48 protein-coding genes and 1 tRNA gene (1 of these 49 running past the window's edge) are annotated in these 56871 nt (G+C 64.8%); 27 read left to right on the top strand and 22 right to left on the bottom strand.

All coding sequences use genetic code 11. The annotated features are described in order from the left end of the window. The first annotated feature begins 44 nt into the window (after nucleotides 1–44). Nucleotides 45–1517, top strand: coding sequence for a cryptochrome/photolyase family protein (locus tag ACSQ27_RS15970; RefSeq protein WP_436156482.1), 1473 nt, complete (start codon nucleotides 45–47; stop codon nucleotides 1515–1517). An 86-nt stretch (nucleotides 1518–1603) separates the two neighbouring features. Here ACSQ27_RS15970 and ACSQ27_RS15965 read toward each other — a convergent pair whose 3' ends face one another. The 6 genes from ACSQ27_RS15965 to ACSQ27_RS15940 all read right to left on the bottom strand — a co-directional run bounded on the left by ACSQ27_RS15965 (nucleotide 1604) and on the right by ACSQ27_RS15940 (nucleotide 11726). Next, nucleotides 1604–7768 carry an Hpt domain-containing protein gene (locus ACSQ27_RS15965; protein ID WP_436156481.1) on the bottom strand — a complete coding sequence of 2055 codons (6165 nt, stop codon included), beginning with the start codon at nucleotides 7766–7768 and terminating at the stop codon, nucleotides 1604–1606. Between the two features lie 72 nt (nucleotides 7769–7840). Then, complete coding sequence (locus ACSQ27_RS15960) at nucleotides 7841–10132, bottom strand: methyl-accepting chemotaxis protein (RefSeq protein WP_436156480.1); 2292 nt, start codon at nucleotides 10130–10132, stop codon at nucleotides 7841–7843. 30 nt (nucleotides 10133–10162) lie between these two features. Continuing rightward, entirely contained in the window at nucleotides 10163–10693 is a 531-nt protein-coding gene (locus ACSQ27_RS15955; protein ID WP_436156479.1) for a chemotaxis protein CheW, read from the bottom strand. Between the two features lie 21 nt (nucleotides 10694–10714). Beyond that, nucleotides 10715–11080, bottom strand: a complete 366-nt coding sequence (locus ACSQ27_RS15950; RefSeq protein ID WP_007864987.1) for a response regulator transcription factor — start codon at nucleotides 11078–11080, stop codon at nucleotides 10715–10717. After that, nucleotides 11080–11478, bottom strand: coding sequence for a response regulator (locus ACSQ27_RS15945; protein WP_007864980.1), 399 nt, complete (start codon nucleotides 11476–11478; stop codon nucleotides 11080–11082). The genes ACSQ27_RS15950 and ACSQ27_RS15945 overlap by 1 nt, the downstream gene beginning before the upstream one ends. Nucleotides 11479–11552: 74 nt before the next feature. After that, nucleotides 11553–11726 (bottom strand): rubredoxin, encoded by a 174-nt coding sequence (locus ACSQ27_RS15940; RefSeq protein ID WP_074576308.1) that lies wholly within the window; start codon nucleotides 11724–11726, stop codon nucleotides 11553–11555. An 82-nt stretch (nucleotides 11727–11808) separates the two neighbouring features. Here ACSQ27_RS15940 and thiD point away from each other — a divergent pair, with 82 nt between their 5' ends. Together thiD and hemL are read left to right on the top strand one after the other, a co-directional pair. After that, the gene (gene thiD / locus ACSQ27_RS15935; RefSeq protein WP_436156478.1) at nucleotides 11809–12777 is read left to right on the top strand and encodes a bifunctional hydroxymethylpyrimidine kinase/phosphomethylpyrimidine kinase; all 969 of its coding nucleotides are present in this window, start codon (nucleotides 11809–11811) and stop codon (nucleotides 12775–12777) included. Then, entirely contained in the window at nucleotides 12758–14092 is a 1335-nt protein-coding gene (gene hemL / locus ACSQ27_RS15930) for a glutamate-1-semialdehyde 2,1-aminomutase (protein WP_436156477.1), read from the top strand. Before thiD ends, hemL begins: the two co-directional genes overlap by 20 nt. A gap of 650 nt (nucleotides 14093–14742) precedes the next feature. On the opposite strand, the gene purH is transcribed toward hemL, so the two are convergent. The 3 genes from purH to dusB all read right to left on the bottom strand — a co-directional run bounded on the left by purH (nucleotide 14743) and on the right by dusB (nucleotide 17714). Next, complete coding sequence (gene purH / locus ACSQ27_RS15925) at nucleotides 14743–16326, bottom strand: bifunctional phosphoribosylaminoimidazolecarboxamide formyltransferase/IMP cyclohydrolase (RefSeq protein ID WP_436156476.1); 1584 nt, start codon at nucleotides 16324–16326, stop codon at nucleotides 14743–14745. A gap of 75 nt (nucleotides 16327–16401) precedes the next feature. Further along, on the bottom strand, nucleotides 16402–16638 hold the full coding sequence (locus ACSQ27_RS15920; protein WP_007864972.1) for a Fis family transcriptional regulator: 237 nt from the start codon (nucleotides 16636–16638) through the stop codon (nucleotides 16402–16404). Beyond that, nucleotides 16635–17714 (bottom strand): tRNA dihydrouridine synthase DusB, encoded by a 1080-nt coding sequence (gene dusB / locus ACSQ27_RS15915; protein ID WP_436156475.1) that lies wholly within the window; start codon nucleotides 17712–17714, stop codon nucleotides 16635–16637. Before dusB ends, ACSQ27_RS15920 begins: the two co-directional genes overlap by 4 nt. 141 nt (nucleotides 17715–17855) lie before the next feature. On the opposite strand from dusB, the gene ACSQ27_RS15910 reads away from it, so the two are divergent. Beyond that, the gene (locus ACSQ27_RS15910) at nucleotides 17856–18338 is read left to right on the top strand and encodes a YqaA family protein (RefSeq protein WP_436156474.1); all 483 of its coding nucleotides are present in this window, start codon (nucleotides 17856–17858) and stop codon (nucleotides 18336–18338) included. A gap of 1 nt (nucleotide 18339) precedes the next feature. On the opposite strand, the gene ACSQ27_RS15905 is transcribed toward ACSQ27_RS15910, so the two are convergent. From ACSQ27_RS15905 to ychF, 3 genes are all read right to left on the bottom strand, one after another. Beyond that, a complete protein-coding gene (locus ACSQ27_RS15905) occupies nucleotides 18340–19077 on the bottom strand; it encodes an rRNA pseudouridine synthase (protein ID WP_436156473.1) in 738 nt (245 codons plus the stop codon). Nucleotides 19078–19103: 26 nt separating this feature from the next. Beyond that, the gene (locus ACSQ27_RS15900; RefSeq protein WP_436156472.1) at nucleotides 19104–19460 is read right to left on the bottom strand and encodes a RidA family protein; all 357 of its coding nucleotides are present in this window, start codon (nucleotides 19458–19460) and stop codon (nucleotides 19104–19106) included. 104 nt (nucleotides 19461–19564) lie between these two features. Further along, entirely contained in the window at nucleotides 19565–20656 is a 1092-nt protein-coding gene (gene ychF / locus ACSQ27_RS15895; protein WP_436156471.1) for a redox-regulated ATPase YchF, read from the bottom strand. 64 nt (nucleotides 20657–20720) lie between these two features. On the opposite strand from ychF, the gene ACSQ27_RS15890 reads away from it, so the two are divergent. Then, nucleotides 20721–22571: a sensor domain-containing diguanylate cyclase gene (locus ACSQ27_RS15890; RefSeq protein ID WP_436156470.1), complete on the top strand. Its 1851-nt coding sequence runs from the start codon at nucleotides 20721–20723 to the stop codon at nucleotides 22569–22571. On the opposite strand, the gene ACSQ27_RS15885 is transcribed toward ACSQ27_RS15890, so the two are convergent. Next, nucleotides 22556–23479 (bottom strand): MOSC domain-containing protein, encoded by a 924-nt coding sequence (locus tag ACSQ27_RS15885; RefSeq protein ID WP_436156469.1) that lies wholly within the window; start codon nucleotides 23477–23479, stop codon nucleotides 22556–22558. The two genes, ACSQ27_RS15890 and ACSQ27_RS15885, sit on opposite strands and share 16 nt — an antisense overlap. Nucleotides 23480–23564: 85 nt before the next feature. Between ACSQ27_RS15885 and ACSQ27_RS15880 the strand changes: the two genes are divergently transcribed. Genes ACSQ27_RS15880 through ACSQ27_RS15870 form a run of 3 tightly spaced genes read left to right on the top strand, consistent with a single transcriptional unit; the run spans nucleotide 23565 to nucleotide 27308 of the window. Continuing rightward, nucleotides 23565–24683 carry an FAD-dependent monooxygenase gene (locus tag ACSQ27_RS15880; RefSeq protein ID WP_436156468.1) on the top strand — a complete coding sequence of 373 codons (1119 nt, stop codon included), beginning with the start codon at nucleotides 23565–23567 and terminating at the stop codon, nucleotides 24681–24683. A gap of 55 nt (nucleotides 24684–24738) precedes the next feature. Next, nucleotides 24739–25455, top strand: a complete 717-nt coding sequence (locus tag ACSQ27_RS15875) for a DsbC family protein (protein WP_436156467.1) — start codon at nucleotides 24739–24741, stop codon at nucleotides 25453–25455. A gap of 38 nt (nucleotides 25456–25493) precedes the next feature. Further along, on the top strand, nucleotides 25494–27308 hold the full coding sequence (locus tag ACSQ27_RS15870; RefSeq protein ID WP_436156758.1) for a M61 family metallopeptidase: 1815 nt from the start codon (nucleotides 25494–25496) through the stop codon (nucleotides 27306–27308). 4 nt (nucleotides 27309–27312) lie between these two features. Here ACSQ27_RS15870 and ACSQ27_RS15865 read toward each other — a convergent pair whose 3' ends face one another. After that, nucleotides 27313–28125, bottom strand: coding sequence for an enoyl-CoA hydratase-related protein (locus tag ACSQ27_RS15865; RefSeq protein ID WP_436156466.1), 813 nt, complete (start codon nucleotides 28123–28125; stop codon nucleotides 27313–27315). 114 nt (nucleotides 28126–28239) lie between these two features. Between ACSQ27_RS15865 and ACSQ27_RS15860 the strand changes: the two genes are divergently transcribed. The 9 genes from ACSQ27_RS15860 to mdoH all read left to right on the top strand — a co-directional run bounded on the left by ACSQ27_RS15860 (nucleotide 28240) and on the right by mdoH (nucleotide 38666). After that, entirely contained in the window at nucleotides 28240–29028 is a 789-nt protein-coding gene (locus ACSQ27_RS15860; protein WP_436156465.1) for an enoyl-CoA hydratase, read from the top strand. A gap of 155 nt (nucleotides 29029–29183) precedes the next feature. Then, a tRNA-Met gene (locus tag ACSQ27_RS15855) sits at nucleotides 29184–29260 on the top strand. 141 nt (nucleotides 29261–29401) lie between these two features. Then, nucleotides 29402–29899: a hypothetical protein gene (locus ACSQ27_RS15850; RefSeq protein WP_436156464.1), complete on the top strand. Its 498-nt coding sequence runs from the start codon at nucleotides 29402–29404 to the stop codon at nucleotides 29897–29899. A 123-nt stretch (nucleotides 29900–30022) separates the two neighbouring features. Further along, on the top strand, nucleotides 30023–31366 hold the full coding sequence (gene miaB / locus ACSQ27_RS15845) for a tRNA (N6-isopentenyl adenosine(37)-C2)-methylthiotransferase MiaB (RefSeq protein WP_436156463.1): 1344 nt from the start codon (nucleotides 30023–30025) through the stop codon (nucleotides 31364–31366). A gap of 32 nt (nucleotides 31367–31398) precedes the next feature. Then, nucleotides 31399–32820 carry a sensor histidine kinase gene (locus ACSQ27_RS15840; RefSeq protein WP_436156462.1) on the top strand — a complete coding sequence of 474 codons (1422 nt, stop codon included), beginning with the start codon at nucleotides 31399–31401 and terminating at the stop codon, nucleotides 32818–32820. Continuing rightward, complete coding sequence (locus ACSQ27_RS15835) at nucleotides 32804–33487, top strand: hypothetical protein (protein WP_436156461.1); 684 nt, start codon at nucleotides 32804–32806, stop codon at nucleotides 33485–33487. Before ACSQ27_RS15840 ends, ACSQ27_RS15835 begins: the two co-directional genes overlap by 17 nt. Then, a complete protein-coding gene (locus tag ACSQ27_RS15830) occupies nucleotides 33487–34851 on the top strand; it encodes a sigma 54-interacting transcriptional regulator (RefSeq protein WP_436156757.1) in 1365 nt (454 codons plus the stop codon). Before ACSQ27_RS15835 ends, ACSQ27_RS15830 begins: the two co-directional genes overlap by 1 nt. A 237-nt stretch (nucleotides 34852–35088) precedes the next feature. Then, entirely contained in the window at nucleotides 35089–36690 is a 1602-nt protein-coding gene (locus ACSQ27_RS15825; protein ID WP_436156460.1) for a glucan biosynthesis protein G, read from the top strand. Continuing rightward, complete coding sequence (mdoH, locus tag ACSQ27_RS15820) at nucleotides 36666–38666, top strand: glucans biosynthesis glucosyltransferase MdoH (RefSeq protein WP_436156459.1); 2001 nt, start codon at nucleotides 36666–36668, stop codon at nucleotides 38664–38666. Before ACSQ27_RS15825 ends, mdoH begins: the two co-directional genes overlap by 25 nt. A 60-nt stretch (nucleotides 38667–38726) precedes the next feature. Here mdoH and ffh read toward each other — a convergent pair whose 3' ends face one another. Then, nucleotides 38727–40085, bottom strand: coding sequence for a signal recognition particle protein (gene ffh, locus ACSQ27_RS15815; RefSeq protein WP_436156458.1), 1359 nt, complete (start codon nucleotides 40083–40085; stop codon nucleotides 38727–38729). A 103-nt stretch (nucleotides 40086–40188) separates the two neighbouring features. Between ffh and ACSQ27_RS15810 the strand changes: the two genes are divergently transcribed. The 10 genes from ACSQ27_RS15810 to ACSQ27_RS15765 all read left to right on the top strand — a co-directional run bounded on the left by ACSQ27_RS15810 (nucleotide 40189) and on the right by ACSQ27_RS15765 (nucleotide 50819). Further along, the gene (locus ACSQ27_RS15810; RefSeq protein WP_436156457.1) at nucleotides 40189–40989 is read left to right on the top strand and encodes a cytochrome C assembly family protein; all 801 of its coding nucleotides are present in this window, start codon (nucleotides 40189–40191) and stop codon (nucleotides 40987–40989) included. Further along, entirely contained in the window at nucleotides 40986–41228 is a 243-nt protein-coding gene (locus tag ACSQ27_RS15805; protein ID WP_436156456.1) for a PP0621 family protein, read from the top strand. Before ACSQ27_RS15810 ends, ACSQ27_RS15805 begins: the two co-directional genes overlap by 4 nt. Further along, nucleotides 41228–42946, top strand: a complete 1719-nt coding sequence (locus ACSQ27_RS15800) for a sensor histidine kinase (RefSeq protein WP_436156455.1) — start codon at nucleotides 41228–41230, stop codon at nucleotides 42944–42946. The genes ACSQ27_RS15805 and ACSQ27_RS15800 overlap by 1 nt, the downstream gene beginning before the upstream one ends. A gap of 4 nt (nucleotides 42947–42950) precedes the next feature. Then, complete coding sequence (locus tag ACSQ27_RS15795; protein ID WP_436156454.1) at nucleotides 42951–44408, top strand: sigma-54-dependent transcriptional regulator; 1458 nt, start codon at nucleotides 42951–42953, stop codon at nucleotides 44406–44408. Beyond that, nucleotides 44395–44997: a 1,6-anhydro-N-acetylmuramyl-L-alanine amidase AmpD gene (gene ampD, locus ACSQ27_RS15790; RefSeq protein WP_436156453.1), complete on the top strand. Its 603-nt coding sequence runs from the start codon at nucleotides 44395–44397 to the stop codon at nucleotides 44995–44997. Before ACSQ27_RS15795 ends, ampD begins: the two co-directional genes overlap by 14 nt. A gap of 443 nt (nucleotides 44998–45440) precedes the next feature. Beyond that, complete coding sequence (locus ACSQ27_RS15785; RefSeq protein ID WP_436156452.1) at nucleotides 45441–48350, top strand: ribonucleoside-diphosphate reductase subunit alpha; 2910 nt, start codon at nucleotides 45441–45443, stop codon at nucleotides 48348–48350. A 130-nt stretch (nucleotides 48351–48480) separates the two neighbouring features. Further along, nucleotides 48481–49707, top strand: a complete 1227-nt coding sequence (locus tag ACSQ27_RS15780; RefSeq protein ID WP_436156451.1) for a ribonucleotide-diphosphate reductase subunit beta — start codon at nucleotides 48481–48483, stop codon at nucleotides 49705–49707. Nucleotides 49708–49743: 36 nt separating this feature from the next. After that, nucleotides 49744–49878, top strand: coding sequence for a hypothetical protein (locus tag ACSQ27_RS15775; protein ID WP_436156450.1), 135 nt, complete (start codon nucleotides 49744–49746; stop codon nucleotides 49876–49878). A gap of 14 nt (nucleotides 49879–49892) precedes the next feature. After that, nucleotides 49893–50357, top strand: a complete 465-nt coding sequence (locus ACSQ27_RS15770) for a histone H1-like DNA-binding protein (protein WP_436156449.1) — start codon at nucleotides 49893–49895, stop codon at nucleotides 50355–50357. A 102-nt stretch (nucleotides 50358–50459) separates the two neighbouring features. Then, nucleotides 50460–50819 carry a DUF167 domain-containing protein gene (locus ACSQ27_RS15765; protein ID WP_436156448.1) on the top strand — a complete coding sequence of 120 codons (360 nt, stop codon included), beginning with the start codon at nucleotides 50460–50462 and terminating at the stop codon, nucleotides 50817–50819. A 9-nt stretch (nucleotides 50820–50828) separates the two neighbouring features. Here the strand turns inward: ACSQ27_RS15765 and ACSQ27_RS15760 are convergent, their stop codons facing one another. The 7 genes from ACSQ27_RS15760 to ACSQ27_RS15730 all read right to left on the bottom strand — a co-directional run. Continuing rightward, the gene (locus tag ACSQ27_RS15760) at nucleotides 50829–51731 is read right to left on the bottom strand and encodes a carbohydrate kinase family protein (protein WP_436156447.1); all 903 of its coding nucleotides are present in this window, start codon (nucleotides 51729–51731) and stop codon (nucleotides 50829–50831) included. 17 nt (nucleotides 51732–51748) lie between these two features. After that, on the bottom strand, nucleotides 51749–52870 hold the full coding sequence (locus ACSQ27_RS15755; protein ID WP_436156446.1) for a DUF3426 domain-containing protein: 1122 nt from the start codon (nucleotides 52868–52870) through the stop codon (nucleotides 51749–51751). A 74-nt stretch (nucleotides 52871–52944) separates the two neighbouring features. Then, the gene (prmA, locus tag ACSQ27_RS15750) at nucleotides 52945–53829 is read right to left on the bottom strand and encodes a 50S ribosomal protein L11 methyltransferase (RefSeq protein WP_436156445.1); all 885 of its coding nucleotides are present in this window, start codon (nucleotides 53827–53829) and stop codon (nucleotides 52945–52947) included. A 131-nt stretch (nucleotides 53830–53960) separates the two neighbouring features. Further along, the gene (gene accC / locus ACSQ27_RS15745) at nucleotides 53961–55310 is read right to left on the bottom strand and encodes an acetyl-CoA carboxylase biotin carboxylase subunit (RefSeq protein WP_411877990.1); all 1350 of its coding nucleotides are present in this window, start codon (nucleotides 55308–55310) and stop codon (nucleotides 53961–53963) included. Nucleotides 55311–55352: 42 nt separating this feature from the next. Next, nucleotides 55353–55808: an acetyl-CoA carboxylase biotin carboxyl carrier protein gene (gene accB / locus ACSQ27_RS15740; protein ID WP_436156444.1), complete on the bottom strand. Its 456-nt coding sequence runs from the start codon at nucleotides 55806–55808 to the stop codon at nucleotides 55353–55355. 334 nt (nucleotides 55809–56142) lie between these two features. Then, entirely contained in the window at nucleotides 56143–56700 is a 558-nt protein-coding gene (locus ACSQ27_RS15735; RefSeq protein ID WP_436156443.1) for a TlpA disulfide reductase family protein, read from the bottom strand. Continuing rightward, nucleotides 56697–56871: the 3' end of a hypothetical protein gene (locus ACSQ27_RS15730; RefSeq protein ID WP_436156442.1), read on the bottom strand. It continues 437 nt past the right edge of the window; only the last 175 of its 612 coding nucleotides appear in the window; its start codon lies off the right edge, out of view — the gene reads right to left on this strand; it ends in the stop codon at nucleotides 56697–56699. Before ACSQ27_RS15730 ends, ACSQ27_RS15735 begins: the two co-directional genes overlap by 4 nt.

The raw sequence follows: 56871 nt of genomic DNA, 5'->3' as shown, positions 1-56871 counted from the left end.
CGGCCGGGACCAAGGCATGCCGTCGCTTTCGCTACCATCCCACCATGCAAAAGAAATACCGGGCCGGCCTGATGTGGTTCAGGCGCGACCTGCGAGTTCAGGACAACGCCGCGCTGTACCACGCGCTAAAAGCTTGTAAGCAGGTGTTTTGTGTCTTCGTGTTCGACAGTGACATCCTGGACACCCTGCCCCGGGCCGACCGCCGTGTGGAATTCATACACAAATCCGTGCTGAGCCTGGACGGCCAGCTGCAACGGCTGGGCGCCGCGAACGGCAATCCGCATTCGGGCCTCATCATGGTGCATGGCCGCGCCGGCGACACCGTGCCGCGGCTGGCTGCGGAACTGCCGGTTGACGCAGTGTTCGCCAACCATGACGACGAACCCCAATCCCTCGCGCGCGACGCCGCCGTGCAGGCCGCGCTGGAAGACCGGGATGTGGCCTTCCACAGCTTCAAGGACCACGTAATTTTTGAGCGCCAGGAGGTGCTGACGCAGGCGGGCAAGCCTTACACGGTGTTCACGCCCTACAGGAACGCCTGGCTCAAAAAGGTGGACGATTTTTACCTCAAGCCTTACCCGGTAGAGCGTTACGCGGCAGCGCTGGCGGCCGTGCCCGATGAAAAGCGTGCCGTTCCCTCGCTGGCCGGGCTCGGCTTTGAAAAGACCAATCTGGCGGCGCTCAAGATACCCACAGGCAGCGAAGGCGCAGACCGGCTTTTTGAGGAATTCAAAAGCCGCATGGCCAACTACAAGTCGGCGCGCGACTTTCCCGCCGTCAAGGGGCCCAGCTACCTGGGCGTGCACCTGCGCTTCGGCACGGTGTCGATCCGGCGCCTGGCCGCAGCAGCCCTGAGCCCGGAACACCGGGACAGCGAAGGCGCCGCGACCTGGCTCAGTGAACTGGTCTGGCGGGATTTTTATGCGCAGATCCTGGGCAACTTCCCGCATGCCGTGCACAGCGCGTTCAAGCCTGAATACGATGCGATTCAATGGGAAAGCGGCGGCAAGGCCGACAGGCTGTTCCAGGCCTGGTGCGAGGGCCGCACCGGCTACCCGCTGGTCGACGCCGCCATGGCGCAGATCAACCAGACCGGCTATATGCACAACCGCCTGCGCATGGTGACGGCGAGCTTCCTGGTGAAAGACCTGGGCATCGACTGGCGCCGGGGCGAGCGCTACTTCGCCGAGAAACTCAATGATTTCGACCTGTCGGCCAACAACGGCGGCTGGCAATGGGCGGCAAGCACGGGCTGCGATGCGCAGCCGTATTTCCGCATCTTCAACCCGGTGGGCCAGAGCGAAAAGTTCGACGCGGACGGCAGCTTCATCCGCCGGTATGTGCCGGCGCTGGCAAAGTTGCCCGCCCCTGCCATCCACAGCCCCTGGCTGGCCGGGCCGCTGGAACTGGCCGCCGCAGGCGTGGTGCTGGGCCGGGACTACCCGCTGCCCATCGTGCGGCACGACGAAGCCCGGGCGCTGACGCTGCAGCGCTATGCGGTCGTGAAAAAGGCCTGAGAGAAGCTCTCAAGCCTTTTTATTTTTCAGGAGCCACTTACCAGCGTCCCGCCTGGGCTGCAGCCTGATTTTGCTGCTTTTTTGCCTCAGGCGGAAGCGACGGTCTCGGCAGCACAGTAGTGCCGCACCAGGCTCATCAGTTCTTCTTCGGAGAAAGGTTTGCCCAGGTAGTGGTCAACGCCGAGTTCCTTGGCATGCTCACGATGCTTTTCAGCGATGCGCGAGGTGATCATGATGATGGGCAGGTTGTTCAGGCGCACGTCGCCGCGGATGTTGCGTGCCAGGTCGAAGCCGTCCATGCGCGGCATCTCGATGTCCGACAGCACCACCGCCGGCCGCTCTTCCTGCAGGCGTTCAAGCGCCTGCAGGCCGTCGGCCGCCATGGAGACACGGTAGCCTTCACGTTGCAGCAGGCGCTGCGTGACGCGGCGCACCGTGATGGAATCATCGACCACCAGAATCAGCGGAATCTGCGGAGCGGAAGGCAAGGCCGGCGCTTTCGCGACGCTGCCCGCCGCCGTGGCGCCAGCGCCTTCGAGCACGTGCGGCTCGGCGCGGTCGGTACTCCAGGCGCGGGCCTGCTGGCCGTACACGGAAGCCAGCGCCACCGGGTTGTAGATCAGCACGACCGCGCCGGATGCCAGCACGGACATGCCTGCCAGGCCCGGCAGGCGCGACAGCTGCGGCCCGAGATTCTTCACCACAACTTCCTGGTTGCCCAGAACTTCATCGACGTGCAGGGCGATGCGCTGCGCGGCGCTTCGGAAAATCACGACGGGCGTGGTCTTGCCCTGGACTTCGCCGCTGTGGTGCGAAGCCTGCAGCAGGGCGCCCGACCAGAAGAAAGGCATGGACTCACCGGCGATCTCCATCGTGCCGGTGTTGTAGGCCTGCTGCAGTTCCTTGGCGGACGCGCGGCGCACGGTTTCCACCACGTTGGCGGGCACGCCCACCGAGAGGTTGCCGGCGCGGATCATCACCACCTGCGTCACGGCCGTGGTCAGCGGCAGCACCAGCTTGAAGTGGGTGCCTTTGCCTGTCACGGTGGAAGTTTCAATCCGGCCGCCCAGCGAGTTGACCTCGGAGCGGACCACGTCCATGCCGATGCCGCGGCCGGCCAGTTCGGTCACCTGGGCGGCGGTGGAGAAACCGGGCATGAAGATCAGGTTGGCGGCGTCGCTGTCTTCCAGGGCCTGGTCCGGCGCGATCATGCCGAGGCTGACGGCTTTTTCGCGAATGCGGCGCAGGTCCAGGCCGGCGCCGTCATCGCTGAAGTCGACCGAAACGTCGTTGCCTTCCTGGCGCAGGTGGACGGTGATCAGGCCGACCGGGTCCTTGCCCGCGTTGGTGCGGGTCTCGGTGCTTTCAATGCCGTGGGCCACGCAATTGCGCAGCAGGTGTTCGAAGGCGGGGGTCATGCGGTCCAGCATGCCGCGGTCCATCTCGATGGTGCCGCCCAGCAGGTCCAGCTTCACCTGTTTGCCGGTTTCCTTGGAAGCCTGGCGCACCACGCGGTACAGGCGCTCGGAAATACCTTCAAACTCCACCATGCGCGTGCGCAGCAGGTCGCGCTGCAGTTCGCGGGTCTGGCGGGCCTGGGCGATCAAGTCGTCTTCCGTGGCTTCCACCGTGCGCTGCAAGGTGCGCTGCACGGTCGCCACGTCGTTCACGGACTCGGCCATCATGCGCGTCAGTTCCTGCACGCGGGTGAAACGGTCGAACTCGAGCGGGTCAAACCCGGCCTGGGCCTCTTTGGCCTGTGCCAGGCGCGATTGCATCTGGGTTTCGGCCTGGAGTTCGATGTCCCGCAACTGCTGGCGCAAGCGGTTCAAGTTACCGCTCATGTCGTTCAGCGAGCCGCGCAGCTGGCTGAGTTCGGCTTCCAGGCGCGAGCGCGTGATCATGACCTCACCGGCCTGGTTGACCATGCGGTCCAGCAGCTGGGAACGCACGCGTATCGAGGCATTGGCGGCCTGCCGCAGGGGCTGCATGGCCATGGCCTGCGGTGCCGGCACGGAGAGTTTGCGCGAGCCGCCAGCCGCGGCAGCGACCGGCGCGGCGCTTTCCGCCGCCGTTTCAGGGGTGCCGGGGGCAGCCGCTTCCACAGCCGGGGAGACCGGTTCGGGCTCGGCAGCAGCGAGGGGCGCCAGCACCACGGGTGCGGCGGCAGCCGCCGCATCGGCGTTGCGCAGCGCTTCAAACGCCGCTTCCATCGCGTCAAAACGGTTGATCAGAGGTTCGAACTCGGCCGAGGCCGCGGCGTCGGAGCCGAGGAACTCAATTTCGGATTCGATCCGGTGCGCCATTTCGCCGAGGCGCAGGGCGCCGGCGAGCCGGGCGCTGCCCTTGAGCGTATGCAGTGCACGCAGCACCTCCATGCGCGCGCCCTGGTTGTCGGGGCGTGCGGACCACTGCCGGAGCGCGCCGCCCAGCTGGGGCATCAGTTCGGCGCCTTCTTCTTCAAAAATCGGGAACAGGTCGGGGTCGATCGCGTCGACCGCATCGATTTCCTCGTCCTCTTCGTCGCCGAAATTCTGTGCGGGCGCAGCCGGCGTGACCAGCCGCACCGGCGGGGCGACAGCCACCGGCGGCGCGACAAACGCGGCAGGCGGTGGCACGGGCGCGGCCTGCACGGGTGCAGGTGCAGGTGCGGGGACTTCGATGACGGGGACTTCCTCGACGGCCTCCATCACCACCGGCTCCGGTTCGGGCTCAGGCAATGGAGCGGACTCCAGGGCCGGCTCTTCGGGCGCGAAATCGTAGTCGGAGAACTCGGTGCCGGGAGGCAGGACCGAATCGGAGAAATCGAGTTGCCGCAAGCGCTCAAGCACGCCGGCGTCCGGCTCCTTGAGGAAGCCCGCGGCGAACTGGTGCAGCAGGCGGCGTATGTCTTCCGCGGCATCCACAAAGATCTGGCCGTACTTGGCAGCGCCGTTGCGGTGATGCGCGCGGGATTGCTGCAGGGCCTGCTCCAGCGCGCGGGCCATTTCGGACAGGGCGGCGAAACCGACCGTGGCGGAGCTGCCGGCCAGGGAATGCGCCAGGGCCACGGTGGAGTCGCTGACCGGCTGGTTGCGCTCCAGCGACCACTCGCTCACTTCCGTCACCAGCCTGCGCGACCATTCGTCGGCTTCGTTCAGGTAGACGTTGTAGAGCGGGATGCCTATGCGCAAAGTGCCTATGACCTTGACCTGCTCATCGCCACTGCCCTCTGCGGACATGGCACTGTCGGTGGCTTCCACGCGGTCCAGCGCATCGAGTTCCTGGACAGGAGCGGCTTCGCCAAAGGCGGCTTGAGGCGCCGCCGCAAGCGGCTGCGCAGGCGACGAAAAGTCGAAATTCAGGTCGGTGTCGGCGGCCGGGCCGGCCGTCGCGGGCTCTGCCGCTTCGGCATGGAAATGCTTGTCGAAGTCCGCGTCGGACAGCTCGATGGCTTCGGCAGTGTCCAGTTCCAGCGCCGGGCCGGCATCGGCAGGAACACCAGCGTCGGCGGAAATTGCCGACAGGCTGTCGAAATCGATGCCGGCGATCTCGCCTGCGGGCACACCCACCGGCTCAGCGGGTTTGGCGGGCGCGGCAGCGTCCAGGTCGTCAAACACCAGGTCAAAGTCCAGATCGGTCGCGGGTGCCTGCGCTTCGGCAGGTGCCGCGCTCACGGCCGCGGGCGTACCGGCGTCCAGATCAAAGTCAGGCAGGGAGAAAGCCTCGGCGGCAGCCGGCTCCGCAGCGGGCGCAACTTCAGCAACGGCTGCGGCGGCAGGAAGGTCCGCAGCGGCCAGCACCAGCGGGCTGTAGCGGCCTTCGGTGCGCATCGCATCGGCGCTGTTGCGGAAGGCGGATGCCGCCCAGGCGCCGTCCTTGTTCGCGGCGATGTCCGCGATCCAGTCCGCGAAACCACTCATGGCTTCGGAGGACAAGGCCCTGAATTCGTCGGTGGTGGGCTTCTGGTCGGCCAGCCAGGTGTTGAGCATCTGCTCCAGCGACCAGGCGGCTTCACCGAACTCGTTGAGCCCGACCATGCGCGAGCTGCCCTTGAGGGTGTGGAAAGCACGCCGCAGGACGGTGAGCTGCGAAATGTCGCCCGGATCGGAGGCCAGCGCGGCCAGGGCTTCCTGGCCGTTGCCGATCACCTCGCGCGCTTCCTCCAGGAAGATGTCGCGCAGATCGTCTTCTTCGAAGTCGTCGGACGCGGCCGGGCTTGCAGGCGCGGCCGGTGCCGGCGCCACGGTGAAGGCCAGCGTCGTCAGCGCGGTGGCGGCGGCGTCGGCATCGCTTGCGGACACGGCAACGGCGGCGTCACGCGCGGTCTGGGCCAAAGCCGGCTGTTCGGCCAGCGCCGCATGGGTCGCCAGGGCATCGAGCTTGACGGTGAGGTTGGCGTCGGTTTCGCCCTGGCCGGCATCCTGCACCACGGAAATGACTTCCTGAGACAGCATGTCGCTGTTGACGGTAACGGCCGAAGCGGCGCTCGCCGCATTCTGCGCGCGCCCCATCAGCGGCCGGAGTTCGCCTTTTTCATCGTCGTAGACAAACAGCTTCTTCGCCAGCGCGGGCTGGTAGTTCAGCATGTCGATCAGGAAGCTCAGGGCGCCCAGGTTGTTGCCCAGATGTTCGAACGTGCCCGCGGCGCGCGCCTGCTGCTCGTCGACTTCGGTGACCAGCATCTGCTCGACGCTGTCGCGCATGCGCAGCACCGCGTGGGAAGCCTGGTCCAGCCCCAGCACCGACAGCACGCCGCGCATCTGCGACAGCTGGCCGGGAACGGCTTGCAGCGTCACCTTGTCCTGCGGATTGCGGAAGAAAACATCCAGGGATTTTTCAAGTTCGCCCAGCGAAATGCGCAACTCGCCCACCACGCTGCCCATGGTCTGCTTGTCGCTGACGCGGCGGTACAGCTCTTCCATCCAGCCTTCCAGCGGCTGGGGTTGGCCGCCGGCCCTGACGCCTTCCAGGCGCTCGGCGAGGTTGGCTGTGCGCACCGCCAGTTGCGGGTCGTTGGGGTCCAGGTCGTCGAACGCGGCTTCCAGGTACAGCACCGAAGTGGCCACTTCCATCGCCAGTTCGATGCCGGGGGCATGGCCCGAGCGCACCGTGGTTTCCACGGCACGGCTCAGGGCCTGCGCCAGCGGCTCGCTCGGCGGATGGAGCTTGAGCAGGGAGTCGGTCACCAGGCTGAACTGGTCGCTGACCGTCTTGAATTTGTTGGCGTCCCCGGCGGACAGCGACGACCAGGTTTCCTTGGCCGAGGTGATGCGCTTGCGGGCCTGGGCCAGCAGGGCCGGGTCAAAACGCCCGAATTGGACGAGTTCGTAATCGACGGGCTTGAAGCGGTTCAGGCCATAGGCCGAGCGCACGGCCGACAGCACCGGCGTGTCGCTGGCACGCGCGGAAACCGCCTGTGAGCAGAAAAACAGCAGGTCCTGCGCCAGGCGGTCCGAAACGGAGGTGTCGCCTTTGGCCAGCGAGGCGTACTGCATCAGGATGCGGGAAGCGGCGCGCTTGACATACAGGTCGGAGCCCAGCAGGTCGTTGGCGACCGCTTCAAAGTAGGCTGCGGCTATTTTCCAGAAAATACGAGGCTGGCGGTCGGCCTGCCGGGCGGCAAACCCAAGGCTGAGTTCCCTGAGGTTTTTGCCGGCCTGCGGGGCCTTGCCCTTCATGATCTGCAGAACCGACTGGTCCAGGACGGCGCGCGCGCCGTCGTCATAGTTGCGCGGTTCGGCCGTGGCCGGGAGTTCGGGCTCCAGCCAGCGCCATTCGAAAGGCCACAGGTCGGCGGGATGGATGCGGTCGGCGCGCACCAGTTCCTGCACGTCGCGGTATTGGGGGAACAGGGACACGGCCGAAACGCGTTTGTCGGCCAGCACGCCCTCAAGGTATTCCGTCAGGGCAAAGCTGGCCCGTTCGATCTTGCCGGCGGCATCCTGGTTGCATTGCTCGGGCTGCTGCACAAACTTTTGCACCGCGGCTTCCATCGCGCGCAGCACCAGCGCGGGGCCGGCCAGGCCGACCATCTCCAGCGCGCCCACGGCCTGGTGCAGCTGCTGGCGGGCAATCCGCAGCTGGCTGGCGTCCACGGCCGCGAGGTCGGAGCCGCGGGCGGCTTCCGCGTCCCGCACGAAACGCTTGAGCGCCTTGGCAGCGCCGTCCAGCGACTTGCGAAGCTCGTCAAGCACCCATGCGAGGGGGCCTAGATCGTTGACCGCAAGATCGAGCTCGGCAGCGGTTGAGTTCGGGACGTTGGATTGCATAAATGGCGGGCCGGTTCAGGAATCGGTGTCAGAGGCTAAGGCGGCGATCAGCGCACGACGGGCAAACTGGCATCAGGCGATCTTGAATCGGGACACCGACTGGCGCAGCTCTTCAGCCATGCGGGAAAGATCGCGCACCTGCTGCGCCGTGGAACGGGTACCTTCTCCGGTTTGCTCCGTCACCGCGAAAATGTGCTGGATGTTGCCGGCCACCACGTTGGCCGAAGCGGCTTCGCGGGAGGCGGAGTTGGAAATCTGCTCAATCAGGTCGGCGAGGCGGCGTGACACCTGGTCAATCTCGGTCAGCGCGGTACCCGCGTTGTCGGACAGTTTGGCCCCTTCCACCACACCCTGCGTGGAGCGTTCCATAGCGGCCACGGCATCCTGCGTGTCGGTCTGAATGGCTTTCACCAGGGCCGAAATCTGACGCGTCGCATCGGCGGAACGTTCAGCCAGTCGCTGCACCTCTTCCGCAACCACCGAGAAGCCTCGTCCGGCTTCACCGGCTGACGCCGCCTGGATGGCCGCGTTCAGCGCCAGCACGTTGGTCTGTTCGGTAATGTCCGAGATCAGCTCGGTAATTTCACCAATCTCCTGGGACGATTCGCCCAGCCGCTTGATCCGCTTGGAGGTTTCCTGGATCTGGTCGCGGATGGAGTTCATACCGCCGATGGCGTTCTGCACGGCCTGCAGGCCGGATTCGGCGGCGGTCAGCGATTGGCGCGCCACCTGGGAAGATTCCTGCGCCTGTGTGGACACTTCATTGATTCGGGACGCCATGTCGAGCACCGACTGGCCGGTTTCACGAATCTCGCGCAGCTGTTCGGTGGACGCCGCCAGCAGCTCGGTGGAGGTACTTTCCACCTGGGCCGTCGTCTGCGCAACCCGGGTAGCCGTGTTCTGCACGTTACCCACCAGCTGCCGCAACTCTTCCACCGTGTAGTTCACCGAGTCGGCGATAGCGCCGGTAATGTCCTCGGTCACGGTCGCTTCCTGCGTCAAATCGCCTTCAGCCACTGTCTGCAACTCATTCATCAAACGCAAAATGGCGGCCTGGTTGGCGTCGTTGACGCGCTTGGCGTCCTGTTCCTGGCCCTTGGCTTCCTGGCGCTGCGTTTCCGCAACCGATTGGCGCTGCTGGCTGTCCAGCACCTGCAGACGGGCCAAGCCCGCCGCGCAAAGCAGCGCAAAAGCAGCGGCACCGGCCAGAATACCCAGCGAAACCACGCTCAGGCCGGTTTGCGAGGACAGCTTGCCCTGCAGGTCTTCCAGGCCGCGGCGAAGCGGTTCGCTGTCGGCAATGATGGAGGACTGCGCTTCACGGGCGGACACCAGGCCCTGCAAGTTGCCCAGAATGGCGCCGGCCTGAACACGCGTCTGCTCATAGAGCGCCATCAGCGCCTCGAGGCGTTCACGGGTTTGCGGGTCCTTGGAGCCGGCCAGGCGCAGCTCGGGGCTGCCTTCCTGCAGGCCCTGGGCGATTTCCTTGAACGAGTTCAAGTCCTTGCCCAGCAGGAACACGGCTTCGGGGCTCACGCCTTCCATGGTCAGGAATTCGTTGGCGGATTTACCGATACGCTGGGTCAACATCACCAGCTGGCCGGAGGCGGAGATTTCCGCCGGTGCCGCATTCTGCTGGAGCTTGAGCGAGGACACGGTTTCTGCGATTTCCAGCAAGTCGGAAGACTGGCGGTTGATGGTGCGCAGCGCGTTACCCACCTGGGTCAGGATGTTCTGCTGGCCCATCACGGTTTTGGCGTTCTTTTCGGCGCGTTCCATGAAGGGGGTGACTTTTTCCACGTCGGCCTGCAGGTCCTCGCTGACCGGGGCCAGGCGCAGGCTGTCTTCACCGGACTTCAGGCCGCGCACGGTTTTGGACAGGACTTCGGAGCTTTCGCGCACGTCAGGGAAAGCCTGGGCACTGCCCACCAGTGCCTGCGACACGGATTTCGCCAGACGCTGCGACTGCATCAGCGACTGGCCGGTAGCCGCCACCTGTTGGGCCACTTTGTCCGCCTGGCTCAGTGCCAGGAAGGTCACCGTACCGAGCGCCGCGACGGCCAATGCCAGCAGAAACACCAGAATCCGCTGATGTTGGCCGATAGTCCTGCGGCCCAGCACGGGCAGGCTCAGGAGCTCGACGTTGGCGGCGGATGCCGATTCTTCAGCCGTCGCAATGCGGCTGGACCCAAAGGCATCGTCATTGCCGTCCGGCTGCCGCACCGCGGCGGTCTGCAGGGAGGCTTCATCCATGGCGCCGGTTGCCAGTGGATCTGGCGTGCCGACGGAAGCCATGTCCATGCTGTCCTCGGGCTGGACGGACTTGGTTTTAAACAGCTTCTGGATATTTTCAATAACAGACATGGTGAGCCTTCCGGGGAGAAACAGTGTGCGCTATGCGCCTATCGTCAAAAAATGCGCTTGCTGGGCAAGCAACTGAAGGTTGATTTCCTGCCAGGTTGCACCGTTGAGGTCCACATACTGGTTGCCAAAGAAATCCGGCGCGTCGGGCGCTTTTTCGGAGAAATCGCTGAACGCGTCCTGGTTGCGCAGCCCGGAGAGCTTGTCGATCAGCAGCGCGCAATTGACTTCCAGGGCGCTGTTGAGCGCCACGAGGCGGGAGTCGGTCCGCGCGAGTTCATTTTTGGGAGGCGGCGCCTGGCCGCTCACGTAGCTGGCGAGGTCCACCACGCCAAACAGGCCGCCCCGCAGATTGGCAACCCCGGCGAACCAGTTTTGCGTGTACGGAACCGGCTGCGTGCTGACCCAGGGGAAGATTTCACCGGACTGGCTCAGCGGAAACAGGTACTTTTTCCCGCCCGCTTCCACGGCCAGCCAGGACGCGGCAACGCCTTGCGTACGCGCAATCTGCAACCTGTCGGCCAGCCGGGTTTGTAGTTCTCTAAGGGCTTGTCTGTTCGCCATGCTTTGGTTTTACGCCGTAAATCAGCCGAGGGCCTTGATCTTGGCCATCAGCTCATCCGCATCCACCGGTTTGGTGATGTAGTCGCGGGCGCCCTGGCGCATGCCCCAGACCCGGTCAGTTTCCTGGTTCTTGCTGGTGCACATCATGATGGGGATATCGGAATACAGCGGATCGCGCGTGATGGCACGCGTGAGCTGGAAACCGTTCTGGCCCGGCATCACCACGTCCATGAGGATCAGCTCGGGTTTGTCTTCTGCGAGGCGCCGGAACGCGTCTTCCGCATTTTCAGCAGTTTTGACCGTGAAACCATTTTTGACCAGCAGATCGGTCAGAAACATCAATTCGGTTTTGGAGTCGTCAACTACCAGTATTTTCTTGATTGCCATCACACTACTCCTTGTTTGGCGCTGCCCAGTTCCTGAACGGTCTGCAGCAGCTGATCTTTGGTAAAAGGCTTGGTCAGGTAGTCTTGCGACCCCACCATACGACCGCGCGCCTTGTCGAAAACGCCGTCCTTGGAGGACAGCATCACAATGGGAACGTTAGAGAACTTCACATTGCGCTTGATAATCGCACAGGTTTGGTAGCCGTCGAGGCGCGGCATCAAGATGTCGCAAAAAATCAGATGGGGTTCGTAGTCGTTGACCTTGGAAAGGGCGTCGAACCCATCCTCGGCCAGCAACACTTCATGCCCTCCCTGTTTCAGGAATATCTCGGCGCTACGCCGGATGGTATTGCTGTCATCGATGACCAAAACCTTCAGTCCGGAACTGGGAATGCTCACTGCCTATGCTCCTCATGTTGCAGGCGCCGGCGGTTGGCGCCGGTCTGCGATTGTCCAGGCTGGTAGCCGGGCACTTAGATCTGAACCATTTCAAAGTCTTCCTTGCGCGCCCCGCATTCGGGGCAGGTCCAGTTCATGGGCACTTGGGCCCATGGCGTCCCGGGTGCAATACCATGTTCGGGCGCGCCGGCAGCTTCGTCATAAATCCAGCCACAAATTAAACACATCCACGTCGTTGATTGAGTCACAGCTTAAGTTGCCTTCGAATAGAATGCAACAATTGTATCGAGGCGGCGTTGCTTATTCGCGTACAAGGCAAAATCGCAGCCTATGGCAAACCCCAAAATCCCTCAACTGGACAGCCGACAGCTCCAAATCGAGGACACCGACGCATCACCGGCCTGCGTCATGACATTCAATGCCAACGATCCCAGCGGAGCCGGCGGGTTGACAGCGGATATCGCCTCCATCACCTCGGCCGGCGCCCATGCGCTGGCGGTTGTAACAGGCGCCTATGTGCGCGACACAGCCGAGATCTTCGACCACTTCGCCTTCGACGAGGAAGCTGTAACAGACCAGGCCCGCTCGGCGCTCGAAGACATGCCGGTCTCGGCCATCAAGGTCGGTTTCGTCGGCAGCCCCGAAAACATTTCCACCATCGCCGAAATCGCCTCGGATTATGCCGATGTGCCGCTGATCGCCTACATGCCCAACCTTTCCTGGTGGGAAGAAAGCGAAATCGACAGCTACCTGGACGCCTTTCGTGAGCTGATGCTGCCGCAAACCACGGTGTTGGTCGGCAACCACAGCAGCCTGTGGCGCTGGCTGCTTCCCGACTGGCCCGGCGAGCGCAACCCCACCGCCCGCGACATCGCCAAAGCCGCCGCCGACCTGGGCGTGCCCTACACGCTGGTCACCGGCATCCCCATGCCCGAGCAGTTCATCGACAACGTGCTGGCCACACCGCAGGCGGTGCTTTACAGCGAGCGCTTCGAGCGCTTCGAGGCGATCTTTGCCGGCGCCGGTGACACCCTGTCCGCCGCCCTCTGCGCCCTGCTTGCCAACGGCCACGACCTGCAGGCAGCCACCGCCGAGGCCCTGACCTTCCTGGACCACAGCCTGGACGCCGGTTTTCACCCCGGCATGGGCAACATCGTGCCGGACCGCCTGTTCTGGGCGCAGGCCGATGTCGACCCCGAGGACGAATCCGGGGAAGAAGCGGGCGATACCAACGACGACGTCGAACTGACGTCCAAACCCTCTCTTGACCTGCCCCCCAATGGAACAACCAAACACTAAGCAGCCCGCCGTTTCCCCGACAGCCTCCCGCAACGACGCCCTCTTTGAACGCGCCAAAAAACTGATTCCGGGCGGGGTCAATTCCCCGGTCCGGGCCTTCAAGGCCGTGGGCGGCACGCCGCGCTTCGTGCAGCGCGCGCAAGGCGCCTATTTCTGGGATGCCGACGGCAAGCGCTACATCGACTACATCGGCTCCTGGGGGCCCATGATCCTGGGCCACGGGCATCCGGCGGTGCTTGAGGCCGTGCAAAAGGCCGCACTGGAAGGCTTTTCCTACGGCGCGCCCACCGAACGCGAGGTCGAGCTGGCCGAGGAAATCGTGCGGCTGGTGCCCTCGCTCGAAATGGTGCGGCTGGTGAGTTCGGGCACGGAAGCGGCCATGAGCGCCATCCGCCTGGCGCGCGGTGCCACCGGGCGCAGCAAGATCATCAAGTTCGAGGGCTGCTACCACGGCCATGCCGATGCCCTGCTGGTCAAGGCCGGCTCCGGCCTGGCCACCTTCGGCAACCCGACCAGCGCCGGCGTGCCGCCCGAAGTGGTGCAGCACACCCTGGTGCTCGAATACAACCACATCGCCCAGCTCGAAGAAGCTTTTGCCCTGCACGGCAAGGACATCGCCTGCCTGATGATCGAGCCCATCGCCGGCAACATGAATTTCGTGCGCGCCAGCCTGCCCTTCATGAAACGCTGCCGCGAACTGTGCACGCAGCACGGCGCGCTGCTGGTGTTCGACGAGGTGATGACCGGTTTTCGCGTGGCCCTGGGCGGCGCGCAAAGCGTTTATGCCCGCGGCATTCCCGGCTTCAAGCCCGACATGACGGTCATGGGCAAGGTCATCGGCGGCGGCATGCCGCTGGCGGCCTTCGGCGGCACCCGCGCCGTGATGGAGCAACTCGCGCCCCTGGGCCCGGTCTACCAGGCCGGCACGCTCTCCGGCAACCCGGTCGCCACCGCCTGCGGCCTGGCAACCTTGCGCGAGATATCCAAACCGGGTTTTTACGAAGCCTTGGGCGAGCGCACGCGCAGCCTGGTCACCGGCCTCACGCAGGCGGCCGCCAAGGCCGGCGTGCCGTTTTGCGGCGACAGCGAAGGCGGCATGTTCGGCTTTTTCCTGCTGGGGCAATTGCCGCAGAACTACGCCACGGTGATGACCACCGACGGGCCGTCGTTCAATCGCTTCTTCCATGCGATGCTCGACAGCGGGGTTTATTACGCACCTGCGTTGTACGAGGCTGGGTTTGTCAGCTCGGCCCATAGCGCTGCGGATATTGAGGCTACTGTGGATGCGGCGGCTCGGTTCTTTGCTGCTTCCTAGGTTGTTCTGACGGCAGGGGTTTCTTCTCAGTCCTGCTGGCCGGGGGTTGCCCGGCGGCAACTCACTTTCTTTTGCTTCGCCAAAAGAAAGTAAGCAAAGAAAAGGCGACCCTGGTTGCTGCGTCCCTCCGCTTCGCTACGGGCAACCTGCGGTGCTCGGTCCAGCCGGGGTCTCGCTAAACTCGCTTCGCTCAGACAACGCGATCCCTGATCCGTCTGGCCCTGCGCTCCTCGGCGCATCCACAAGGGGTGGGAGCGGGGAGAAGAAATTCAAATACTGAATACCTGAAGAAACAAGGACTCGCCACGGCGAGTCCTTGTTTGTCTTGGTTTGTTCTTTGTGTTTGTATTTCTATCTTCTGTTCCCGCTTCCGCTCCCGTTCCCGCTTGCCCCGTCCTGGCTGGGCCGAGGAGCGCAGACGTAGGCGGATCAGGGATCGCGCTTGTTTGAGCCGAAGGCGAGTTTGCGCGAGACCCCGCCGTAGTCGAGCACCGCAGGTTGCCCGAAGCGAAGCGTAGGGACCCAGACTGCGGGTCGCCTTTTCTTTGGTGACTTTCTTTTGGCGAAGCAAAAGAAAGTTACTTGCTGCCGGGCAACCACCGGCCAGCAACCCTCAGCAGAGGAGCGCGCCCGCCGGAGCAAGTCCCGCCTTAGTGCCTGAAGTGCCGAACTCCAGTCAACACCATCACCACTTCCCGCTCATCAGCAGCAGCAATCACCTCATCATCCCGCATACTCCCGCCGGGTTGAATGACGCAGGTCGCGCCGGCATCCACCACCACGTCGAGGCCGTCGCGGAAGGGGAAGAAGGCATCGCTCGCGACTGCAGAGCCCTGCAGGGTCAGGCCGCCGTTGGCGGCCTTGATGGAGGCGATGCGGGCGGAGTCGATGCGGCTCATCTGGCCGGCGCCCACGCCCAGCGTCATGCCGTCGGCGCAGAACACGATGGCGTTGGATTTGACGTATTTCGCGACCTTCCAGGCAAACAGCATGTCGTGCAGCTGCTCCTGCGTGGGCTGCAGCTTGCTGACGACCTTGAGGTCGCCGATGGCCAGCTCGTGGTTGTCGGCGGTCTGCATCAGCAGGCCCGAACCCACGCGCTTGACGTCCATCAGGTTGCGGCCCTGCTTCCAGGCGGTGTCGCCGCCGGGCGGCAGGTCGATCTGCAGGATGCGCACATTGACCTTGCTCTTGAAGACTTCCAGCGCCTCGGGCGTGAAGGCCGGCGCCATCAGCACCTCGACGAACTGTTTTGAAATCTGCTGCGCGGCACGTTCATCGAGCGGGCAGTTCAGGGCGATGATGCCGCCGAAAGCCGAGGTCGGGTCGGTCTTGAAGGCCTTGCTGTAAGCCTCCAGGCCGTCCTTGCCGACGGCCACGCCGCAGGGGTTGGCATGCTTGACGATCACGCAGGCGGCGCCGTCCTTGATCAGGTCGAAGCTCTTGACGCATTCCCAGGCGGCGTCGGCGTCGGCAATGTTGTTGTACGAGAGTTCCTTGCCCTGCAGCTGCTTGGCCGTCACCAGCGAGCCGGGCGCGGGGTACAGGTCGCGGTACAGCGCGGCCTGCTGGTGCGAGTTTTCGCCGTAGCGCAGGTCCTGCACCTTGATGAAGCGGCCGTTGGCCTGGCCGGGGAACATGCCGTGGCTGCCGTCGGCCTGGATGCCGGAGAGGTAGTCGCTGATGGCACCGTCGTACTGGCTGATGCGGTTGAACGCGGCCACCGACAGGGCGAACTTGGTCTTGTCGCTGAGCTTGCCGCCGGTCTTCAGTTCATCGAGCACGCCCGCGTACTGCGAGGCGTCGGTCAGCACGCCGACGTCCTTCCAGTTCTTGGCGGCGGAGCGCACCATGGCCGGGCCGCCGATGTCGATGTTCTCGATCGCGTCTTCCAGCGTGCAGCCGGGCTTGGCGACGGTGGATTCAAACGGGTAGAGATTGACCACCAGCAGGTCTATGGTGTCTATGCCGTGGGTTTTGAGCGCCGCCATGTGTTCGGGCACATCGCGCCGGGCCAGCAGGCCGCCGTGGATCTTGGGGTGCAGGGTCTTGACGCGGCCGTCCAGCATTTCGGGAAAACCGGTGTGGTCGGCGACTTCGGTCACCGGCAAGCCGGCGTCGGCCAGCAGCTTGGCCGTGCCGCCGGTGGACAGCAGCTTGATGCCCAGGGCATGCAGCGCCTGCGCGAATTCGAGGATGCCGGTTTTGTCGGAAACGGAAATCAGTGCGTTCATGGTGGTGTTCTCAAAAGCCCACAAGGGAGCCGGTTCAAAAGTCCGATGGATGCCGAAAGGCCGGACGGGGAATTGTTATTTGATGAGCTTGTGCTCGACCAGCTTCTTGCGCAGCGTGTTGCGGTTCAGGCCCAGCCATTCGGCGGCGCGGGACTGGTTCTGCTCTGCATGTTGCATGACCACCTCCAGCAGCGGCTTTTCGACCACCTTGACCATCATGTCATACATGCCGTCGGGCTCGGTGCCGCGCAGGTCCTTGAAATAGCCTTCCAGGCTGGTGCGTACGCACTCTTCGATGTGTTTTTTGCTCATGCAGCAGCTTCTTCCTGATTTTTGTCTTTGTTCGCCCGTGCCTGCCCCGGCACGCCCTCTTCGTCCTCTTCGCCGGCGCCGGCCGGAATCCGGTCCATCTGCGCGCCCAGCCCCTCAAAAAAAACACTGACTGCACGCAGCTGCGCCTCGCAGTCTTCCAGCAGATTCATGCGCGCGCGAAAGGCCTCGCCGCCGGGCAAGGTCTTCACATACCAGCCGATGTGCTTGCGTGCCGTGCGCACGCCGGTGAATTCACCGTACAGATCGTAATGGTCGCGCAAATGGTCGACCAGCAGGCGCTCGACCTCCGCCACCAGCGGAGGCGCAAGATGCGTGCCGGTGGCCAGGAAATGCGCCACCTCGCGGAAAATCCAGGGACGGCCCTGGGCCGCGCGGCCAATCATCACGGCGTCGGCGCCGGTGCAGGCCAGCACGTCGCGGGCTTTTTCAGGGCTGCCGATGTCGCCGTTGGCCACCACCGGGATGCGCAGGGCGGCCTTGACGGCGGCGATGGTGTCGTATTCGGCCGCGCCCTTGTAGCCCTGTTCGCGCGTGCGGCCGTGCACGGTGACCATCTGCACGCCGGCGCTTTCGGCGGCGCGGGCGATCGCCAGCGCGTTCTTTTCGGCCTGGCACCAGCCGGTGCGCATCTTGAGTGTGACGGGGACATTGCGCGGCGCGCACGCGGCGACCACGGCCTCCACGATCTGCAGCGCCAGGGCCTCGTCCTGCATCAGCGCCGAGCCGGCCCATTTGTTGCAGACCTTCTTGGCCGGGCAGCCCATGTTGATGTCGATGATCTGCGCGCCGCGGTCGATGTTGTAGGCGGCGGCTTCGGCCATCATCTGTGCGTCGGTGCCGGCGATCTGCACGGCGATGGGTTCGGCCTCGCCCTCATGGTTGGCGCGGCGCGAGGTCTTCAGGCTGTCCCACAGGTCCTTGCGCGAGGTCACCATCTCGCTGACGGCGTAACCCGCGCCCAGCTTTTTGCTGAGCTGGCGGAACGGCCGGTCCGTCACGCCGGCCATGGGCGCGACAAACAGGTTGTTTGCCAAAGCGTAGGGGCCGATGTTCATGGGAAGGGTGACTGGGGCTTGCTGAAAAAGGAGGCACGATTGTACCTGCCCAAAATTTCAGCAATTGAAATCTGAACACGGACTTGTAAGCATCTTGCTGACAAGGCCGGCGGCCCGTCCTGCCTATACTCGAATGCATATATGGAAGCCTGGATTCACCGCCTGATAGAACTTTTGGCCTTGCCCGAATACGGCCTGAGCACGGTGTTCGTGGTGTCGTTCATTTCAGCCACCTTGCTGCCGCTGGGATCTGAGCCCGTGGTCTTCGGCCTGGTCAAACTCAACCCGGCGATGTTCTGGCCGGCCGTGCTGGTCGCCACCGCGGGCAACACGCTGGGCGGCGCGCTCGACTGGTGGATAGGCTACGGCGCCCACAAGGTGGTGGACAAGTACCAGCATTCCTCACACCACGGCCGCGCTGTGCGCTGGCTGGAAAAGCTGGGACCGAAAGCCTGCCTGCTGGCCTGGCTGCCGGTGGTGGGCGACCCGCTGTGCGCGGTGGCGGGCTGGCTCAAGTTCCCGTTCTGGCCTTGCCTGGCCTACATGGCGGTCGGCAAGTTCGCGCGCTATTTTTTGATGACGGGCAGCCTGATCTGGGCATTTCCCGGCATCGTGACCGGATAAATTAAAAACGTTCGTGCGGTAGCAAATAGCGCCACTGCCCCGGCTGCAGCTGGCTCATCGCGACTCGGCCTATGCGCAGCCGCTTCATGCCTTCGACCTTCAGGCCCACGCTCTCGCACATGTAGGCGATCTGCCCCGGCACCTCGCCCTTGAGGGCAAACCGCAAGCGGGTTTCGCTTTGCCAGCTGACCTTGGCCGGCGGCAGCAACACGCCCTTGAAGGTGAAGCCGTGGTCCACGCGGTTGAGCCGATCCAGGCCGCCGGGCTTGATCTCGCCGCTGACGTCGACGACCACTTCATGCTCCATCACGCGGGCGTCTTCGCGCAGCTTGCGCGTCACGCGCCAGTCCTGGGTCAGCACCACCAGCCCGCTGGCCGGTGTGGCCAGCGGCGTCACCAGTTCCACGGACGAGAAGTGTTTTTTGAGCGGGCGTATGCCGGAACTGTCGCCGGGTGAGCGCGTGGCCGCCGACAGCAAGGGGGCCAAAGAGGCCGCCCCGCCGTCCGGCCCTGCCTCATAACCCGCGGGCTTGTGCAGCAGCAAGGTCACCGGCGTCAGCGCCAGCAGGCTGGCGTCCTTGTCGACGGTGATGGCCTGGTCGAGCACGCGGAACTGCGGCTCTTCAATCACCACGCCGTCGACGCTGACCCAGCCGCCTTCGATGTACTGCTCGGCTTCGCGGCGCGAGCAGGACAGCATTTCGGCCAGGCGCTTGGCGAGGCGAACGGGTTCTGTCATCGCGGCGGGCCGGCGTTAAGGAACGATCAGCCTTGCGCCGCCACCACGCCGATTTCCACGTGGTACTTGGCAGCCGCCAGGCGCGGGCTCATGACCGTGGCGCGCGCCGGCGTGGCGCCGGGGACCACCCAGGCTTCCCAGGCACGGTTCATGTCGGCGAAGCTGTCCATGTCGGTCAGCCAGATGGTGGCGCTCAGCAGGCGCGACTTGTCGCTGCCGGCGGCGGCCAGCAGGCGGTCGATATTGGCCAGGATGCTGCGGGTCTCTTCGTACACGCCGGCGCCGGCGTCATCGCCGGCCACCTGGCCTGCCAGGTAAACGGTTTTGTTGTGGATGACGGCCTGGGACATGCGTGGGCCGGTTTCAATGCGCTGGATGGACATGGTGTTCTCTTTCAAAACGAGTGTGTTAACGGGGACAAGACTTCAAACAACCGCAAGCCATGACGTGCGGGGCCGGCCCCGGCACGAGCCGGGTGCGCCGCTGATCAGCTGCTGAACAGGAAATTCATCACGTCGCCATCCTTGACGACGTATTCCTTGCCTTCGCTGCGCATCTTGCCGGCATCCTTGGCGCCCTGCTCGCCCTTGTAGCTGATGTAGTCGGCGAAGGCGATGGTCTGGGCGCGGATGTAGCCTTTTTCGAAATCGGTGTGGATCACGCCGGCCGCCTGCGGGCCGGTATCGCCCACATGGATGGTCCAGGCGCGCACTTCCTTGACGCCCGCGGTGAAATAGGTCTGCAGGCCCAGCAGCTTGTAGGCCGCCAGGATCAGGCGGTTCAGGCCCGGCTCGTCCTGGCCGATCTCGGCGAGGAACATCTTCTTGTCTTCCTCGTCCATGTCGGCCATCTCGGCCTCCATCTTGGCGCAGATAGCGACCACCGGCGCCTTCTGGGCGTCGGCGTAGGCCTTCAGCCGGTCCAGCAGCGGGTTGTTGTCGAAGCCGTCTTCGGCCACGTTGGCCACGAACATGGCGGGCTTGGCGGTGATCAGGAAAAACTGCGTGAGCAGCGGCAGCTCTTCCTTGCTGAATTCCAGGGTGCGCACCGGTTTGCCCTCGTTGAGGGCGGCCTGGCATTTCTCGAGGATGACCACCAGCTTGGCGGACTCCTTGTCGCCGGAGCGCGCCGTCTTGGTCACGCGGTGCAGGGCTTTTTCGACGGCGGCCAGGTCGGCCAGGCAGAGTTCGGTCTGGATCACCTCGATGTCGGAGATCGGGTCCACCTTGCCGGCCACGTGAATCACGTTGTCGTCTTCAAAGCAGCGCACCACATTGATCGTGGCGTCGGTTTCCCGGATATGCGCCAGGAATTTGTTGCCCAGGCCTTCGCCCGTGCTGGCGCCCGCCACCAGGCCGGCGATGTCCACAAACTCGACGATGGCCGGAACAATGCGTTCGGGCTTGACGATCTCCGCCAATTGGGCCAACCTCGGATCGGGCACTTCCACGATGCCGACATTCGGCTCTATCGTGCAAAAGGGGTAGTTCTCGGCCGCGATCCCCGCCTTGGTCAAGGCATTAAAAAGGGTGGATTTTCCGACGTTAGGCAAGCCTACAATGCCGCACTTCAAACTCATGAGAAACCTTCAAAAACAGGCTGAGAAGTGTATTCGATGCGCGCCCGGCCAGGGTTGGAGTGCTTTGCGGCAGGTATTCGCCACCCTTTTGCTGGGTGGGTCTTTGCTGCTGCAGGCCGGGGCGGTGCAGGCCCAGCCGGTGCTGGCCCTGAACGACGACAAACCGGTCATGGACGCGCGCGCCGACGCCCATACCTGGATAGATGCCGAAGGCCAGGCCGGCATTGAACAGGTGGCGGCCGGCAAGGGCGGCCCCGCCTTCGCGCCCGCCGCGGACGACACCATTTATTCATTGGGCCCGCGCGCGGCGCTGTGGCTGCACTACCGCATCGCCAGATCACCGGGTTCGCACCAGGACTGGCTGCTGGCATTTCCCCTGCCCCTGCTGGACCTGGCGACCGTGTACCAGCGCACGGCGGCAGGCACCTGGATCTCGCAAACCGCCGGGGATACCGTGGCGGTTTCCAGTTGGCCCGAGCCCGGCCGCTACGGGCAGTTCGAACTCAAGCTGCCGGATAGCGGCCTGCACGACGTCTACGTGCGCATCCAGCACCAGACGGAAGTCAGCATTCCGGTGCGGATCAGCACCCGCAGCTACCAGGCGCAGCGCCTTCAACTGGAATACCTGGCCATCGGCGTGGTGTTCGGCGCACTGGTGCTGCTGATCATTGCCTGCGCCGTGCAGAGCTGGGTCTACCGCGACCGGGCCTACGGTTGGTATTCCGTGTATGCGGTCATCATGGCCCTTGTCGTGGCGGCATGGACGGGTGTCGCGGGCCATTTTCTCTGGGGCAGCTTCAGCACCTGGAACAACATGGCCCAGGGCTTCCTGGCCATCCTGGGCGGCGGCTCGGCCCTGCTGGTTGTGCATCACCTGTGCGGCACCGGTTCACGCTACAAGTGGTTTGAGCGGCTCGCCTTGCAGACCGGCATGGCCGGGGTACCGCTGGCGCTGGTTTATCTTTTTGTGGAGCGTGGCCTGGGCGTGGCCATTCTGGGTGCTTACCTGGTTGTCGTTGTGGCACTGGGAACAAGCCGGGCCTACATGACGTGGCGACGCCAGGACGTCGTGGGTTTCTGGGTACTGGCGGCGTTCTCTCCGCTGGGGCTGGTGACGCTCCTCACCGTCACCAGCATCCTCGGCCTGTTTTCCTTGCCGTGGCTGTATCACTACGGCCTGATGGCGGCGCTGGCCATGGAGGTACCCCTGCTGCTGGTCGCGCTGAACACGCGTTCACACGAGCGCCACGCGGTGGAAGCGCGCGAGCAGGCCATGTCAAGCCAGGACGCCCTCACCGGCCTTCTCGCCGCGCACCTTTTTCACGACCGCTTCAAGCAGGTGGTGGGCCGGGCGCAGCGCCACCAGGAACCCGCTGCCGTGGTGTACATCGAACTTGTCAACTACCGCTACATCAAAAAAACCTGGGGCACGGCAGTGGCAGAGCAAAGCCTGCTGCGCAGCGTCATCAAGCTGCGCCGGCTGCTGCGGGATGTGAATACCGTGGGGCGCATCGACGAAGCGCGCTTTGGCCTGATTCTTGAAGGTGTTTCATCGCGCGCGCCCGTCACAGACCTGTCGGCACGCCTGATCGCTGCCGGACTCATGCCGCTCAAGGGCCTCAAGCCGGAAGTCGTTTTGCAGTTCCATGTCGCAGGCGTGGTGCTGAGCGAGCGCCTTGGCAGCCACGAAGAAATTTCCACGGCCCTGGCCGACCTGCTGCACAGCATGGCAGCGCGCACCCGCAGGCCCATACGCTTTCTCGAGCCGGAGTCGACACACCCCATGCCCCTGGACACCGAATCAACGCTCGACACCATCTCCAGCGGCCCGCAGCCGCCACAGGCACTCCATGGGCCCTCGAAGGCCCACGCGCCACCTCCGCTGCGGGCGGTCAAAAGTCATTCAAACCGGTAGCTGGCACCCACGGCCTGGCCCACCTTGAGCTGGTGGTCTATGCCGGCCAGCACGATGGCGTTCATGCCGAAGGTCAGCGCGCCGTTGACGCGCGGATCCTGCCGGTAGGTCTGCAGCATGTCGTTCACCTCGGGACTGCTGATGGCGGTGGCCGGGTCGATGTTGGGGATCGGGCAGCGCGGGCAGGGCTTCACCGGCTTGAGCTGCGCGGAGCCCTGTTCCGTCGCGATCTGCAGCAGGTCGACGCGGTCCTCGTCGTGCGGCGCCAGGCCTTCGGCTCCCGGTGCGTCGCCCAGCACGAGGTTGGGGCGAAAGCGCTCCATGCCCACGGGCGCCACACCCGCGGCCGCCAGTTTTTCATTGAATTGCGCCAGCGAGGCCTCGCTGAGCACCAGCAGCGAATAGCCGTCGCTGAACTGGTTGAGCGCCTCCAGGCCGCCGGTCCACTCGGTGTTGCAGACCCGCTTGTGCTCGGGGTCGAAGCGCACCAGGCGCGCCGTCCGGCCCAGGAAATCGCTGAACCACTGGGCGGCGATGGGGCCCATGTCGTAGGCCTGGACTTCATCCTTCCAGACCTGCACGCGTACCGGCTCCTCCACCTGGTCCAGCGCGATGTGCAGGGCCAGCATGCCGGGGGCGCGCAGGATCATGTCGTGGTGCCTGAGCTGCGGCTTGATCAGCGCCATGCGCGGCAATTCGCGCTGCGTGAGGAAACAGCCCTTGTCATCCACCACCATCCAGGCGCGGTCGAACTCCAGCCCGGTCTCGGTCAGCAGGACATCCTGCACCTGCACGCCGGCGCAGGATTTGACCGGATACACATACAGGCGCGAGATCACCGCGTTGAGGTCGAAAGAGGTGCTGTCGGCTGCGGCGGCGGCAGGGATGTCGTTCAATGCGTGGCTCACGTCGTCAAATCCTTGTGAATGCGGGAAAGCATGGAAAAAGGGCCGGCCCGAAACACCGATTTTGCACTGCCTTCTAGAATGAGGCATGTCCAAGACTTTTGATGTCTGTATTCGCGGCGACGGCGTGGTCGGCCGCACGCTGGCCCTGCTGCTGGCGCGCGAGCGTCTGCGCGTGGCGCTGGTCACCCGCCCCGAAAAAGCCGCCGGTGCGCAAGCCGCCGATGTGCGCGCCTACGCGCTGAACAGCGCCTCGCGCGGCGTGCTCGAAGCCCTGCGCGCCTGGCCCGAAGCCGCCTTTGCCACGCCGGTGCTGGAAATGCAGGTCTGGGGCGACGACGGCGGCAAGCTCGATTTCACCGCCCACAGCGTGGGCCAGGAGGCGCTGGCCTGGATCGTCGACGTCCCCGCGCTGGAGCAGCAACTGATCCAGGCGGTGCGCTACCAGCCCCAGATCGAAACCGTGACCGAGCCGGCCAAGGCTGCGCTCCAGGTGATCTGCGAAGGCCGGGCAAGCGCCAGCCGCGACGAGTTAGGGCAGCAGCGCCCGGTTAATTGGACGGTCAAACCCTATCCGCAAAAAGCCATTGCGGCCCGCCTCGAACTGGAAAACCCCCATGGTGGCGTGGCGCGCCAGTGGTTTGCGGGTGGCGATATTCTGGCGCTCCTGCCTTTATCCGGCGCCCAGGGGAACTTGGCGGCGCTGGTGTGGTCAGTCTCTGTGGAACGCGCCGGCGCGCTGGAGAAACTGCCGCCTGAAGAATTCTGCAAGGCCCTGCAAGCCGTGTGCGGCCCCGAAACCGGCGGCCTGCGGCTGACCAGCGAGCGGGCCAGCTGGCCGCTGGCCTTGTCCAGCGCCGGCCACTGGGTGGGCCCGGGCTGGGCCCTGGCGGGCGATGCGGCGCACACGGTGCACCCGCTGGCCGGCCAGGGGCTGAACCTGGGGCTGGCCGATGCGGCCTGCCTGGCCGGTGTGCTGGCGCAGCGCGAATACTGGCGAGGGCTGGGCGACGAAAAACTGCTGCGCCGCTACGAAAGGGCCCGCAAGGCCGACGTGGCGGCCATGGGCGCGGTGACCGACGGTTTGCACGGGTTGTTCGCGCAGACCGACGGACGCTGGCAGGCTTTGCGCAATTGGGGTATGAAGGGCTTTGAACGCAGCGGTTTCCTGAAAAACTGGCTGACGCGGCAAGCCGCGGGTTTGTGACTGATTGAATATGTGAAATGGGCCGGCCGAAACATGCCGAACACCGGGAATAACCATGAGATTTCTGAAAGCTGCCACCGTCCTGGGCCTGCTGGCCTGCAGCCTGGGTTCCGCGTTCGCGCAGGAAGCCGCGATTCGCAAAAACCTGGCCGAAAGAATGCCCGCTTTCGCCAAGATCGACGAGGTCAGCAAGACGCCCATCAACGGCCTCTATGAAATCCGGGTCAATGAGAGCGATATTTTTTACACCGACGCCGAAGGCAACTTCCTGATCCAGGGCAACCTGATCGACGTGCGGGCCAAACGCAACCTGACCGAAGAGCGCGTGGAAAAACTCAGCGCCATCGACTTTGCCGCCCTGCCCGTCAAGGATGCCTTCACCATCGTGCGCGGCAACGGCAAGCGCAAGCTGGCGGTGTTTGAGGACCCCAATTGCGGTTATTGCAAACGCTTCGAGCGCGACCTGCAAAAAGTCAACGACGTCACGGTGTACATGTTTCTCTTCCCCATCCTGAGCGCGGACTCCACCGACAAGGCCAAAAACGTCTGGTGCGCCAAGGACCAAGGCAAAGCCTGGCTTGACATGATGGTGCGCGACCAGGCGGTCGCCAAGGGCAGCTGCGACACCTCCGTGCTGGAGCGCAACCTGGCCCTGGGCAGGAAGCACAAGATCACCGGAACGCCCACCCTGTTTTTTGAAGACGGCACACGCATTCCCGGCGCCATCAACGCGCAGCAGGTCGAGCAGCAGTTGGCCGCCGCCAAGCGCTAAAACGGCGGGGCCCGGACCTGGGGTATTCTGTGCACAAGATGCCAGGCCCCACACGAAACACCCGTCCCCCCGTCCACTACCGCGTCGAAATCGGCGATCTCCACGCCCATCTCTTTCGCGTCACCCTCACCGTCGCCCAGCCCGACGCGCTGCAGCGGGTTTCCTTGCCTGTCTGGATTCCCGGCAGCTACCTGGTGCGGGAATTCTCCAAAAACCTGCAGAAGCTCGAGGCCCGGCAGGCCGTGGGAATGCCGCTGCCCGTGGAGCAGCTCGACAAATGCACCTGGCAGGTTCAATGCTCGCCGGCCAGGCCCCTGGTACTGCGCTACGAGGTGTATGCCAACGACAACTCGGTGCGCACCGCCTGGCTGGACGCGCACCGGGGTTTCTTCAACGGCACCAGCCTGTGCCTGAAGGTGCAGGGCCGTGAAAAGTCCGAGCATGTGCTCGAGGTCCCGGCGCCCAAATCCCTCAAGGGCTGGTCGCTGGCCACCGGCCTTGCCGCGCGCGAAACCAGCAAGCACGGCTTCGGCAGCTACGTAGCGGCAGACTACGACGAGCTGGTCGATTGCCCCGTGGAAATGGGCGCCTTCTGGAGCGGCAGCTTCACGGCGCGCGGCGTGCCGCACCGCGTGGTGGTGGCGGGCGCCACGGCCAGCTTCGACGGCGACAGGCTGCTGGCCGATACCCACAAAATTTGCGAGGCCGAAATCCGCTTCTGGCACGGTGCCAGAAAACCGCCCTTCCAGAATTACCTGTTCATGCTCAATGCCGTCGACGACGGCTACGGCGGGCTGGAGCACCGCAACTCCACCGCGCTGATCTGCAAGCGCCAGGACCTGCCGCGCGTCGGCGAGTCGCGCACCAGCGAGGGCTACACCACGCTGCGCGGTCTGATCAGCCACGAATATTTCCACACCTGGAACGTCAAGCGCCTGCGACCCGCGGAATTGGAAAGTTACGACTACACCAGCGAGAACTACACGCGCTTGCTGTGGTTTTTCGAGGGTTTCACCAGCTACTACGACGACCTCCTGCTGCGCCGCGCCGGGCTGCTGGACAACGCCGGCTACCTCAAGCTGCTCAACAAGACCATCAACCAGGTCATGCAAACCCCGGGGCGCCTGGTCCAGTCGGTGGCCGAAGCCAGCTTCGACGCCTGGGTGAAGTATTACCGCCAGGATGAAAACACGCCCAACGCCACCGTGAGCTACTACACCAAGGGTTCACTGGTGGCGCTGTGCTTTGACCTCACGCTGCGCGGCGAGGCCAGGGAACATCGCCGCGCCAAAGCCGGCACGCTGGACGACGTGATGCGCGCCCTCTGGCTGCGCTGCAAGGCCGGCCCCATGCGCGAGGCCGACTTCGCGGAAGAACTCGCGGCGGCCGGGCACAGGCCGTACGCGGCGGAACTCGCCCGCTGGGTGCATGGCCGGGACGAACTGCCGCTCAAGGCGCTGCTGCAGCACCACGGTGTGGCGGTGCTGGAAGAGCCCGCGCAACTGGCCCAGCGCCTGGGCCTGCGCGTGGGCGAAAGCCAGGGCATGGTGCAGGTCAAAACCGTCTTGCGCGGCGGTGCCGCCGAGCGCGCCGGCTTCGCGGCCGGCGATGAATGGCTGGGGCTGGAACCCGCCACGAAAGCCGCGGCACGGGGCATGAATGGCGGCTGGCGCATGAGCCGGCTCGACGACCTCACGCACTACGCCGGCGACGCCAAAAAAGTCATCGCCCTGGTGTCGCGCGACAAGCGCCTGATGCGGCTGGAGCTCGCCATGCCGCCCGCGCTGACCACCTGGCGTCTGGCGGTGCAGGATGCCACGCTGATGGACCACTGGTTGGGCCCCAAGGCCTGACGGCTCATTCCCCCTTGAAAGCCGCCGGCCGCTTCTCCAGGAAGGCGGCCACACCCTCAAAGTAGTCATGCGTGCGGCCCAGGGCCGATTGCATGTCGCGCTCGGCATCGAGCTGCTGGTGCAGCGTGCGGGTCACGCCCTCGCGCATCAGCTGCCGTGTCGCCACCAGGGCCCGCGTCGGCAGCGCTGCCAGCCGTTGAGCCAGGGCCATGCCAGCGGCCACGGGCTCGTCCGCCACGTCCCAGATCAGGCCCCATTCCCTGGCCTGCGCCGCGGGTAATTTGTCGCCCGTGAGCGCCAGGCCCATGGCGCGGGCCAGCCCCAGCTTTTGCACCAGCAGCCAGCTGCTGCCCGCATCGGGCACCAGGCCTATCTTGCTGAAGGCCTGGATAAAACTGGCGCCGGGCGCGGCCACCGCCATGTCGCAGCTCATGGCCAACGAGGCGCCTGCCCCCGCGGCCACGCCATTGACGGCAGCCACCGTCGGCATGCGCAGCTGCAGCAAGCGGCGCGCCGTGGGGTTGAAGGCCTGGTCGATCAGCGGGCCCGGGTCGGCGCGTTCGACCAGGCCGGGGCCGGGTGAAAAATCAAACTCCGACAGGTCGGCGCCGGCGCAAAAGCCGCGGCCCGCGCCGGTGACCACCAGGGCGCGAACCTGCGCGTCGGCCTCGGCCCGGTCCAGCGCGGCCCACAGCTCGCGGTGCATCTGCCGGGTGAAACTGTTGAGCGCCTGCGGCCGGTTCAGCGTGATGAGGGCCACGGCGCCTTCCGTGGCGTATAAAACAGCAGGGTCGGCGAGGGAAGCGGGATCGGTCATGACGGGGGTCTCCTGCCTCGAATCTAGCATCTGCGGCGCCGTCGGTCGCGGCCCGGCTCATGGCATCATTGCCACAGGCATTCCCCTCGTATTTCCCGCCAAAGGACTTCTTTCATGAGCTACGAAACCATTGAAACCCGCACCGAGGGCCCGGACGGCCGCAAGGTGGGCATCGTCACGCTGAACCGCCCCAAGCAGCTCAACGCCCTGAACGACCAGCTGATGGACGAACTGGGCCTGGCGCTGAAGGGCTTCGACGCCGATGACGGCATAGGCTGCATGATCCTGACCGGCAGCGAAAAGGCCTTCGCGGCCGGCGCCGACATAGGTGCCATGGCAGGCTACACCTTTGCCGACGTCTACAACAAGGACTACATCAGTCGCAACTGGGAGCAGATCCGCAGCGTGCGCAAACCGGTGATTGCGGCCGTCAGCGGCTTCGCCCTGGGCGGCGGCTGCGAACTGGCCATGATGTGCGATTTCATCATCGCCGCCGACAACGCGCGTTTCGGCCAGCCCGAAATCAAGCTGGGCATCATCCCCGGCGCCGGCGGCACGCAGCGCCTGCCGCGCGCGGTGGGCAAGTCCAAGGCCATGGACATGGCCCTGACCGGCCGCATGATGGATGCCCAGGAGGCCGAGCGTTCGGGCCTGGTCAGCCGCGTGGTGCCGCTGGACAAGCTGATGGACGAAGCCCTGGGCGCCGCGCTGCTGATCTGCGGTTTCGGCCAGCCCAGCGTCATGGCCGCCAAGGAGGCCGTCAACCGGGCGTTTGAAAGCGGCCTCAGCGATGGCGTGATGTTCGAGCGGCGCCTGTTCCATTCACTGTTTTCCACCGAAGACCAGAAAGAAGGCATGGATGCCTTCGTGAACAAACGAAAGCCAGTGTTCAAGAACCGGTGAGCCCCCACGCTTGTCACTTCGTGTACTGCGCTGCCCCCCCCAAGGGGGCGCTGCGCCTGCGGTCCGGCAAAGCCGGTCCCGCGGCCCCTGCTGGATTTTGGTGATCCCCTCATGTTGCGGTGCGCCCTCAGTTTTGGCTATAATATTAGGCTGTCGGTCGTATAGCTCAGTTGGTTAGAGCGCAGCATTCATAATGCTGATGTCGGTGGTTCAAGTCCACCTACGACCACCAAGAATGCTTTCAAAGCCCCAGAGGGTCCCCTCCCCTGGGGCTTTGTTCTTTGTGTTCTGGGCCTTTGCGGGTTCTTTTGATGGCGCATTTTGGCCATTCTTTGCTATCCTTTTGATATTCAACAGCCTCTGGACACATACCATGAACCGCTGCAACTTCCGTCCGACTCCCTTCCTCGTGGCACTGGCCGCCTCCGCCGGTTTGCTGGGCCTGCCCGCCCTGGCCCAGACGGACCAGAGCACCCAGACCGTCCAGGCCACTTCGTCCACCGAAGCGGCCAAGCCCAACGTCCGGCAGTTCCCGGCCAAGGCCGTCCGCGGCGAAATGGTGGTGCTGGCGCCGCCGGTGATTTCCATGGACGGCAAGCGGGAACGGCTCTCGGTGGGCGCTCGCATACGCGACGCCAACAACCAGTTCACGCTGTCCGCGCCTCTGCTGAACAAGCCCGTGCTGGTGAACTACGTGCGCGACAACACCGGCCTGGTGCATGAAGTCTGGATCCTCAACGCGGAAGAGGCCAAGGAAAAGCGGCCCGGCGGCACCGCCACGCTGTTCAACTTCACCACCGACAGCGCCTCCAAGGCGCCCGTGGACAACGGCAAGACGCCGTACCACCAGTTGCCCGCCTACCAGCGCTGATTCGCGCCGCGCCGGGCATTCCCGGCGCGCATCCGCATTTCGCCCTCCCGGCAGAGCTCCGGCAAGCATCCCTTCAATAGCGAATCCAGCGGGCAATCACCCATCGCTAATCGCCAACAGATCATGAGTAAAAAAGTCTTTATCAAAACCTTTGGTTGCCAGATGAACGAGTACGACTCGGACAAGATGTCCGACGTGCTCCACGCGGCCGAGGGCTACGAACCCACGCAGGACATCGAACAGGCCGACCTGATCCTGTTCAACACCTGCTCCGTGCGCGAAAAAGCCCAGGAAAAAGTCTTCAGCGACCTGGGCCGCGTCAAGCACCTCAAGGAAAAAGGCGTGCTGATCGGCGTGGGCGGCTGCGTGGCCAGCCAGGAAGGCGCGGCCATCATCCAGCGCGCGCCTTACGTGGACGTGGTGTTCGGCCCGCAAACCCTGCACCGCCTGCCGCAGATGCTGGCCAGCCGGGCACGCCTGGGCAAGCCGCAGGTCGACATCAGCTTCCCGGAGATCGAAAAATTCGACCACCTGCCGCCGGCGCGCGTCGAAGGCGCCAGCGCCTTCGTGAGCATCATGGAGGGCTGCTCCAAGTACTGCAGCTACTGCGTGGTGCCCTACACCCGCGGCGAGGAGGTCTCGCGCCCCTTTGAGGATGTGCTGGTCGAGGTTGCCGGCCTGGCCGACCAGGGTGTCAAGGAAGTCACCCTGCTCGGGCAGAACGTCAACGCCTACCGCGGCCCCATGGGCGGCACGGCCGAAATCGCCGATTTCGCGACGCTGCTCGAATACGTGTCCGACATCCCGGGCATCGAGCGCATCCGCTACATCACCAGCCACCCCAACGAGTTCACGCAGAGCCTGATCGACGCCTACGCCAAGCTGCCCAAGCTGGTGAACCACCTTCACCTGCCGGTGCAGCACGGCTCCGACCGCATCCTGATGGCGATGAAGCGCGGCTACACCGCCATGGAATACAAGAGCACCGTGCGCAAGCTGCGCGCCATCCGCCCCGACCTGGCCATGAGCAGCGATTTCATCGTCGGTTTCCCCGGTGAAACCGAGGACGACTTCAACAAGCTGATGAAGCTGATCGACGAAATCGGCTACGACACCTCCTTCAGCTTCATCTACAGCCCGCGCCCCGGCACGCCGGCCGCTGCGCTGCACGACGACACGCCGCACGAGGTCAAGCTGCGGCGGCTGCAGCACCTGCAGGCCACCCTCGACGACAGCGTGCGCGCCATCAGCGCCAGCCGCCAGGGCACGGTGCAGCGCATCCTGGTCGAAGGCGCCTCGCGCAAAGACCCGACCGAACTCATGGGCCGCACGGAATGCAACCGCGTGGTCAACTTCAAGGGCCAGCCCCGGCTGATCGGCCAGATGCTGGACATCACCATCACCCAGGCCACGCAGCGCTCGCTGCGCGGCGAAGTCCTGACGCGGGACGTCGCCGTCGCGGCCTGAGGCCGCCGCCCTTGCTCAGGTACTCCACACGCATGCTGCAACGATTTTCGTTCCGGCAACTGCTGGTGATCGCTTTCCTGCTGATCGCCGCCCTGCTGGGCGCCGCCTCGCTGCGCGCGCTGTTCACTCTGGAAGACCTGTCGCTGCAAAGCCGCGACAACGCCGCCCGGGCGCTGGAACTCAGCGGCGCGGCGCAGTCGCTCAGCGAGCGCAGCGTCTCCATGGAGCGCACCTCGCGGCAGTCGGTGGTGCTCGACGACCGGGTGCTCAGGGATCGCTTTGGCGAAGAACTGCGCGAAGCCGGCGACATCCTGGCGACCCTGGCCCGCGAGGACATTCCCGTCGTCAGGGCCCGCCAGTGGCGCGCCCACCTGCAAACCATCGCCGGCCTGCTGACCGGCCCGCCCGACACCGCGCTGGACCGCGAGCGCCAGCTGGCGCAGGAGTTCCGTGAGCTGGAAAGCATCAACGCCGCCATCGCGGTGCAGGTGCAGCAGGCCATCCAGCAGCGCAACAAGTCGCTCGAAGGCAAGCTGGAGGCCAGCCGCCAGCGCCTGGCGCAACAGGTGACCTGGGCCATCGTGCTGGCCGTCGTCATGGCGCTGGCCTTCGGCGTGTGGTTCACCCTGCCGCTGCGGCGCCTGGAAAACGCCATCGTGGGCCTGGGCGAAAACCGGCTCGACCAGGTCATCGCCATCCAGGGGCCGGCCGACCTGGCGCTGGTCGGGCAGCGGCTGAACTGGCTGCGGCTGCGCCTGGTCGAACTGGACGCCGACAAATCGCGTTTTCTGCGCCACATCTCGCACGAGCTCAAGACGCCGCTGGCCTCGCTGCGCGAGGGCGTGTCGCTGCTGGAAGACGGCGTGGCCGGTGAGCTGAGCAACGACCAGCGCGAGATCGCACAAATCCTGAAGCACAACACCGGCGTTCTGCAAAGCCAGATCGAGGACCTGCTGCGTTTCAACACCGCGGCCTTCGAGGCGCGCCAGCTGCACCGGCAAAGCGTGGACCTGCTGCAGCTCATGGAAGAGCAGGTCTACGCGCAGCGCCTGCAGTGGCGCGCGCGCGAACTGGCGGTCACCGTCGTGGGCGAATCGCTGGTGATGGAGATAGACGCCGAGAAAATCGGCACCGCGATCGCCAACCTGCTGTCCAACGCCATCCGCTATTCACCGCCCAAAGGCCAGATCCGGCTCGAGCTCAGCCCGCTGAGGGGATTTGTGCGCATCGACATCCACGACCAGGGTGTGGGCGTGGCGCAGGCCGACCGGGAGCGGATTTTCGAGCCCTTTTACCGCGGCGAGCGCCAGCCGGCCGACGTGGTTCGCGGCAGCGGCATCGGCCTTTCCATCGTTCACGAATACATTGCCGCACACGGCGGAAGCATCACCCTGATGCCCGACCAACCTGGTGCACACTTCAGAATAGAGCTTCCCCATGCTTCCAAGTATTGATTTCCTTCCCCCACGGCCTGCGGCCCGCGTCCCCGGCCGCGGCCTGCTGTCGGCCCTGCTGGCGTCGGCCCTGCTGGCTGCCTGCAGCAGCGGCGGCCCAGCCCCTGAGCGCGGCGCCGACATCGCGGCCGCCCAGGCGGCCCGGGCCGCGGTCTCCGCAGCCCAGGCTGCGCGGCCCAGCGCCAGCCAACCCGCCGCGCCGCTCCCCGAGGCGGTGGTGTTCGCCAGCGGCATGACGCTGCGCATGCTGGCCTACGCCGAGCGCGTGCGCGTCATGCCGCCGGCCGAACTCACACAAGAAGCCGCGCGGCTGGGCGACGCCGCCAGTCCAGAGGCCCAGATCCAGCTGTCGCTGGTGCTGAGCCAGCTGCGCCAGTTGCCCGATCTGATACGCGCCCAGGAGTTGCTGGCCCGCGTGCTGGGCAACGCCGACGCCCAGCCATTGCACCCGCTGGCCCGCTTGCTGGCGTCGCGCTATGCCGAGCAGCGCCGCCTTGAAGAGCAACTCGACAAGCAGAACCAGCAGCTGCGCGACGTGCAGCGCCGGCTGGACCAGACCAACGAGCGGCTGGAAGCGCTCAAGGCGATTGAACGCAGCCTGACGAGCCGCCCGCCCGCGGCACCCGCCTCGGCCCCCGCCGCCAGCCGGCCGCGCGCCGCCCCATGATGAGCGACGCCGCCAGCGCCATTTCACCCCACCTGCTCGTCGTGGACGACGATGCGGACATGCTGCGCCTGCTCACCATGCGGCTCACCGCGGCGGGCTACCGCGTCACGGCCGTGGCCTCGGCCGAAGCGGCGCTGACCCAGCTTCACATCGAGCGGCCACAGCTGGTGCTCAGCGACGTGCGCCTGCCCGGCCGGGACGGCCTGGCGCTGTTCGACGACATCAGGAAGCAACATCCTTCCCTGCCGGTGATCCTGCTGACCGCCCACGGCACCATTCCCGACGCCGTGGAAGCCACGGAGCGCGGCGTGTTCACCTACCTCACCAAGCCCTTTGACGGCAAGGGCCTGCTCGACAAGATCGCCCAGGCCCTGGCCTTGAGCTCGCCCGCCACCCCGGCCAGGCGCGGCGGCCCCGAAGCCTGGCAAAGCCAGATCATCAGCCGCTCCAGCCGCATGGCCGAAGCGCTGGCCGAGGCGCGCATGGTGGCGCAATCCGACGCCAGCGTGCTGCTGCGCGGTGAAAGCGGCACCGGCAAGGAACTGCTGGCCCAGGCCATCCACCAGGCCAGCCCGCGCGCCGGCAAGCCCTTCGTCGCGGTGAACTGCGGCGCCATCCCCGAGGCCTTGCTCGAGTCCGAACTGTTCGGCCACGTCAAGGGCGCCTTCACCGACGCGGTGGCCAACCACAAGGGGCTGTTCCAGGCGGCCGACGGCGGCACGCTGTTGCTCGACGAAATCGGTGACATGCCGCCTGCCCTGCAGATCAAGCTGCTGCGCGTGCTGCAGGAGCGCGTGGTGCGGCCGCTGGGCTCCAGCCAGTCGAATCCCGTGGATGTCCGCATCATTTCGGCCACCCACCGCGACCTGGACGCCGCCATGGCCGAGGGCCAGTTCCGCGCCGACCTTTATTACCGGCTCAACGTCGTCACACTGACCCTGCCGCCGCTGTCGGAGCGCCGCGAGGACATTCCCCTGCTGGCCAACCACTTCCTGCTGAAGCTGGCTGCCAAGTACGACAAGCGCCTGAGCGGCTTCGCGCCCGAGGCCCTCAAGGCCCTGAGCACGGCCGCCTGGCCCGGCAACGTGCGGCAGCTCTACAACGTGGTGGAGCAGGTCTGCGCACTGTCGACCACGCCGCTGGTACCGCTGGCCCTGGTGCAAAGGGCGCTGCGTTCACCGAGCGTGCAAGTGCTGACGTTTGCCGAAGCCAAACAGCATTTCGAGCGCGACTACCTGGTGGGCCTGCTCAAGTTGACGGATGGCAACGTGGCCGACGCGGCGCGGTTGGCAGACCGCAACCGCACCGAGTTTTACCGCCTGATGCAAAAACACGGCCTCACGCCAGGCCACTTCAAGGCTTGAGCCCGAGAATCTGTCGCTCTGCCGCTGCGCGCCGTCGCCGGCCAGCGACAGGCATAAGGCCTTGATTTCAAACGATTTAATGAAGCATCCGCAGATGCTTGTCGCTGATCGGCGACAAAAACAGCGATTTCTGGCGCTTCTGGGCTGCCTTACATTTTGTTAAGTCAAGTATCACGTCCAAGTTATTGATTTAAAACAGTTTTTTGAAGCTGGCACAGGGTTTGCCCTAGTCATGGCATGCCAGCCTTTTTCCTGCCTTTTTTTGACGCCTCTGTGGGCCTCAAGCGCAGCGCCAACTTTTTGGTGCGGGCTCGAATTGCGGCCTGCGCAAGCCTGGCAGTCCTGACGCTTGCAGCGGGCCAGGCGCAGGCCTTCGGCCTCGACGATGTAGCCGCCAAGGCGCGCCAGCGCTCGGAAGCGCCGTGGCGCGAGGCCTCCCACGCCGTGCCCGCCGAACTCGCCAAGATGTCTTACGACGACTACCGCGACATCCGTTTCAACGCCGCCAGCACGCTTTGGCGTGTCGACAAGCTGCCTTACGAGGCGAACTTTTTCCACGTCGGCCGGCACGGTGATTCGGTGCGCATTCACGAAATCACGACAGATGGCATAAAGCACCTGCCCTACGACCCGGCGACCTTTAATTTCGGAAAAAACAAGTTGTCACCCCAGACCTGGGGTGACCTGGGCCACGGCGGCGTGCGTTTTTTCAGCCACCTCAATTCGCCCAGCTACAAGGACGAGCTGGTGGTGTTCACCGGCGCCACGTATTTCCGGGCCTTGGGCGCGGGCCAGCGTTACGGCCTGTCGGCGCGCGGCCTGGCCGTGGACACGGTGGGCGGCGGCAAGGAAGAATTTCCGCGTTTCACCGATTTCTGGCTTGAAAAACCCGCCGCCGACGCGAAACAGCTGACGGTCTACGCGCTGATGGATTCAGAGCGCATGACGGGCGCCTATCGCTTCGACATCACGCCCGGCGAACAGACCACCACCCAGGTCCAGGCGCGCATTTTCATGCGCCCGGCCGCCACCAGCGGCAACAGCGCACCCGTCGCCACCCTGGGCATCGCACCGCTGACCAGCATGTTTTTCTCCGGTGAGAACCAGCCCCGGCCCGGCGACTTCCGCCCCGAGGTGCACGACTCCGACGGTTTGATGATGGCCACCGGCGACGGCGAATGGCTGTGGCGGCCGCTGCAAAACCCCTCGGCCACGGTGACCACCTCCTTCAGCATGAAGTCGCTCAAGGGCTTCGGCCTGATGCAGCGCGACCGTAGCTTCGCCAGCTACGAAGACACCGAAGCCCGCTATGAGCTGCGGCCCAGCGCCTGGGTCACGCCTGTCGGCGACTGGGGTCCGGGCCGCGTCGAGCTGCTGCAATTCAACACGCCCGACGAGACGCACGACAACGTGGCGGCCTACTGGGTGCCCGAAAAAATGCCGGCCCCCGGGCAGTCGCTGGACATCGCCTGGCAAATCAGCTGGCAGGGCAAGAACCCGCAGCTGCCACCCAACGGCTGGGCCACGCAATCGCGCCGCGGCTTCGGTTTTTCAAAACCGGGCACCGACCTCACAGGCCAGGTCCAGTTCATCGTCGACTTTGCCGGCCCGGCGCTGGACACCTTGCCCGAGGACGCCAAGGTCGAAGCCGTCTCCAGCGCCAACGCCAACGGCCGCGTGCTGGAAAGCCTGGCCTACAAAAACCCCGTCACCGGCGCATGGCGCATGGCACTGCGCGTGCAGCGGCTGAACCCGGCGCAGCCGGTTGAGCTGCGCGCTTTTCTCAAACATGACAACCACACCGTAAGCGAAACATGGACCAACCTGATCACACCCTGATACCGTCCGGCGCGCGCAGCCTGCTGCGCGAGGAACGTCATCCGAATTCGGTCACGGCGCCGCCGCTGAACCGCGGCTCCATGGCGCCGCGCCCCTGGCGCGGCTTCTGGAACAGTATGGCGACCGCGCTTTTGCTTCCGCTGGTGGCGACCTTCAAAACCGGCGGCGCGGCGCCCTTGCGCCCGCTGCCCGCCGCCCGGCCCGAGCCCTGGCAGCGCGCGGCCAGGCGCCGCCGCGCGGTGTTCCTGCTGCTCACGCTGGTCAGCACCGTATTGGCGACCAGCATCTTTGCCGACATGCAGCCCGACTACGACAACGCCTGGCTGCAGTACGGCCAGATCAGCCTGTTCGCGCTGCTGTCGGCCTGGGTGGTGACCGGCTTCATGACCGCGATGATGGGTTTTTACGTGACGATCTACGGCGACAAGCACGCGCTGTCGGCCAAAAAAGTCCAGCATGTTCCGTTGGATGCATCCACCCGCACCGCGATCATCATGCCCATCTGTAATGAAGACGTGCGCACCGTGTTCGCCGGCCTGCGCGCCACCTGCGAGTCGGTGGCGATGACCGGCCACGTGCAAAGTTTCGACGTGTTCGTGCTGTCGGACAGCAACAACCCGGCCATCATCAAGGCCGAGCGCGCCGCCTGGGAAGACCTGCGTACCCAGCTGGCCGGCCATCCGGACCAGCCGCAGATCGAGGTCTACTACCGCCTGCGCAAACGCCGCACCGACCGCAAGGCCGGCAACGTGGCCGACTTCTGCCGCCGCTGGGGCAAGGACTACCGCTATATGGTGGTATTGGACGCCGACAGCGTGATGAGCGGCGACTGCCTGGTCTCCATGGTCAAGCTGATGGAAGCCAACCCCAAGGCCGGCATCATCCAGACCGCCACCCAGGCCATCGGCCATGTGACCTTGCATGCGCGCGCGCAGCAGTTCGCCTCGCGCGTGACGGGCCGCCTGTTCACGCTGGGCATGCAGTTCTGGCAGATGGGCGAATCCCACTACTGGGGCCACAACGCCATCATCCGGATCGAGCCCTTCATGAAGCACTGCGCGCTGGCCCACATCCCGGGCACCGGCGGCATGGCCGGCAGCATCATGTCGCATGATTTTGTCGAAGCCGCGTTGATGCGCCGCGCCGGCTACCACGTCTGGCTGGTGGGCGACCTGGTCGGCAGCTACGAACAGCAGCCGCCCGACCTGCTGGCCGAGCTGCAACGCGACCGCCGCTGGTGCCAGGGCAACCTGCAGAACTCGCGCCTGATCGCAGAGCCCGGCATACACCCGGTGCACCGCTCCATGTTCGGTACGGGCGCCATGGCCTACCTGTCGGCGCCGCTGTGGCTGTGCTTCCTGACCCTGGGCACCGCGCTGTGGCTGTCGGGCTCACCCATGATCGCCGACTGGACGCTGCTGCCGGGCGAGCTGATGTCGCTCTGGGCCTGGACGCTGTGCATGCTGTTCCTGCCGCGCATCCTGGGAATCGCCGCCGTGCTGATCAACCGCCAGCAGCAATCCTACGGCGGCACCGCCAGCCTGCTGCGCAGCGCGCTGCTGGAAACCCTGATCGCCCTGCTGCAGGCGCCCATCCGCATGCTGGCGCATTCGCTGTTCGTGGTGGTGGCGCTGACCGGCCTGAAGCTCGAATGGAAGTCGCCCCCGCGGGAAGCGGCCGCCGTGCCTTGGCGCCATGCGCTGGCGCAGCTGGCGCCCATGTCCGGCGTGATCGCACTGCTGGCCGTCGGCATCGCCGTGATCGACGCGCGCGCGCTGATCTGGCTGATCCCGGTAGGCCTGCCGCTGTTGCTGTCCATCCCGATGACGGTGCTCACCAGCAAGGTCGGCGTGGGCACGGCCCTGCGCGCGCAGAACTACCTGCTGATCCCGGAAGAGACCCGCTCTCCGGCAGTGCTGCGCCGCGCCTGGCTGCATGCCAGCCGGCTGGCCAAGCCGCTGCTAAAGGCGGCTTGAGTCCGGAACACCCATGAAAAAAAGCCGCTTCGAGCGGCTTTTTTTATGGGCATTGGATCCTCAGAACTTGGGCATCCCTTTCATTCCCCCCATGCGCTTCATCATCTTCATCATGCCGCTGCCCTTCATCTTTTTCATCATGCCCTGCATCTGCTCGAACTCGTTGAGCAGGCGGTTCACCTCCTGAACGTGCACGCCTGAACCCGCGGCGATGCGGCGCTTGCGGGTGGCCTTGATGAGTTCGGGCTTGCGGCGCTCCAGCGGCGTCATGCTCAGGATGATGCCCTCCTTGCGCTTCATGTCTCTCTCGGCCTTGTCCATGTCGACCTGGCCGGCCTTGGCGCTCATCTGCGCGGGCAGTTTGTCGAGCAGGCTGGACAGGCCGCCCATATTCTTCATTTGCTGCAGCTGGCTCAGGAAGTCGTTCAGGTCAAAGCCGTCGCCCGACTTGATCTTGGCCGCGAGCTTCTGGGCGGAAGCCATGTCCACACCGGCGGCCACCTGCTCGACCAGTGCCACGATGTCGCCCATGCCCAGGATGCGGCCGGCATGGCGCTCGGCGTCGAACACCTCCAGGCCGTCGATCTTTTCGCTGGTGCCGGAAAACTTGATGGGCGCACCGGTGATCTGCCGCACGCTGAGCGCCGCGCCGCCGCGCGAATCGCCGTCGGTCTTGGTCAGGATGATGCCGGTCAGCGGCAGCGCTTCCTTGAAGGCCTTGGCGGTGTTGACCGCGTCCTGGCCTTGCATGGCGTCGACGACGAACAGCGTTTCGACCGGGTTCAGGATGGCATGCAGTTCCTTGATTTCGGCCATCAGGGCTTCGTCAATGGCCAGGCGGCCGGCCGTGTCGACCAGCAGCACGTCGAAGAAATGCCTGCGGGCATAGTCGATCGCGGCGCGGGCGATGTCGGCAGGTTTCTGGTCGGGCGTGCTGGGAAACCATTCGGCGCCGGCCTGCTTTGTCACGGTCTTGAGCTGCTCGATGGCGGCCGGGCGGTAGACGTCGCCGGACACCGTCAGCACCTTCTTTTTGCGCTTTTCGATCAGGTGCTTGGCCAGCTTGGCCGTCGTGGTGGTTTTACCCGCGCCCTGCAGGCCGGCCATCAGGATGACCGCCGGCGGCTGCGCCGCCAGGTTGATGTCGCTCACGCCTTCGCCCATGGTGGCGGCCAGTTCGCGGTTGACGATGCCGACCAGCGCCTGTCCCGGCGAGAGCGAGCCCATCACCTCCTGGCCCAGCGCTTTTTCCTTGACCCGGGCGACGAAGTCGCGCACCACCGGCAAGGCCACGTCGGCCTCCAGCAGCGCCATGCGCACCTCGCGCAGCATGTCCTGCACATTGGATTCGGTGATGCGGGCCTGGCCTCGCATTTCCTTGACGAGGCGGGATAACTTGTCGGTAAGGGCTGAAGCCATGGGAAGGCGCCACGGGCGTGGGGCAGTTAGGTGAGGAAGGAAGGGCTGCGATGGGGCCGGCGGGGAAAGCCGCCGCGAAAGCAGTAAAGGCTAAACTCTAGCCATGATTTTAGCTTTGAGCGACTGGTGGGGTCTTGCCGCGGCAGCCGGCGCCGCCGTCGCCTATGCCGTCCTGGCGCTGGCCACGCCGCGCCTGAGCGCCGGCACCATACGCGGCATGCTGCTGGCCGCCTGGCTGCTGCACGCGCTGGCGCTGGCCGACGGCCTGCTCGGTGAACCGGCCCGCTTCGGTTTTGCGCCGGCGCTGTCCATGACCGTCTGGCTGGTGCTGACCGTGTACGCGGTCGAAAGCCGCCTCTTCCCGCAGATGCAGGCCCACTGGGCGCTGGCGGGCCTGGGCAGCGTGGCGGTCATCCTGGCGGCCATTTTCCCGGGCACCACCTACCACGCCATCGCCTCGCCCTGGCTGCCGCTGCACTGGGCGCTGGGCATTGCGTCTTATGGGCTGTTTGCCGCGGCAGTGGTGCACGGCTGGCTCATGACGCGCTCCGAACGCTCCATCCGGCTGGCCGCGCAAACCGACGCCGGCGTGCCCCTGCTCACACTGGAACGCCTGACCTTCCGCTTCGTGGAGGCCGGTTTTGTGCTGCTGTCGGCCACGCTGTTCGTCGGCTGGCTGTTCGCCGAAACGCTGTACGGGCCTGGCCTGGCCTGGAAGTGGAACCACAAAACCGTTTTCTCGGTGCTGGCGTGGTTGACCTTTGCCGGCCTGCTGATCGGCCGGGCGCGCCTGGGCTGGCGCGGCCGCAAGGCGGTCCATGTGCTGTACCTGGGCTCCGGCCTGCTGCTGCTGGGTTATGCCGGCTCGCGCTTTGTGCTTGAAGTCATCCTGAGGCGGGCATGAAATACCTGCTGGTCATGGCCCTGGTGCTGGTGGTGTTCTGGATCTGGCGGAACAACCGTGACACGGAACGGCGCGACGCCGCGCCCGTCCGCCCGCCAGCCCCGCAAAAACCGGGAACCGCCATCACTGAAATCGTCGCCTGCGAGGTTTGCGGCGTGCATTTGCCGAAAACGGAAGCGCTGATCGGCAGCAAAGGCATTTACTGCAGCGAGGCGCACCGGCGCCAGGCAAGGGATTAATGAGTACGCCGTCCCACTGGTTTGAAACTGGCGGCGACAAGGGCTCAGGCGGCTGGGAAATCACGTCCGAGCCGGGCTCCTTCGGCCGCCTGTGGCATGTTTTCATGACCGCGCGCGTCGCCATCGCCGCCGTGCTGGTCATCCTGCAGGCATTCATTTACGCGCTGGGCAACACCACCAACCGCTGGTCCATCGCGACCTGCATCGCCTACCTGTGCGCCACATTGGCTGTGAGGCTCTGGTCACGGCCCCGGCCGCCCGGCAGCACCTTTGACGCGCAATGGGTGCTCACCATCGGCGTGGACGTCATCGCCTTCTCGGTGCTGAACTTCCTGCAGTCCAGCGGCATCAACTACACCCCCCTGTTCGCGCTGCCGGTTTTGCTGGCCTCCATCCTGGGGCCGATATTGCTGGCCTTCGGAACGGCCGCCAGCGTGACGCTGCTGCTGCTGGCCGATGCCTGGTGGAACTCACTGCAGGGGCTGGGCGACGCCAACGCGCGTTTCCTGCAATCGGGCCTGAGCGGCTCCGGCTTCTTCCTTGTCGCGCTGCTTGCCAACCACCTGGCCCTGCGCCTGGCCAGGGAAGAGCAACTGGCCAAACGAAGCCAGTCCGCCGCGCGCATGCAAACGCAGGTGAATGAGCTGGTGATTGAAGCCCTGGCCGACGGCGTGCTGGTGGTCGACGTCAACGGCATCGTGCGCTCGGCCAACCCGGCGTCGCGGCGCCTGCTGGCGGCAAGCGACACCGTGCGCAGCGCCCCTTTCATCCTGGCCACGGAGCCCGCCTGGCAGCCGCTTGCCGAGTTGACGCACCGCACTTTCGCGGCGCAAGCGGCGCAGGAAGCCGACGTCAGCCTGGACAACGCGGGCGGCAACACCCGGCGGCTGCACGTGCGCACGCGGCTGGCCGCTTCGCCGAACGGTTCGCATGAGAGCCTGTGCGTGATGTTCCTGGAAGACTTGCGAGAGATGGAAGCGCGTGTGCGGACCGAAAAAATGGCGGCCATGGGCCGTATGTCGGCCGCGGTGGCCCACGAAATCCGCAACCCGCTGGCCGCCATTTCTCAGGCCAACGCGCTGCTCGAGGAAGACCTGCAGGACCCGGGGCAGCGCCGGCTCACCGCCATGGTCAGGCAAAACGCGCAGCGCCTGGCCCGCATCGTCGACGAGGTGCTGAATATTTCGCGCGCCCAGGCGCAACTGCCCTCGCCGCAAACCACCACACTGCCGCTGGACGACACCGCCCGGAAAATCACCTCCGATTGGGCGGCGCAGACGGCGGCCTCGGGGCGCACGCGCATCACGGCGGGCTCGGACAACGCCGTCGTGGTCTTTGAGCCCGAGCATCTGCGGCGCCTGATGGTCAACCTGCTGGACAACGCCTTGCGCTACGCCAGCGATTCCGACGGGGCTATCGAAGTCGCGACCCAGGCCGTGGCACCGGGGCAGGCGCGCCTGTCCGTCTGGAGCGACGGCCAGCCGCTGGAGCAGACCGTGCAGACCCACCTGTTCGAACCCTTCTTTTCGTCGGAAAGCCGGTCCAGCGGACTGGGCCTGTATATCTGCCGTGAGCTGTGCGAGCGCTACGGCGCCATGATCGGCTACCAGCGCGTGCAGCGCGAAGGCACCGACGGCAACGAATTTTTCGTGATGTTCAGGCCCTCTGCGCAATCTTCGAACACGCCCTCGCCGTCTTTTGCCACAATGCCCACCTGACACCATGAGCATGCAAAACCCCGTTCCCCAGCAAGCCCGCATCCTGGTCATCGACGACGAGCCGGACCTGCGGACCCTGTACGAGCTGACCCTGCTCAGGGAAGGTTACCGGGTGGAAGCCGCCGGCGATTTGCTGCAGGCCCGCCAGCAGCTCAGCGAAAACCGCTTCGATGCAGTCATCACCGACATGCGCCTGCCGGACGGCCTGGGCCTGGAGCTGCTGCGCGACATGGTGAGCCAGCAGCGCAGTGAGCGCTGCGTCGTCATCACGGCACACGGTTCTGCCGAAAACGCGGTCGAGGCGCTCAAGGCCGGCGCCTTCGACTACCTCACCAAACCGGTCGACCTCAAACAGTTCCGCAGCGTAGTGGCGTCGGCCGTGCAGGGTGCCAAGCAAGCAACGCCGGCCGCCGACAAAACCGAGCGCGGCACGCCGGACTCCGGCATCACGCCCTTGGCACTGCCCCTGCCGGTTGCCGCCGAAGCCCCGCTGATCCTGCAGAAGCTGGTCGGCGAATCGGCCGTCATGCGTGCCGTCAAGTCGCGCATCGTCAAGGTCGCCGGCAGCATGGCGCCGGTGCTGATCCAGGGCGAGTCGGGCACCGGCAAGGAACTGGTGGCGCGCGCCGTGCACGGCTGCAGCCACCGCACGGCGGGCCCGTTCGTGGCGGTCAATTGCAGCGCCATCCCCGAGAACCTCCTGGAGGCGGAATTCTTCGGCGCGCGCAAGGGCGCCTACACCGGCTCGGCGCAGGACCGGCAGGGCTACTTCCAGGCGGCCAAGGGCGGAACCCTGTTTCTCGATGAAATCGGCGACCTGCCCCTGGCCATGCAGTCCAAGCTGCTGCGGGCCATCCAGGAACGCACCGTGCGGCCGCTGGGCTCGGCGCAGGAGGACGCGGTGGACGTGCGCATCGTGAGTGCCACGCACAAGGACCTCGTGGCCGAGGTCCAGGCGGGCACTTTCCGCCAGGATCTTTATTACCGGCTCAATGTGATCGAGATTCAGGTTCCCGCCCTGCGCGAGCGCCGGGAAGACCTGCCGGCCCTGTGCAAAGCCCTGCTGGCCAGAATCTGCCATGAGTCCGGCTTCCCGGTGCCCGAGCTGACCGAGTCCGTGATGGCGCAGCTGCGCGCCTTGCCTTTCAACGGCAACGTCCGCGAACTGGAAAACACCCTGCACCGCGCGGTGGCGCTCGGTGACGGCAGCGAGCTGCATTTCGACACACCGGCCGAAGAGCAGGTCGCCATTCCGGAAAACCTGCAGGACTACCTGGACAGGCAGGAGCGCAGCATTCTCACAAAGGTACTGCTGGAAAACGGCTTCAACCGCACGGCTGCTGCAGCCAGGCTGGGCCTGAGCCTGCGCCAGATCCGCTACCGCATTGCGCGCCTGAACATCGTGACGCCGGGCAGCGAAGACCCCGCTGATGGACTCGACGCCGCCGATGACCCCGCCTGAAGATAAGGGCGCCAGCGCCCCACAGCCCCTGTGGCAAGACGGCTGGTACCGCTATGCCCGCGCGCTGGCCTCACCCAATTTCGGGCCGCGCCCTGAGGGTGCGCTGATCGACCTCGTCGTCATCCATTCCATCAGCCTGCCCCCCGGTGAATTCGGCAACGGCAACGTGCAGCGCCTCTTCACCAACCAACTCGATTGGGAAGCCCACGCTTACTTCCAGGGCATACGCGGCCTGCAGGTGTCGTCGCACTTCTTCATTGCCCGCTCCGGCGCCCTGTGGCAATTCGTCGGCTGCGGCGACCGGGCCTGGCATGCCGGGGAATCGAACTATCGCGGACGCGGCAACTGCAACGACGACTCCATCGGCATTGAGCTTGAAGGCCTGGAAGGCGGCGCCTTCGAAACATCCCAGTACGAGACCCTGGCCGGGCTCTGCGCCGCGCTACTCCAGGCCTATCCCGTCGCCCATATCGCGGGGCACGAGCACATCGCGCCCGGCCGCAAGCAGGATCCCGGTCCCGGTTTTGACTGGCCGCTGCTGCAAGACTCGCTGGCCCTGCCGGCTAGGTATTTTCCCGAGACCACCTGAGCCTCGCGCGCACAAAACCACGCTGCGGTGATGCGCTTTGTGGTCGAAAATTTCCCGGTATTTTTACCGCGCTAATGTGGGCTTGTCCTGGCGGAGCAAAGCCTGCGACAAGGCGCGCCACAGCGTTGCCGGGGCTGCGCAAGCCTGATGGAATCAGGCTTTGCCGAAGATAAGCGGCATGAAATTGAGAGCGCTGCACAGCTGTCCAAAACGGGGCTGAAAAAGCCACAAAACGTAACGGTGCATTCAGAGGGCGATACACTACCTGTAGTGGCTTGTATTCCCCCCATACCCTAGGTATAGTGTCTAAGCCCTAATTCAGTTTGATGTAATTCGGGCCCCGGCGGCGAGGAATTTGGTTCATGCTTTTGAACACCTTCCGCCAAAACGGATTGCCCGCAACAGCACATCAAGCCAGTCATAAAACAAAGCAAGAGGAAGTCATGCAAACAGCACAGCACGCAGTGCCCGCAACGTCCAGCGTTGCCGCCGGCAATCCGGCAGCCAGCAATACCAACACCCAGCCCAGCCCCCTGGCCCATTACCAGATCATCCGCCGCAACGGCGGCGTCGTGCCGTTTGAACCCAACAAGATCGCCGTGGCCATGATGAAGGCCTTCCTGGCTGTTCACGGCACGCAGGGCGCTGCCTCGGCCAGCGTGCGCGAAACGGTCGACGGCCTGACCCAGGCGGTCATCCGCGCCCTGATGCGCTCACGCCCAGGCGGCGGCACCTTTCATATAGAAGACGTGCAGGACCAGGTCGAGCTCGGCCTGATGCGCGGCGGCCACCACGAGATTGCCCGTGCCTACGTGCTGTACCGCGAAAAGCGCACGCAGGAGCGCGCGCGCCAGCCGCAAACCCAGACGACCGCAGCCCCGCTGATCCACGTGACCGACCGCGGCAACCGCGTCGCCCTGGACATCCGCAACCTGCAAGCGCTGATCGAGGCCTCCTGCGCCAACCTCGGCGCCGACGTCAAGCCCGACCCCATCGTTGCCGAAACCATGCGCAACCTCTACGACGGCGTTCCCATCGACGAGGTCTACAAGGCGTCCATTCTGGCGGCACGCACCCTGATTGAAAAAGACCCCGACTACACCTATGCCACCGCACGCCTGCTGATGCACACCATCCGCCGGGAAGTGCTGGGCGAGGAAGTCAACCAGGAAGACATGGCCATCCGCTATGCCGAATACTTCCCGCAATTCATCGCCAAGGGCGTGCAGAACGAACTGCTCGACGAAAAACTGCAGCAGTTCGACCTGGCCCGCCTGGGCGCCGCGCTCAAGCCCGAGCGCGACCTGAAATTCGACTACCTCGGCCTGCAGACCCTGTTTGACCGCTACTTCCTGCACGTGCGCAAGCAGCGCATCGAACTGCCCCAGGCTTTCTTCATGCGCGTGGCCATGGGCCTGTCGCTCAACGAGATCAACCGCGAAGAGCGCGCCATCGAGTTTTACGAGATTCTTTCGTCCTTCGACTTCATGTCGAGCACGCCCACCCTGTTCAACGCCGGTACCCTGCGCTCGCAGCTGTCGTCCTGCTACCTGACCACGGTCGCCGACGACCTGGGCGGCATCTACGACGCCATCAAGGAAAACGCCCTGCTGTCCAAATTTGCCGGCGGCCTGGGCAACGACTGGACGCCCGTGCGCGCCCTGGGCGCCCACATCAAGGGCACCAACGGCGAATCACAAGGCGTCGTGCCTTTCCTGAAAGTCGTCAACGACACCGCCGTTGCCGTCAACCAGGGCGGCAAGCGCAAGGGCGCCGTCTGCGCCTACCTGGAAACCTGGCACCTGGACATCGAAGAGTTCCTGGAACTGCGCAAGAACACCGGCGACGACCGCCGCCGCACGCACGACATGAACACCGCCAACTGGATTCCCGACCTCTTCATGCGCCGCGTGATGGAAAAGGGCAGTTGGACCCTGTTCTCGCCGTCCGACACGCCCGACCTGCACGACAAGTTCGGCAAGGACTTCGAAAAGATCTATGTCGCCTACGAAGCCAAAGCCGAGCGCGGCGAGATCAAGCCGTCCCGCAAGCTGCAGGCCACCGACATGTGGCGCAAGATGCTCTCGATGCTGTTTGAGACCGGCCACCCCTGGATCACCTTCAAGGACGCCTGCAACGTGCGCTCGCCGCAGCAGCACACCGGCGTCGTGCACTCCTCCAACCTGTGCACCGAGATCACGCTCAACACCAGCGACACCGAAACCGCCGTCTGCAACCTGGGCTCGGTCAACCTCGTCCAGCACCTGAAGGACGGCGCGGTCGACCACGAGAAGCTCAAGAAGACCATCACCACGGCCATGCGCATGCTGGACAACGTGATCGACATCAATTACTACGCCGTCAAGAAGGCCCGCGATTCCAACATGCGCCACCGCCCCGTGGGCCTGGGCATCATGGGCTTCCAGGACTGCCTGTACGAGCTGCGCGTGCCTTACGCTTCCCAGGAAGCCGTCGAGTTCGCCGACAAGTCCATGGAAGCCGTCTGCTACCACGCCTACTGGGCCTCCACCGAACTGGCCAAAGAGCGCGGCAAATACGCCAGCTACAAGGGCTCGCTCTGGGACAAGGGCATCCTGCCGCTGGACACGCTGGACATGCTGGCCGAGCAGCGCGGCGGCTACGTCGAAGTCGACCGCTCCGCCACGCTGGACTGGGAAGCCCTGCGCAAGAAGATCGCCCAGGACGGCATGCGCAACTCCAACTGCGTCGCCATTGCCCCGACCGCCACCATCTCCAACATCATCGGCGTGGATGCCTGCATCGAGCCCTGCTTCGGCAACCTCTCGGTCAAATCCAACCTGTCCGGCGAATTCACGGTCATCAACCACTACCTGGTGCGCGACCTCAAGCGCCTGAACCTGTGGGACGACGTGATGGTGGTGGACCTCAAGCACTTTGACGGTTCGCTGCGCCCCATCGACCGCGTGCCGCAGGACGTCAAGTCGCTGTACGCCACGGCGTTTGAAATCGAGACCTCCTGGATCGTCGAAGCGGCGGCGCGCCGCCAGAAATGGATAGACCAGGCGCAATCGCTCAATATCTATATGGCGGGCGCTTCGGGCAAGAAGCTCGACGATACCTACAAGCTGGCCTGGCTGCGCGGCCTCAAGACCACCTACTACCTGCGCACGCAGAGCGCGACGCACGCCGAGAAGTCGACCGTGACCGCGGGCAAGATGAACTCCGTGTCGTCCGGCTCCGCACCCGCCGGCGGCGGCATGAGCGCGCTCGAAGCGGCCGCCGCCGCGGCGCAGGCGCAGATGAATGCAACGCCCGCCACCGACATCAAGTTCTGCGCGATCGATGATCCGGGATGCGAGGCCTGCCAATAAAACACCGGATCATGCAGCCACCCGGTTGCGTGATTCGATGTATATGAGCAACACAATTTTGTAGCGATGTGAATGAACACTTTTCATTTTGTATCGCTGCTTTCATAATCCCACAGTATTGGAAACCTCTATGTTGACCTGGGACGAAGAAGTCAAACCATCGTTGCAAACATCTCAGAACAGCGGCTCGCCTGAAGGCCGCTCGATGGAACTTCCGCCTCTTTCTTTGAACACCGCCGAGCAACCCCAGGCGCAAGTGCGCATGCTCAACGACGGCGCGTTCACTCCTGCGCAAGCTGCAGCCCCTTCGGCGCCGGTCTCTGTCGAACCCGCCAAGGCACAGCGCGTCAAAGCTTCCGACAAACGCATCATCAACGGCCAGACCGACGTCAACCAGCTGGTGCCGTTCAAATACAAATGGGCCTGGGAAAAATACCTCGCCACCTGCGCCAACCACTGGATGCCGCAGGAAGTGAACATGACGCGCGACATCGCCCTCTGGAAAGACCCGAACGGCCTGACCGAGGACGAACGCCGCCTGGTCAAGCGCAACCTGGGTTTCTTCGTGACCGCCGATTCGCTGGCCGCCAACAACATCGTGCTGGGCACCTACCGCCACATCACGGCGCCCGAGTGCCGCCAGTTCCTGCTGCGCCAGGCTTTCGAGGAAGCCATCCACACCCATGCCTACCAGTACATCACCGAGTCGCTGGGCCTGGACGAAGCCGAGATCTTCAATGCCTATAACGAAGTCCAGTCCATCAAGGACAAGGACCAGTTCCTGATCCCTTTCATTGAAGTCATCTCCAACCCGCACTTCAAGACCGGCACGCCCGAAGCCGACCAGACCCTGCTCAAGTCGCTGATCGTCTTCGCTTGCCTGATGGAAGGTCTGTTCTTCTACGTCGGCTTCACGCAGATTCTTGCCCTGGGCCGCCAAAACAAGATGACCGGCGCCGCCGAGCAGTACCAGTACATCCTCCGCGACGAGTCCATGCACTGCAATTTCGGCATCGACCTGATCAACCAGCTCAAGCTCGAGAACCCCCATCTCTGGACCGCAGAATTCAAGGCCGAGATCAAGGCCTTGTTCATGAAAGCCGTCGAACTGGAGTACCGCTACGCCGAAGACACCATGCCGCGCGGCGTGCTCGGCCTCAACGCTTCCATGTTCAAGGGCTACCTCCGCTACATTGCCAATCGCCGCGCCACGCAGATCGGACTTGAAACTCTCTTCCCCAACGAGGAGAATCCGTTCCCGTGGATGAGCGAAATGATCGACCTGAAGAAAGAGCGCAACTTCTTTGAAACCCGTGTGATCGAGTACCAGTCCGGTGGTGCCCTTTCCTGGGATTGATTGAAAAACGCCCGAACAATGATTTTAAGAATTGCAATGACCAATGACAGCACCGCAGAGTGCGCGTTGGGCTTTGCTCCTGTGTTCGCGGCGCTGGGACCGGTTTATCCGGGGCCCAACGCCGTGAATCGCTTTACGTACTCCAACCGTGAAGTGCTCTTTGCAACGTGATCAAGGAGAAAACTATGGCAACTGCGAAAAAAACTGCGGCTAAAAAAGCTGCTCCGAAGAAAGCCCCTGCGAAAAAAGTAGCGGCTAAGAAGGCTCCTGCGAAAAAAGCAGCAGCGAAAAAAGCTCCGGCTAAAAAAGCTCCAGCGAAAAAAGTAGCGGCTAAGAAGCCAGCTGCGAAAAAATCGCCAGCGAAAAAGCCAGCAGCCAAGAAGGTAGCGGCCAAGAAGCCAGCAGCGAAGAAAGCTGCAGCGAAAAAGCCGGCAGCCAAGAAGGCCGCGAAGAAGGTAGCGAAGAAACCAGCGGCCAAGAAAGCCGCTGCGAAGAAGCCTGCCGCCAAGAAAGCAGCGAAAAAGCCCGCTGCGAAGAAAGCCGCGAAAAAACCTGCTGCCAAGGCGCCCGCTGCCGCGGCTGCGCCTGCGGCTCAGACGACTCTGAACCCGCAAGCGGCCTGGCCGTTTCCGACAGCCAGCAAGCCGTAAGCAGTAAGGTAATTCTGCTTAGAGCCCGATATCGAAAGATGTCGGGCTTTTTTCATGCCCAGCCCACCCTCTCACTTCCCTGATTGCCTGCCCCGCTCCGCCATGACCTCACCCGCGCCACTGCCTGAGCTTGCTTTTCTGCGCATGGAAAAGAACGGCGACGTGCTGGTCGACGTCCACGTGGTGCCGAATGCCGCCAGAACCCAGGCTGCGGGCCTGCACGGTGAAACCGGCCGGCAGGCACTTCGCCTGCGGCTGCAGGCGCCTCCGGTGGACGGCAAGGCCAACCAGGCGCTGGTGAAATGGCTGGCAGGCAGCCTGGGCGTTCCACAACAGGCGGTCACACTGGCGCGCGGAGAGACTTCCCGGCGCAAGCAGCTGCGCGTCAGCGCCGCGGCGGCCGGCCGGGCCGCGTGGGATGTCTTGGTGAAAGCAGCGGGCGAAGACGGCCCGCCTGGCTGACAACGAGCTTCAGCCCGCGATCTGGGCGGCCGTCAGCGTGTAGTTCTGGCCGCCGCGCGTCGCGATCTTGAGCGCGCCGACCCGGTTGCCCAGCGCGGCGCAGCGCGCCAGCGGCCAGCCCTGCTCCAGGCCGAACAGCAGCGCCCCGCGAAAAGCGTCGCCGCAGCCGGTCGGGTCCACCACGGCCTCGGCCTTCACGGGCGGCACCAGGGTTTTTTCGCCGTCAATCCAGACTTCGCAGCCTTCAGCGCCCAGCGTCACCACCAGGCCCTGCACGCGCCGGGACAATTCGGCGCAGGACAGGCCGGTGCGGTCGCAAAGCATTTTGGCTTCGTAGTCGTTGACCGTGACCCAGGTGGCCAGTTCGACGAAATGCGAGAGTTCCTTGCCGTCGAACATGGGCAGGCCCTGGCCCGGGTCGAACACAAAGGGGATGCCGGCCGCCTTGAACTGCTCGGCGTGCTGCAGCATGGCGTCGCGCCCGTCGGGCGAGATGATGCCCAGCTTGATGTCGGTGCGGGCCTCTATGCGCGTCACGTGGGCCTGCATCATCGCGCCGGGGTGAAAAGCCGTGATCTGGTTGTTGTCGCGGTCGGTCATGATCATGGCCTGTGCGGTGTAGGTGTCGCCGACCTGGCGCACGAACTCGGTGCTGATGCCCAGGGCCGTCATGCGCTCCACATACTCGGCGCCGTCGCTGCCGACCGTGGCCATGGGCAGGGCCGTGCCGCCCAGCTGCCGCAGGCTGTAGGCGATGTTGCCGGCGCAGCCGCCGAATTCGCGGCGCAGCGCCGGCACCAGGAAGGACACATTGAGGATGTGCAGCTGGTCGGGCAGGATCTGCTCGGAAAAGCGCCCCTCGAAGCTCATGATGGTGTCGAACGCCAGGGAACCACAGATAACAGCGGACATCGATTTTCTCGTTTCAATCAGGGATAAAAAGCCAGGACACGGTAGCCCGCCACCCGCAGGGGTGTGGGCGCGGAAGAAGAAGAGGAGGAGGACGCGGACCCCGCGTCCGCCGGGACTTTCATGATGACCAGGCCAGCCAGTTCGGACTGCGCCGCCAGCGTCGCGGCCTTGGCGCCGAACTGCGCCGGGGCCAGGACGCGGCGCACCACGGCCTGGTCCTGGGTGTCGGTCAGGGTCACTTCCAGCGAGGGCATTTCCAGCACCGTCACGCCGGTGTTCTTGAGCGTGAAGCTCAGGCGGTAGGCGTCGGGGCCTATCCGGTTGAAGCTGGAGCTGTCGATCACCAGCGCCTCGATGTGGCGCGGCGGGCGGATTTCACAGTGCAGCGGGCCGCACAGCGCCTGCAGCGCCGGCAACAGCCGCGGCTCCAGCGCGGCCAGCGTATTCCTTTGCTGGACCGCCCACTGCGCCACCAGCGTGGCCAACAGCAGCAGGGACAGCAGCGCCAGCGACCAGCGCGTCAGCGGTTTTCGCCAGAAGGCCTTGCGCCGCGCGTCCCGCACAAAGGACACGTCGTGCTCCATCGGCCGCCCCGGCATGCCGGAATCCACGTCCGAATAGGCGAAGCTGGAATCGTCCTCGATGGCCTCCTCGCGCACCACCACGGACTGGCGCGGCGGCGGCGCGTCGGGCAGTGATTCGGCGGGCAGCTCCAGCGGGTCGTGCTGGCGCTCCTGCTGCGCCTGCTTCCAGCGCACGGGGTCGAAGTCGGCGGCGCTGTCCTGGGCATCGTCCCAGCCGGTACTGGAAGGCCTGAGCGGCGCCCTGTCGGCAAACGAGCGGGCCGGCGCCCACTCCTGCCGGGACGGCGGCACCGGTGGATCGGCCTCGGGCAGGCTTTGGGGCTGGGTCGGCGCGTCAAACGCCGGAAGGGGCGCGGCCGTCGTATCGGCCACCGTGTCGAGCAGCGCGGCCGCGGGAGCGGTCAACGAGGACATGTCGCGGGGCAGCAGATGGGCCGACGCATCGAACACCTCGGCGCAATGCCCGCATCGCACCCAGCCTTGTGAGACTTTGAGTTGGTCGGTCACGACTTTGAACATCGTGCCGCAGGCGGGGCAGCGCGTAATCAGGCTCATTTAGCGCTGTATTGTAGGGGTGACGCCTGCCGCCAACGGCCGGTAAACCGCCATGCACGACGGCCGGTGCCGGCTCAGAACCGGGCGGTCATCAGGATCCAACCCTCTTGCGCGTCATGCACGGTGAGCTGGCAATAAGGGGCGTAGGCTTCCTTGAGCTCGTCGGCCTGGCGCTCCAGGATGCCGGCGAGCACCAGGTGGCCGCCTTTTTCGACGTGCGCGCACAGCAGGGGCGCCAGCACCTTGAGCGGCGTGGCCAGGATGTTGGCCAGCACGGTGCGGTACGGGCCCGAGGCTTTTTCGGGCAAGCCGGCATTGAGCGCCACATGGTTAGCCTCGGCATTGGCGCACGTCGATTCGACGGCGGCCGGGTCAATGTCGACGGCGTCGATGTCGCTTGCGCCGAATTTCGCCGCGCCTATGGCCAGGATGCCCGATCCGCAGCCGTAGTCGAGGACGCGCCCCAGGTCCTGGCCGGCCCGGCCTGCGATCCAGCGCAAGCACATGCGTGTGGTCGGGTGCGTTCCCGTGCCAAAGGCCAGGCCCGGATCCAGGCGAATCACCTGTTTGGCTTCGGCGGGCGGTTCATGCCAGGTCGGCACGATCCAGAATTCAGGCGTGATATCCACCGGCTCGAACTGCGACTGCGTCAGGCGTACCCAGTCCTGTTCAGGCACGGGCTGGATGGCGACCACGCGGCAACCCGCGAAAAAATCCTGGGCCGACAGCACCCGAGCCGCGTCGCGGGCGAGCGCTTCGGTGCTGAACAGCGAAACGATGCGGGAGCGTTCCCAGCCCGCCTTGGGCGGCGGCATGTCCGGTTCGCCGAACAGTGCCTGCTCGGCCGGCGTCTGGGCGTCGGCGTCTTCCACCGACACGCTGAGCGCATCGAGTGCGTCCAGCGCCTCGCTGAGGGTTTCGACTTCGTCGACGGGGGCCAGCAGAACCAGTTCAAACATCATTAATCGTAGAAGAGTTGGATGCCGGGTTTCAGTTCAAGCCGGGGCCGCGGAACCGGCTTTGCCGGGCCGCAGGCGCAGCGGCCCCCTCGGGGGGCAGGGAGCTACACGAAGTGAGCGACCGTGGGGGCTCACCTTTCACGCTTGGACAACCACTCTTCGAGGTAATGAATATTGGTGCCGCCGTCCATGAACTTGGCATCCACCATCAGCTCGCGGTGCAGCGGGATGTTGGTGTTGATGCCTTCGACCACGGTTTCGGCCAGCGCCGTGCTCATGCGGGCCAGGGCCTGCTCGCGCGTGTCGCCGTGCACGATGATCTTGCCGATCATGGAGTCGTAGTTGGGGGGCACAAAATAGTTGGCGTAAATGTGCGAATCCACGCGCACGCCCGGCCCGCCGGGGGTGTGCCAAGTCGTGATGCGGCCCGGCGAGGGGACGAACTTGTAGGGATCTTCCGCGTTGATGCGGCATTCGATGGAATGGCCCTTGAGCTCGATGTCGCGCTGGGCGAAAGGCAGTTTTTCGCCGGCCGCCACCATGATCTGGGTGCGCACGATGTCCACGCCGGTGATCCACTCGGTGACCGGATGCTCCACCTGCACGCGGGTGTTCATCTCGATGAAGTAGAACTCGCCGTTTTCGTAGAGGAACTCGAAGGTGCCCGCACCTCGGTAGCCTATCTTCTTGACGGCCGCGACGCAGCGCTCGCCGATGCGCTCGATCAGCTTGCGCGGAATGCCGGGCGCCGGCGCTTCTTCAATGACTTTCTGGTGGCGGCGCTGCATGGAGCAGTCGCGCTCGCCCAGCCAGACCGCGTTCTTGTGCTGGTCGGCCAGGATCTGGATTTCGATGTGCCGCGGGTTCTGCAGGAATTTCTCCATGTAGACCTCGGGGTTGCCGAAAGCCGCGCCGGCCTCGGCCTTGGTGGTCTGCACCGCGTGCAGCAGGGCCGCCTCGGTGTGCACCACGCGCATGCCGCGCCCGCCGCCGCCGCCGGCCGCCTTGATGATGACGGGGTAGCCGACCTGCTTGGCGGTGCGCTTGATGACGACCGGGTCGTCAGGCAAGGCGCCCTCGGAGCCGGGCACGCAGGGCACGCCGGCCTTGATCATGGTCTGCTTGGCCGAAACCTTGTCGCCCATGATGCGGATGGATTCGGGGCTCGGGCCAATGAACTTGAAGCCGCTTTTCTCCACCCGTTCGGCGAAGTCGGCATTTTCGCTCAGGAAACCGTAGCCGGGGTGGATGGCTTCGGCATCCGTCACCTCGGCCGCCGAGATGATGGCGGGCATGTTGAGGTAGCTGTCTTTGGACGGCGCCGGGCCTATGCAGACCGACTCGTCCGCCAGCTTGATGTATTTGGCCTCGCGGTCGGCCTCGGAATAGACCATCACGGCCTTCACGCCGAGTTCGCGGCAGGCGCGCTGGATGCGCAAGGCGATCTCCCCGCGGTTGGCGATCAGTATTTTCTTGAACATGCGTCGGTAAGCCTGGTTTGAAAAGGAGGCGCTCAGCCCCGCTTATTCAATGATGAAGAGGGGTTGGCCGTATTCGACAGCCTGGCCGTTTTCCGAAAGGATCTTGGTGACCGTGCCCGACTTGTCGGCTTCGATCTCGTTGAGGATTTTCATCGCCTCGATGATGCAGATGGTCTCGCCTTCCTTGACCACGCTGCCGAGTTCGACGAAAGGCTTGGCGCCGGGGCTGGCCGAGCGGTAGAAGGTGCCTACCATGGGCGACTTGACGGCATGGCCGGCCGGGGCCGCGGGCGCCGCCTCGGCGGCGGGAGCGGCCGGCGCGCCGGCGGCCGGGGCCGCCGCGGGAGCTGCTACCATGGCAACCGGCTGCTGCATCACGACGGGGGCGCCGCTGGACTTGACGATACGAACCTTGCCTTCGGCTTCGGTGATCTCGAGTTCGGAGACGTTGGACTCCGAGACGAGGTCGATCAGGGTTTTGAGTTTTCTTAAATCCATGGGTTCTCTCCAACGACGGTAGATGCTGGCGCGGGATCTCGGCGCAGCTTTTGACTGAAAGGCCGGAAACAGGGCGCACTTGACGCGGCCACCGATCTTCCTTCTTTTTTCACTTACTTTCTGCTTTTACGCTTTAAAGCGCTTATCAGTTAATTACTGCGGGGAGCGGCCAAGCGGCTTTCCCCGGGAAAGCGCAGAGTGTACATCAAGCTGGAGGCCATTCCAAACCGTCTGGCGGCTGGCTTTGTTTCCCTGGATGGCGCTCAGATATTGCTGTTAGAAGCTTGTTACCGCAGGTTAACGAGGGTTTCGCGGCGAAAGCCGTAACAGGCCGCTAGGTGAGCTTGGCCCACTGCGCCAGGTCTTCAGGCAGGACCTTGCCGATCTTGCGATGCAGCAGTTCGCCCGACGCGCTGAACACCGCCGTGAAAGGCAGGCTGCCGGCGATGTTGCCCAGCGATTTGCTGAGTTCCGTCCCGCCCAGGCCGGCCATGCCGACCGGAAAATGCAGGGGCTTGCTTTGCAGCCAGGTCCGCACCGCACTCGGCTGGTCGACGGCCAAACCGACTATTTGCAGGTTTTTATCGCGGTTTTCCTGGAAAAAATAATCCAATAGCGGCAATTCCTCGACACAGGGCGGGCACCAGGTGGCCCAGAAATTCACCAGCAAGAGCTTGCCGCGGAAGCTGCTCATGGACAGGTTCTTGCCGTCCGGTGTGTCGAAGTTCAAGCTCCAGAAGGCGTCGGATGCGCCGCCCGCCATGCCCACGACACCCGTTCCAGCCGGGCTGGCGTCCACCTGGTGCGGCTGGAATTTCCACCAGGCCATGGTGGCGCCGGCAATCCCGGCGATGGCGGCGGCGCTGCCATAAAGCATGTTTCTGCGATTCACGTGTCTGAAGCTCCGGCTTGGGAAATCAATAATTTTTGCACGGCGGCGAGGTCGCCCCGTGGCGTGCGGCCCTTGGCGTCGGGCTTGAGGGCGCCGCGCAGGTCGTCATGGTCGTAAACCATCAGGTGCACACCCACCGTCTCGTTCAAAGGTTTGCACACACTTCGCAGA

Origin of the sequence: Polaromonas sp. LjRoot131, assembly GCF_964252805.1 — a bacterium.
GTDB lineage: Bacteria > Pseudomonadota > Gammaproteobacteria > Burkholderiales > Burkholderiaceae_C > Polaromonas.
This window is presented reverse-complemented; position numbering and strand designations above follow the sequence as displayed.

Bases quoted from the DNA above. Each gene is read 5' to 3' on its own strand.
- ACSQ27_RS15970 (WP_436156482.1), top strand. From the start codon at position 45: ATGCAAAAGAAATACCGGGCCGGCCTGATGTGGTTCAGGCGCGACCTG.
- ACSQ27_RS15965 (WP_436156481.1), bottom strand. From the start codon at position 7,768: ATGCAATCCAACGTCCCGAACTCAACCGCTGCCGAGCTCGATCTTGCG.
- ACSQ27_RS15960 (WP_436156480.1), bottom strand. From the start codon at position 10,132: ATGTCTGTTATTGAAAATATCCAGAAGCTGTTTAAAACCAAGTCCGTC.
- ACSQ27_RS15955 (WP_436156479.1), bottom strand. From the start codon at position 10,693: ATGGCGAACAGACAAGCCCTTAGAGAACTACAAACCCGGCTGGCCGAC.
- ACSQ27_RS15950 (WP_007864987.1), bottom strand. From the start codon at position 11,080: ATGGCAATCAAGAAAATACTGGTAGTTGACGACTCCAAAACCGAATTG.
- thiD (WP_436156478.1), top strand. From the start codon at position 11,809: ATGGCAAACCCCAAAATCCCTCAACTGGACAGCCGACAGCTCCAAATC.
- hemL (WP_436156477.1), top strand. From the start codon at position 12,758: ATGGAACAACCAAACACTAAGCAGCCCGCCGTTTCCCCGACAGCCTCC.
- purH (WP_436156476.1), bottom strand. From the start codon at position 16,326: ATGAACGCACTGATTTCCGTTTCCGACAAAACCGGCATCCTCGAATTC.
- ACSQ27_RS15920 (WP_007864972.1), bottom strand. From the start codon at position 16,638: ATGAGCAAAAAACACATCGAAGAGTGCGTACGCACCAGCCTGGAAGGC.
- dusB (WP_436156475.1), bottom strand. From the start codon at position 17,714: ATGAACATCGGCCCCTACGCTTTGGCAAACAACCTGTTTGTCGCGCCC.
- ACSQ27_RS15910 (WP_436156474.1), top strand. From the start codon at position 17,856: ATGGAAGCCTGGATTCACCGCCTGATAGAACTTTTGGCCTTGCCCGAA.
- ACSQ27_RS15905 (WP_436156473.1), bottom strand. From the start codon at position 19,077: ATGACAGAACCCGTTCGCCTCGCCAAGCGCCTGGCCGAAATGCTGTCC.
- ACSQ27_RS15900 (WP_436156472.1), bottom strand. From the start codon at position 19,460: ATGTCCATCCAGCGCATTGAAACCGGCCCACGCATGTCCCAGGCCGTC.
- ychF (WP_436156471.1), bottom strand. From the start codon at position 20,656: ATGAGTTTGAAGTGCGGCATTGTAGGCTTGCCTAACGTCGGAAAATCC.
- ACSQ27_RS15880 (WP_436156468.1), top strand. From the start codon at position 23,565: ATGTCCAAGACTTTTGATGTCTGTATTCGCGGCGACGGCGTGGTCGGC.
- ACSQ27_RS15875 (WP_436156467.1), top strand. From the start codon at position 24,739: ATGAGATTTCTGAAAGCTGCCACCGTCCTGGGCCTGCTGGCCTGCAGC.
- ACSQ27_RS15870 (WP_436156758.1), top strand. From the start codon at position 25,494: ATGCCAGGCCCCACACGAAACACCCGTCCCCCCGTCCACTACCGCGTC.
- ACSQ27_RS15865 (WP_436156466.1), bottom strand. From the start codon at position 28,125: ATGACCGATCCCGCTTCCCTCGCCGACCCTGCTGTTTTATACGCCACG.
- ACSQ27_RS15860 (WP_436156465.1), top strand. From the start codon at position 28,240: ATGAGCTACGAAACCATTGAAACCCGCACCGAGGGCCCGGACGGCCGC.
- ACSQ27_RS15850 (WP_436156464.1), top strand. From the start codon at position 29,402: ATGAACCGCTGCAACTTCCGTCCGACTCCCTTCCTCGTGGCACTGGCC.
- miaB (WP_436156463.1), top strand. From the start codon at position 30,023: ATGAGTAAAAAAGTCTTTATCAAAACCTTTGGTTGCCAGATGAACGAG.
- ACSQ27_RS15840 (WP_436156462.1), top strand. From the start codon at position 31,399: ATGCTGCAACGATTTTCGTTCCGGCAACTGCTGGTGATCGCTTTCCTG.
- ACSQ27_RS15835 (WP_436156461.1), top strand. From the start codon at position 32,804: ATGCTTCCAAGTATTGATTTCCTTCCCCCACGGCCTGCGGCCCGCGTC.
- ACSQ27_RS15830 (WP_436156757.1), top strand. From the start codon at position 33,487: ATGAGCGACGCCGCCAGCGCCATTTCACCCCACCTGCTCGTCGTGGAC.
- ACSQ27_RS15825 (WP_436156460.1), top strand. From the start codon at position 35,089: ATGCCAGCCTTTTTCCTGCCTTTTTTTGACGCCTCTGTGGGCCTCAAG.
- mdoH (WP_436156459.1), top strand. From the start codon at position 36,666: ATGGACCAACCTGATCACACCCTGATACCGTCCGGCGCGCGCAGCCTG.
- ffh (WP_436156458.1), bottom strand. From the start codon at position 40,085: ATGGCTTCAGCCCTTACCGACAAGTTATCCCGCCTCGTCAAGGAAATG.
- ACSQ27_RS15810 (WP_436156457.1), top strand. From the start codon at position 40,189: ATGATTTTAGCTTTGAGCGACTGGTGGGGTCTTGCCGCGGCAGCCGGC.
- ACSQ27_RS15805 (WP_436156456.1), top strand. From the start codon at position 40,986: ATGAAATACCTGCTGGTCATGGCCCTGGTGCTGGTGGTGTTCTGGATC.
- ACSQ27_RS15800 (WP_436156455.1), top strand. From the start codon at position 41,228: ATGAGTACGCCGTCCCACTGGTTTGAAACTGGCGGCGACAAGGGCTCA.
- ACSQ27_RS15795 (WP_436156454.1), top strand. From the start codon at position 42,951: ATGAGCATGCAAAACCCCGTTCCCCAGCAAGCCCGCATCCTGGTCATC.
- ampD (WP_436156453.1), top strand. From the start codon at position 44,395: ATGACCCCGCCTGAAGATAAGGGCGCCAGCGCCCCACAGCCCCTGTGG.
- ACSQ27_RS15785 (WP_436156452.1), top strand. From the start codon at position 45,441: ATGCAAACAGCACAGCACGCAGTGCCCGCAACGTCCAGCGTTGCCGCC.
- ACSQ27_RS15780 (WP_436156451.1), top strand. From the start codon at position 48,481: ATGTTGACCTGGGACGAAGAAGTCAAACCATCGTTGCAAACATCTCAG.
- ACSQ27_RS15775 (WP_436156450.1), top strand. From the start codon at position 49,744: ATGACCAATGACAGCACCGCAGAGTGCGCGTTGGGCTTTGCTCCTGTG.
- ACSQ27_RS15770 (WP_436156449.1), top strand. From the start codon at position 49,893: ATGGCAACTGCGAAAAAAACTGCGGCTAAAAAAGCTGCTCCGAAGAAA.
- ACSQ27_RS15765 (WP_436156448.1), top strand. From the start codon at position 50,460: ATGACCTCACCCGCGCCACTGCCTGAGCTTGCTTTTCTGCGCATGGAA.
- ACSQ27_RS15760 (WP_436156447.1), bottom strand. From the start codon at position 51,731: ATGTCCGCTGTTATCTGTGGTTCCCTGGCGTTCGACACCATCATGAGC.
- ACSQ27_RS15755 (WP_436156446.1), bottom strand. From the start codon at position 52,870: ATGAGCCTGATTACGCGCTGCCCCGCCTGCGGCACGATGTTCAAAGTC.
- prmA (WP_436156445.1), bottom strand. From the start codon at position 53,829: ATGTTTGAACTGGTTCTGCTGGCCCCCGTCGACGAAGTCGAAACCCTC.
- accC (WP_411877990.1), bottom strand. From the start codon at position 55,310: ATGTTCAAGAAAATACTGATCGCCAACCGCGGGGAGATCGCCTTGCGC.
- accB (WP_436156444.1), bottom strand. From the start codon at position 55,808: ATGGATTTAAGAAAACTCAAAACCCTGATCGACCTCGTCTCGGAGTCC.